The organism is Halobacillus seohaensis, assembly GCF_042663045.1.
In the GTDB taxonomy this organism is placed as follows: domain Bacteria; phylum Bacillota; class Bacilli; order Bacillales; family Halobacillaceae; genus Halobacillus_A; species Halobacillus_A seohaensis.
Genome location: NZ_JBHSZV010000027.1, coordinates 1 through 57,671, shown reverse-complemented (window position 1 = coordinate 57,671; position 57,671 = coordinate 1). Strand labels below are relative to the sequence as shown.

48 protein-coding genes, 1 pseudogene and 1 riboswitch (1 of these 50 running past the window's edge) are annotated in these 57,671 nt (G+C 38.2%); of the genes and pseudogenes, 11 read left to right on the top strand and 38 right to left on the bottom strand.

The genetic code is table 11. The features are described from left to right. From ACFQIC_RS11085 to ACFQIC_RS11075, 3 genes are all read right to left on the bottom strand, one after another. Nucleotides 1–83: the 5' end (the start) of a TAXI family TRAP transporter solute-binding subunit gene (locus ACFQIC_RS11085; protein ID WP_204709335.1), read on the bottom strand. The gene continues 913 nt to the left of window position 1, outside the view; 83 of the gene's 996 nt are visible here — the first part of the coding sequence; the start codon lies at nt 81–83; the stop codon falls past the left edge of the window. 258 nt (nt 84–341) lie between these two features. Then, complete coding sequence (locus tag ACFQIC_RS11080; protein WP_204709334.1) at nt 342–1,028, bottom strand: response regulator; 687 nt, start codon at nt 1,026–1,028, stop codon at nt 342–344. Further along, the gene (locus ACFQIC_RS11075; protein ID WP_204709333.1) at nt 1,006–2,622 is read right to left on the bottom strand and encodes an ATP-binding protein; all 1,617 of its coding nucleotides are present in this window, start codon (nt 2,620–2,622) and stop codon (nt 1,006–1,008) included. The genes ACFQIC_RS11080 and ACFQIC_RS11075 overlap by 23 nt, the downstream gene beginning before the upstream one ends. A 94-nt stretch (nt 2,623–2,716) precedes the next feature. Between ACFQIC_RS11075 and ACFQIC_RS11070 the strand changes: the two genes are divergently transcribed. Then, nucleotides 2,717–3,769, top strand: coding sequence for a DctP family TRAP transporter solute-binding subunit (locus ACFQIC_RS11070; protein ID WP_204709332.1), 1,053 nt, complete (start codon nt 2,717–2,719; stop codon nt 3,767–3,769). A gap of 18 nt (nt 3,770–3,787) precedes the next feature. Then, nucleotides 3,788–4,090 (top strand): DUF3870 domain-containing protein, encoded by a 303-nt coding sequence (locus tag ACFQIC_RS11065; RefSeq protein ID WP_204709331.1) that lies wholly within the window; start codon nt 3,788–3,790, stop codon nt 4,088–4,090. 797 nt (nt 4,091–4,887) lie between these two features. Here the strand turns inward: ACFQIC_RS11065 and ACFQIC_RS11060 are convergent. The 17 genes and pseudogenes from ACFQIC_RS11060 to ACFQIC_RS10980 form a co-directional block, all read right to left on the bottom strand. Next, nucleotides 4,888–5,066: pseudogene (locus ACFQIC_RS11060) on the bottom strand (IS4-like element ISHaha1 family transposase); the annotation flags it as partial. Between the two features lie 628 nt (nt 5,067–5,694). Continuing rightward, nucleotides 5,695–6,900 carry an L-2-hydroxyglutarate oxidase gene (lhgO, locus tag ACFQIC_RS11055; protein ID WP_204709330.1) on the bottom strand — a complete coding sequence of 402 codons (1,206 nt, stop codon included), beginning with the start codon at nt 6,898–6,900 and terminating at the stop codon, nt 5,695–5,697. Nucleotides 6,901–6,915: 15 nt separating this feature from the next. Continuing rightward, nucleotides 6,916–7,851: a glutarate dioxygenase GlaH gene (gene glaH, locus ACFQIC_RS11050; protein WP_204709329.1), complete on the bottom strand. Its 936-nt coding sequence runs from the start codon at nt 7,849–7,851 to the stop codon at nt 6,916–6,918. A gap of 915 nt (nt 7,852–8,766) precedes the next feature. Further along, nucleotides 8,767–9,543 carry a 3'(2'),5'-bisphosphate nucleotidase CysQ gene (gene cysQ, locus ACFQIC_RS11045; RefSeq protein WP_204709325.1) on the bottom strand — a complete coding sequence of 259 codons (777 nt, stop codon included), beginning with the start codon at nt 9,541–9,543 and terminating at the stop codon, nt 8,767–8,769. Nucleotides 9,544–9,899: 356 nt separating this feature from the next. After that, nucleotides 9,900–10,922, bottom strand: a complete 1,023-nt coding sequence (locus ACFQIC_RS11040) for a putative sodium/potassium/calcium exchanger (protein WP_204709324.1) — start codon at nt 10,920–10,922, stop codon at nt 9,900–9,902. A 53-nt stretch (nt 10,923–10,975) separates the two neighbouring features. Then, complete coding sequence (locus ACFQIC_RS11035) at nt 10,976–11,851, bottom strand: hypothetical protein (protein ID WP_204709323.1); 876 nt, start codon at nt 11,849–11,851, stop codon at nt 10,976–10,978. Between the two features lie 345 nt (nt 11,852–12,196). Further along, on the bottom strand, nt 12,197–13,159 hold the full coding sequence (locus ACFQIC_RS11030) for a 2-hydroxyacid dehydrogenase (RefSeq protein WP_204709321.1): 963 nt from the start codon (nt 13,157–13,159) through the stop codon (nt 12,197–12,199). Then, a complete protein-coding gene (locus ACFQIC_RS11025; protein ID WP_204709320.1) occupies nt 13,156–14,322 on the bottom strand; it encodes a glycerate kinase family protein in 1,167 nt (388 codons plus the stop codon). Before ACFQIC_RS11025 ends, ACFQIC_RS11030 begins: the two co-directional genes overlap by 4 nt. A gap of 348 nt (nt 14,323–14,670) precedes the next feature. Next, on the bottom strand, nt 14,671–15,621 hold the full coding sequence (locus ACFQIC_RS11020) for a ribose-phosphate diphosphokinase (RefSeq protein WP_204709319.1): 951 nt from the start codon (nt 15,619–15,621) through the stop codon (nt 14,671–14,673). A gap of 98 nt (nt 15,622–15,719) precedes the next feature. Then, complete coding sequence (locus tag ACFQIC_RS11015) at nt 15,720–17,207, bottom strand: xylulokinase (protein ID WP_204709318.1); 1,488 nt, start codon at nt 17,205–17,207, stop codon at nt 15,720–15,722. A 36-nt stretch (nt 17,208–17,243) separates the two neighbouring features. After that, nucleotides 17,244–18,068 (bottom strand): class I fructose-bisphosphate aldolase, encoded by an 825-nt coding sequence (locus tag ACFQIC_RS11010; protein ID WP_204709317.1) that lies wholly within the window; start codon nt 18,066–18,068, stop codon nt 17,244–17,246. Nucleotides 18,069–18,087: 19 nt separating this feature from the next. After that, nucleotides 18,088–19,125, bottom strand: coding sequence for a zinc-dependent dehydrogenase (locus ACFQIC_RS11005; protein ID WP_204709316.1), 1,038 nt, complete (start codon nt 19,123–19,125; stop codon nt 18,088–18,090). Nucleotides 19,126–19,230: 105 nt separating this feature from the next. Further along, the gene (locus ACFQIC_RS11000) at nt 19,231–20,508 is read right to left on the bottom strand and encodes a TRAP transporter large permease (RefSeq protein WP_204709315.1); all 1,278 of its coding nucleotides are present in this window, start codon (nt 20,506–20,508) and stop codon (nt 19,231–19,233) included. Nucleotides 20,509–20,521: 13 nt separating this feature from the next. Further along, a complete protein-coding gene (locus tag ACFQIC_RS10995) occupies nt 20,522–21,013 on the bottom strand; it encodes a TRAP transporter small permease (protein WP_204709314.1) in 492 nt (163 codons plus the stop codon). A gap of 60 nt (nt 21,014–21,073) precedes the next feature. Continuing rightward, nucleotides 21,074–22,120, bottom strand: a complete 1,047-nt coding sequence (locus ACFQIC_RS10990) for a DctP family TRAP transporter solute-binding subunit (RefSeq protein WP_390217098.1) — start codon at nt 22,118–22,120, stop codon at nt 21,074–21,076. A gap of 161 nt (nt 22,121–22,281) precedes the next feature. Then, on the bottom strand, nt 22,282–23,148 hold the full coding sequence (locus ACFQIC_RS10985; protein WP_204709313.1) for a MurR/RpiR family transcriptional regulator: 867 nt from the start codon (nt 23,146–23,148) through the stop codon (nt 22,282–22,284). 333 nt (nt 23,149–23,481) lie between these two features. Next, the gene (locus tag ACFQIC_RS10980; RefSeq protein WP_204709312.1) at nt 23,482–23,934 is read right to left on the bottom strand and encodes a hypothetical protein; all 453 of its coding nucleotides are present in this window, start codon (nt 23,932–23,934) and stop codon (nt 23,482–23,484) included. A gap of 644 nt (nt 23,935–24,578) precedes the next feature. On the opposite strand from ACFQIC_RS10980, the gene ACFQIC_RS10975 reads away from it, so the two are divergent. After that, nucleotides 24,579–24,770, top strand: a complete 192-nt coding sequence (locus ACFQIC_RS10975) for an aspartyl-phosphate phosphatase Spo0E family protein (protein ID WP_204709474.1) — start codon at nt 24,579–24,581, stop codon at nt 24,768–24,770. A gap of 793 nt (nt 24,771–25,563) precedes the next feature. Continuing rightward, nucleotides 25,564–25,764, top strand: coding sequence for a hypothetical protein (locus ACFQIC_RS10970; protein WP_204709497.1), 201 nt, complete (start codon nt 25,564–25,566; stop codon nt 25,762–25,764). Between the two features lie 20 nt (nt 25,765–25,784). Here the strand turns inward: ACFQIC_RS10970 and ACFQIC_RS10965 are convergent, their stop codons facing one another. Continuing rightward, complete coding sequence (locus tag ACFQIC_RS10965; protein WP_204709311.1) at nt 25,785–25,952, bottom strand: Spo0E family sporulation regulatory protein-aspartic acid phosphatase; 168 nt, start codon at nt 25,950–25,952, stop codon at nt 25,785–25,787. Nucleotides 25,953–26,399: 447 nt separating this feature from the next. Here ACFQIC_RS10965 and ACFQIC_RS10960 point away from each other — a divergent pair, with 447 nt between their 5' ends. Beyond that, nucleotides 26,400–27,965: an alpha-amylase family glycosyl hydrolase gene (locus ACFQIC_RS10960; RefSeq protein WP_204709310.1), complete on the top strand. Its 1,566-nt coding sequence runs from the start codon at nt 26,400–26,402 to the stop codon at nt 27,963–27,965. 167 nt (nt 27,966–28,132) lie between these two features. Here ACFQIC_RS10960 and ACFQIC_RS10955 read toward each other — a convergent pair whose 3' ends face one another. The 4 genes from ACFQIC_RS10955 to ACFQIC_RS10940 all read right to left on the bottom strand — a co-directional run bounded on the left by ACFQIC_RS10955 (nt 28,133) and on the right by ACFQIC_RS10940 (nt 33,714). Beyond that, the gene (locus tag ACFQIC_RS10955) at nt 28,133–29,086 is read right to left on the bottom strand and encodes a GGDEF domain-containing protein (RefSeq protein ID WP_204709308.1); all 954 of its coding nucleotides are present in this window, start codon (nt 29,084–29,086) and stop codon (nt 28,133–28,135) included. 261 nt (nt 29,087–29,347) lie between these two features. Continuing rightward, nucleotides 29,348–30,088: an SDR family NAD(P)-dependent oxidoreductase gene (locus tag ACFQIC_RS10950; RefSeq protein ID WP_204709307.1), complete on the bottom strand. Its 741-nt coding sequence runs from the start codon at nt 30,086–30,088 to the stop codon at nt 29,348–29,350. A gap of 86 nt (nt 30,089–30,174) precedes the next feature. Then, nucleotides 30,175–30,936: a class II aldolase/adducin family protein gene (locus tag ACFQIC_RS10945; RefSeq protein ID WP_204709306.1), complete on the bottom strand. Its 762-nt coding sequence runs from the start codon at nt 30,934–30,936 to the stop codon at nt 30,175–30,177. Nucleotides 30,937–32,403: 1,467 nt separating this feature from the next. Continuing rightward, complete coding sequence (locus ACFQIC_RS10940) at nt 32,404–33,714, bottom strand: ABC transporter substrate-binding protein (RefSeq protein WP_204712194.1); 1,311 nt, start codon at nt 33,712–33,714, stop codon at nt 32,404–32,406. Between the two features lie 385 nt (nt 33,715–34,099). Here ACFQIC_RS10940 and ACFQIC_RS10935 point away from each other — a divergent pair, with 385 nt between their 5' ends. Next, nucleotides 34,100–35,134 carry a LacI family DNA-binding transcriptional regulator gene (locus ACFQIC_RS10935; RefSeq protein WP_204712192.1) on the top strand — a complete coding sequence of 345 codons (1,035 nt, stop codon included), beginning with the start codon at nt 34,100–34,102 and terminating at the stop codon, nt 35,132–35,134. 454 nt (nt 35,135–35,588) lie between these two features. On the opposite strand, the gene pdxA is transcribed toward ACFQIC_RS10935, so the two are convergent. The 4 genes from pdxA to ACFQIC_RS10915 all read right to left on the bottom strand — a co-directional run bounded on the left by pdxA (nt 35,589) and on the right by ACFQIC_RS10915 (nt 40,856). Beyond that, on the bottom strand, nt 35,589–36,593 hold the full coding sequence (pdxA, locus tag ACFQIC_RS10930) for a 4-hydroxythreonine-4-phosphate dehydrogenase PdxA (RefSeq protein ID WP_204712190.1): 1,005 nt from the start codon (nt 36,591–36,593) through the stop codon (nt 35,589–35,591). After that, on the bottom strand, nt 36,583–37,887 hold the full coding sequence (locus tag ACFQIC_RS10925; RefSeq protein WP_204712188.1) for a four-carbon acid sugar kinase family protein: 1,305 nt from the start codon (nt 37,885–37,887) through the stop codon (nt 36,583–36,585). The genes pdxA and ACFQIC_RS10925 overlap by 11 nt, the downstream gene beginning before the upstream one ends. Before the next feature lie 27 nt (nt 37,888–37,914). Beyond that, entirely contained in the window at nt 37,915–38,922 is a 1,008-nt protein-coding gene (locus tag ACFQIC_RS10920; protein WP_204712186.1) for a 2-keto-3-deoxygluconate permease, read from the bottom strand. Between the two features lie 185 nt (nt 38,923–39,107). Then, on the bottom strand, nt 39,108–40,856 hold the full coding sequence (locus ACFQIC_RS10915; RefSeq protein WP_204712184.1) for a sigma-54-dependent Fis family transcriptional regulator: 1,749 nt from the start codon (nt 40,854–40,856) through the stop codon (nt 39,108–39,110). A gap of 409 nt (nt 40,857–41,265) precedes the next feature. Between ACFQIC_RS10915 and ACFQIC_RS10910 the strand changes: the two genes are divergently transcribed. Beyond that, nucleotides 41,266–43,047, top strand: coding sequence for a sulfatase-like hydrolase/transferase (locus ACFQIC_RS10910; RefSeq protein WP_204712182.1), 1,782 nt, complete (start codon nt 41,266–41,268; stop codon nt 43,045–43,047). 145 nt (nt 43,048–43,192) lie between these two features. Then, on the top strand, nt 43,193–43,702 hold the full coding sequence (locus ACFQIC_RS10905; RefSeq protein ID WP_390217097.1) for a CBO0543 family protein: 510 nt from the start codon (nt 43,193–43,195) through the stop codon (nt 43,700–43,702). Nucleotides 43,703–43,842: 140 nt separating this feature from the next. Here ACFQIC_RS10905 and tenA read toward each other — a convergent pair whose 3' ends face one another. The 5 genes from tenA to ACFQIC_RS10880 all read right to left on the bottom strand — a co-directional run bounded on the left by tenA (nt 43,843) and on the right by ACFQIC_RS10880 (nt 49,841). Next, entirely contained in the window at nt 43,843–44,517 is a 675-nt protein-coding gene (tenA, locus tag ACFQIC_RS10900; RefSeq protein WP_204712180.1) for a thiaminase II, read from the bottom strand. Continuing rightward, complete coding sequence (locus ACFQIC_RS10895) at nt 44,507–45,814, bottom strand: acetylornithine deacetylase (protein WP_204712178.1); 1,308 nt, start codon at nt 45,812–45,814, stop codon at nt 44,507–44,509. Before ACFQIC_RS10895 ends, tenA begins: the two co-directional genes overlap by 11 nt. A gap of 108 nt (nt 45,815–45,922) precedes the next feature. Beyond that, a riboswitch (TPP riboswitch) is annotated at nt 45,923–46,028 on the bottom strand. 100 nt (nt 46,029–46,128) lie between these two features. Continuing rightward, nucleotides 46,129–47,466, bottom strand: a complete 1,338-nt coding sequence (locus ACFQIC_RS10890) for an N-acetylmuramoyl-L-alanine amidase (RefSeq protein ID WP_204712176.1) — start codon at nt 47,464–47,466, stop codon at nt 46,129–46,131. Nucleotides 47,467–48,046: 580 nt separating this feature from the next. Beyond that, nucleotides 48,047–48,340, bottom strand: a complete 294-nt coding sequence (locus ACFQIC_RS10885; RefSeq protein WP_204712174.1) for a hypothetical protein — start codon at nt 48,338–48,340, stop codon at nt 48,047–48,049. A gap of 91 nt (nt 48,341–48,431) precedes the next feature. After that, nucleotides 48,432–49,841 carry a hypothetical protein gene (locus ACFQIC_RS10880; protein WP_204712172.1) on the bottom strand — a complete coding sequence of 470 codons (1,410 nt, stop codon included), beginning with the start codon at nt 49,839–49,841 and terminating at the stop codon, nt 48,432–48,434. Nucleotides 49,842–50,068: 227 nt separating this feature from the next. On the opposite strand from ACFQIC_RS10880, the gene ACFQIC_RS10875 reads away from it, so the two are divergent. Then, entirely contained in the window at nt 50,069–50,269 is a 201-nt protein-coding gene (locus ACFQIC_RS10875; protein WP_204712170.1) for a hypothetical protein, read from the top strand. A 19-nt stretch (nt 50,270–50,288) separates the two neighbouring features. On the opposite strand, the gene ACFQIC_RS10870 is transcribed toward ACFQIC_RS10875, so the two are convergent. Continuing rightward, complete coding sequence (locus tag ACFQIC_RS10870) at nt 50,289–50,555, bottom strand: Spo0E family sporulation regulatory protein-aspartic acid phosphatase (RefSeq protein ID WP_390217095.1); 267 nt, start codon at nt 50,553–50,555, stop codon at nt 50,289–50,291. 233 nt (nt 50,556–50,788) lie between these two features. Continuing rightward, the gene (locus ACFQIC_RS10865) at nt 50,789–51,058 is read right to left on the bottom strand and encodes a hypothetical protein (RefSeq protein ID WP_204712168.1); all 270 of its coding nucleotides are present in this window, start codon (nt 51,056–51,058) and stop codon (nt 50,789–50,791) included. Between the two features lie 203 nt (nt 51,059–51,261). Between ACFQIC_RS10865 and ACFQIC_RS10860 the strand changes: the two genes are divergently transcribed. Continuing rightward, entirely contained in the window at nt 51,262–52,134 is an 873-nt protein-coding gene (locus ACFQIC_RS10860) for an FRG domain-containing protein (protein ID WP_204712166.1), read from the top strand. An 832-nt stretch (nt 52,135–52,966) separates the two neighbouring features. Here ACFQIC_RS10860 and ACFQIC_RS10855 read toward each other — a convergent pair. Continuing rightward, complete coding sequence (locus ACFQIC_RS10855) at nt 52,967–53,965, bottom strand: S8 family peptidase (protein WP_390217094.1); 999 nt, start codon at nt 53,963–53,965, stop codon at nt 52,967–52,969. A 215-nt stretch (nt 53,966–54,180) separates the two neighbouring features. Between ACFQIC_RS10855 and ACFQIC_RS10850 the strand changes: the two genes are divergently transcribed. Then, nucleotides 54,181–55,671, top strand: coding sequence for an alpha-amylase family glycosyl hydrolase (locus ACFQIC_RS10850; protein ID WP_390217093.1), 1,491 nt, complete (start codon nt 54,181–54,183; stop codon nt 55,669–55,671). Nucleotides 55,672–56,371: 700 nt separating this feature from the next. On the opposite strand, the gene ACFQIC_RS10845 is transcribed toward ACFQIC_RS10850, so the two are convergent. After that, nucleotides 56,372–57,382 (bottom strand): tetratricopeptide repeat protein, encoded by a 1,011-nt coding sequence (locus ACFQIC_RS10845; protein WP_204712160.1) that lies wholly within the window; start codon nt 57,380–57,382, stop codon nt 56,372–56,374. Between the last annotated feature and the right edge of the window lie 289 nt (nt 57,383–57,671).

The window sequence follows — 57,671 nt, the reverse complement described above, 5'->3', positions numbered from 1 at the left end:
TCCTCTGACCCTTCATCACTTCCACAAGCTGCAAGAGTCATCACCGCAGCCAAAGTTACTATAAAAAACAATCTTTTTAACATTTTCCATCCCCCGTTTCGAATTAATAGAATACTACATGTAATGGTAACGCTTACAGATATATTTTAGAATATTATGAACATATTGGACATTTTGGTCTTTTTGTTCATTTTTTTAATTACAAAAGCTCGAGCTCCTTAAAAAGACACGATTATCATAAGCAAGACACGTAGACGAACGGGTTCAAATCACCAATTAATGCATATAATTTATAGATCCTCTACAACAAAAAAGATCCTTTGCTAAACATGCAAAGGATCTTAATCTTTCATATAATATCGATTGACTGGACGACCGATGCTTCCATATTGAATATCAATATCCACTTCTCCGGTTTTTTGGAGGTAATCCAAATATCTCCGGGCCGTTACACGAGCGATTCCAATACCATCTGCGACTTGCTCAGCAGATAATGCTGCTAGATTCTCATAGAGGAAATGGGTGATTTGTTCCAATGTTTGCTGATTTAATCCCTTTGGTAACTCTTTCACCTCATCCTCTAGCTGATTTCCAATCACTTCATCAATTTGTTGCTGTTGTAAATCCCCGTTGCCACTCATCTGAGATTGAAAGGTCCGATAATTCATCAATGATTGCTGAAGACGTTCGAATTTAAACGGTTTAATAATATAATCAATCGCACCATTTTGGAACATTGCGCGAATTGTTTCTTTATCAGTGGCAGCCGTAATGACAATCACATCAATATCAAATGCCTGTTTGCGAATTTGCTTCAGTGTTTCCACTCCATCATTACCCGGCATATAAATATCCAGCATAATAAGATGAGGGGAAAGTTTCTCAGCAAGTTGCATCCCCTCCTTTCCATCAGAAGCGATATCTACTACTTTAAAATTGGGTACCTTTTCGATAAATTGACGATTCACTTCTTGTACCATTGGATCATCTTCAATCAGTAAAACATCAATCACCTTTTGCTTGCCCATACGAATCCTCCTCAAGTGTCATGGGAAATGTGATTAGGATACTCGTCCCTTCACCTTTCTGAGAGATGAAATTAATTTCCCCCATTCCTTTATCTACAATATTTTTCACTAAATACAGACCAATACCTGAACCCTGATCTCCTTTGGTAGAAAAACCTTTTTCAAACACTTTAGATTTTTCTACAGCCACCCCTTTACCATTATCCTCGACACTGATTTTACAGTACTGGTGATCTTGATAAAGGGAAATATCAATCCATTTCTGTTCTCGATCAATGTCATCAAAAGCATGGAAGGCATTTTCAATCAAATTTCCTAACACAAGGACAAAATCATGTTGATCTAACAGAGGAGGATAATCGAGCAATTCACTCTGCTTATCAATTTCCATTTCAATTCCCAGTTCTTTTCCTCTACTGACCTTGCTGAGCAATAACCCTGATAAGCTATAGTCTTTCAAGTTCTTCACGAGAGACTTTGATAACCTCTCTTGTTTTTGTGAGGTTTCAAAGACAAAGTTTAGAGCTTGATCCTTTTGATCCAGTTGAATCAATCCAGCAATTGTGTGTAATTTATTTAAATGCTCGTGATTTTGCACTCTTAAGGCATCCACAAATGCTTTGACCCCTGTCAGTTCTTCCGCAAGCTTTGTCACATCGGTACGATCTTGAAAAATCATCACCGCTCCAATTGTACGGTCTTCAACACGAATCGGAACTCGGGTACTCATCACTAATGCACTCCCTAAACGAAGTTCCTGATTATACTCAGCCTTTCCTGAAGTAAGCACATCCCCAAGATTAATATCTGGGAGGACACGCTCAAGTAATTGATGGGTTCGATCCCCTTTTATGCTGAGAATCTTCTTCGCCTTGTCATTCATTATCGAAATTCTTCCTTCATTATCAACCGCAATAATGCCTTCATTCATGGCTTGAAATGTTGCCGTCCTTTCAACAAGCAGCTGCACAATTTCATGGGGTTCCAAGCGAAAAGTCTGTTCTTTTAAGTGTCGCGCAAGTAACCAGGATCCAGATACTCCAAATAGCGAAGTTAGGAGAAGCACGAAAAGAATTTCACTTTTCATTCCTAGCAAAATATCTTGTATTGTAGGCAAAAGGTTTCCGACAATAACAACTCCAATTTGCTCGTGATCTTCATTCATTACAGGAACAAAAGATCGAACCGCTACGCCTAATTCACCTTTAGCCTTCGAAGTGTAACTATGTTCTGCAAAAGCAGGACCCTCATCTTTCCCCGAAGACAAAGTGCCCAACTTATCATCAACAGGATGAGAAAAACGGACTCGATTCATATTTAAGACTACTATGTAATCTGAACTGTTAATCGTTCGGATTCTTTCCACCATCGGATTAATTTGTTTCCAACCTTCTGATTCAGTAAGATTTTCCTTCAAGGCAGGTAGATTGGCTACAGTTCTTCCTGTAACCATAGCATGTTCCCCTAACGACTCTTCCTTAGATTCAATTGTATTCCCAATGATAATGATGCCACCTATTAAAACAGAAAATAGTACAATTCCAAATGAGAGAATCGTAATTTTCCATCGAATACGCATATGTTTGAGTGACATAATCGATCTTCCTTCCTAATCTATTATCTCTAGTCTATCACTTAAAAGTATACCTATGTTACACTATTGGAAACGATTACAGGGGGATGTTCCTTTGAAAACAATTGTAGCGATTAGTCTATTTATTTTCACTGGAATGTTCACAGCACTTTTTTTTGGCTTTGACTTGAGTGAAGCTTCTCAATCGATTGAATACGACGATGAGCAAGAAGGTCTACAAGATGAGGTTGTAATTAAATTTAGCCATGTAGTTGCTGAGAACACTCCAAAAGGAAGAGCAGCTAGACGGTTTGCTTCTCTCGTTCAAGAACGGACAGAAGGAGCAATAAAAGTTGAAGTGTATTCCAATGGAGCGCTTTACGACGATCAAAATGAGTACACAGCTTTAAAGGATGGTCATATTCAAATGATCGCACCTGCGACTTCAAAGTTGACTGAACGTTTTCCTAAATGGCAAGTCCTCGATCTTCCTTTTGCCTTCCCTACACATGAAGCCGTGAGAGAAGCCTACCAAGGGACGATCGGTACCCAATTGTTAAATAGCTTAAATAATGAAGTAAAAGGAATGACCTTTTGGTACAATGGCTACAAACAAATCACAAGTTCCGAAAAGCAACTAAATGTACCCTCTGATTTCAAGCGAACTCATTTCAGAATCATGCCAAGCCCTGTAATAGATTCTCAATTCCACTCACTGGGAGCCAGTACGAGTAAGCTGCCATTTAATAAAACCTATCACAATCTTGAAGTAGATTTCATTAATGGACAAGAGAATACTCTATCGAATATCTTTTCCAAGAAGCTTTTTCAGGAACAAGAATACATGACCCTGAGTAACCATGGATATTTAGGCTATGTAGTTCTTATGAATGATGAGTTTTGGGAGCAGCTTTCTAAAGAGCATCAAATGGTTATTAACCAAGCACTGCAAGAAACGACGGATTGGATTCGACGACATTCAATAGAAATGAATGATGCGCATCTTCGCCAAATTAAGCGATCCGATTCGCTTGAGATCCACTACTTAACAAAGGAACAAAAAAAGTTATGGAAGCAGTCCTTGAATCCTGTGTATAAGGAAGCAGAACCGATCATTGGAAGATCACTGATGGAGGAAATTTATCGATTACAAGAAAAATATGAATAAACAGGTAGGAGGAAGAAAATGAAAACCTTATTTATAGCTGGACATTCTAAATTACCTACAGGGATGGCGGCGAACCACATTTCTGAGTCGCTTACTCTTACGTTAGAAATTGATAAGAAGTACGGTGTTATTGTGGATGCGTCTTGTACGCTAGCTACGGAGCATGGAAGAGAATTCATTAAATCGTTATTAAAAGGGTACAGTTTAAAGGATGGAACGGATGAACCTGTGGCACGCCTTAGAGAGGGCTACTTAGGTAAAGCAGGAAATGCCTTAGAAGCTGCATTAAAAGATTCCTACAAACAGTATCAGCTTTACTAAATAAAAGCCACAGTATTGTTATAAGTAGACGTTATTCAAACTTGTCAGTATTGTTGAAGACTTGATTCCGAGATCATGGGGTTCGTTACCGTATAAGGGATAGGGTGGCTTTGAAACAACTCGCTTTCCTGTGGGGGAACTGGCAAGCCTCCTCGGTCGTTGTCACTCCCTGTGGGGTCTCGCCTATCTCCTTCTCCCACGGGAGTCTCGTCGTTTCAAAGCCACCCCATTCGCATGGAAATGAACGACCCCCGGCATAGAAGAATGCGTCTTACCCATGCTATTGAATAAAGCCTCACCCAACACAATTCTCGAGGCTGCTGAAAAAGTGTTTAAATTTAACACGGGGAGAAAATCACAGTCTTCATGTTAATGTTAAAGAAGAAATCACTCGCGTATATAGTTGTTGGTTGAGCTAATTCTCTTATTAAATTCACTTTTTCAGTTGCCTCCACGATTCTCACGCATGAAGAGTTCTGCTCACGTGAAGCAGCGTATCCAATGATTCCGTTCTCCTCACGAAGGAAAGAAGGTCTGAAAATTGCGCAATACCCATCAAGCTAACATACGAGTAATGCTAAGGAAGAGTTATTACTAATAATGTTTTCAATATTTTCACAGTAATGAACATACCTTCACCATTCGGAGTCAATAGTTCCAAGCTTAAGGGAATCCATCATATCACGGGCGGCACCTTTATCACTTTGGTTTCTGGATGAACCGAATTGTGGAGGAAGGTCGGCCGAATCCATTCATATTCCAACTGCAACTTTACTCCCAAACCATGAATCCTTGACATTGAAACGTTCATGCAGAGCTTGTTTAGAGATCGAGTATTGAATTGATAGGATATAGCGCTACATAAATGATATAAGCTGTTCTTCCTAAAGGAGTCTTTTAACAGTGTACAGAGACTCAAGAACATTTCAGCCTTGAATTCACTGGATGGTTTCAAAAAGCCGGTTTCTTTAGCTGTTTACCCTACAGAATCCTGGCCAAGTGTGCTTCTTTTGATTCATAAAATCATCCTTTTGGGAAGGATAACGTTTATAAAAGAGATTACGAAAATGTTGAGCTTATCTTGACGAGTATGCGTCATTTCCCCGCTCCCCCTCGCCATGAAGAAGAGGTACGGAAACACCAACGAATGTTGTCGGCACGTAGCCATTGATATAACAGCATGTTTATCCTCTGTTTTTCATTATGGAGGGAGGCCTCATATTCGGGTCCGTTGGTGAAAATAAAGCAGGGAGGGCAGGGAAAACAGGGAGACTCCTGCGGGAAAAGCGGACTAGATGAGACCCCGCAGAGCGAAGCTGGAGGAGGCTCGTCGTCTGCCCGCGGAAAGCGAGCTGTTTTCCCTGCCCTCCCAAATTCCATATGGCAAACGAATCTTCTTGTTTTAAACAAACTGGATCGTTAGTTGAAGATCAAAGACATAAGAATTATAAAAGGAACTTGGAATTTAATCCAAGTTCCTTTTTGTGTGATTTTAATGTGAATTCCTGTACGAAATTTTCAAGAATAGCATTGAGATTACACTTGTGTATTAAGCTACACGCACCTCATAACGGCCCCGTTAGAGTAACTCTGATCCTATCCTATTAACTAACCCTTGACCTTTCTACTTGCGAAATACGTCTTACAATTTCTTTTCCAATTTCGAAAGAAGCTGTAGCTGCAGGAGAAGGAGCATTACATACATGAATCGAGCGCCTTCCCGTGATTAAGTGAAAGTCATCGACAAGACTCCCATCCTTTAACATCGCCTGCGCTCTAACACCAGCATCGGTTGGAATTACATCTTCCGGTTGAATATCTGGCACAAGACGTTGTAGACTTTTCACAAAGCTTTGTTTATGAAAAGACCGAACCATCTCTTTCACTCCTTCTTTCCTATTCGCTCCCGCCATTTTCCAAAACCCAGGAAAAGAAAGAATATCCAAGGTGTCCTTCCAATCAAAATCCGTCTTACGATACCCTTCACGCTTAAGGCTTAAGACGGCATTTGGTCCCGCGTGGATACCACCATCCATCATTTTAGTCAAATGAACACCTAAAAATGGAAAGTCTGGATTAGGTACCGGGTAAATAAGCCCTTTTACTAAATGGTTCTTCTCTTCCGTTAATTTAAAGTACTCTCCACGAAAGGGAACAATTTGTAAATCAGTATGAATACCCGCCATCTTCACAAGGTGATCACTGTGAAGACCAGCACAATTGATTAAAAAGCGAGACCTTAAGGTTCGTCTACTGGTATCAATCGTGACTTCACCTGCTCTTTCGATTATATCTACTACTGGCGATCCAAGTAAAAACTCAACACCCGCTTGTTTCAGCAGTTGGGCAAGCTTCTCACTAACCTTTTTGTAATTTACGATCCCAGTCTGCGGAACCTTCAATCCCCCTAGACCGTTAACAAATGGCTCAATTTCCTGAAGTTCATGTCCATCAATCTTCTTTACGTTCACCCCGTTTTTCAGAACTCGTTGATATAACTTCTCCATTCGCGGCAGTTCTTCCGGTTCTGTCGCAACAAGAACCTTCCCACATACTTCATGAGGAACACCATGATCCTGACAAAACTTCACCATAGAATTTCGACCTTGAATGGCCATTCTCGCTTTTAAACTTCCTGGCTTATAATACACACCAGAGTGAATGACTCCACTATTTCTTCCAGTCTGGTGAACAGAAAGCTCTTTTTCCTTTTCCACAACAACAATGTTTGCTCCAGGATTCGCCTGAAGGAGAGCGTAAGCCGTTGATAGCCCAACGATTCCGCCTCCGATAATCACATAATCATACATTCCTACGACCTCCTACTACTGAACGAACCTTCCTCTTTGTCGTAACAGTTCCCGGTGCAATTCGGTATTTTTTTGAAAACTATCTCTTCCATGAAGCCAGAAACGATTATTCAGCATAACCAAGTCTCCAATAGGAAGCTCCAATTCAATTGCACCTGATGAATTTTCCATCGACTGGGAAACTTCCTTTAAATATTGAGCTTGTGCGATTGTTTCTGGATATACGAATTGGTCTATGAAACAGATACACGGTTGATTGTTCCATTCATAAAACGTCTTACGCTGCACATCTTCCGACACATTTTTACTAGCTGGAGCTTTATAGGTGAATGGATAAGACGCAAGCGGATGATGATAATAATATTGAAAGTCTTCCCATTCATCGAGATGAAGAAGACGAGAGCTTCCCCCAACCGCATTTTTCTCATCCATTTTCATCATCAAAAGCCAATCCGTTGGCTCATCCACATACGTTCCATCGGTGTGAAGAGTAAACCTTCTGTACGCTTGACGAAGATAGGAATCACTATCATCCGTGTGTTTCACCGAAAAGCGTGCATAGTACTTTTTAGACATAGCATCAAAATTCGGAACCCCCGCCAAATGTGTCAAAGCTGTAGAGAACTTCACATAATCTTGAGCATCCGTCGTACGACCACGAAGGCCAACCGTAAAACCACCAGAGTTCCGATCGTTAAGAACATAACGAATCCTTTCTCCAAAATCTTCATCCAATAAATCTATTAAAGTACTGGCAACCATCAGGCGTTGATAAGGAACATACTCCAGTTGCTCATCACTAATATTTTTCACTTCATCCAAAAACTGATCAATCACATGCTCTTCTAATTCAATATTGTAAAGACGGGCGTGCTTAGAATGTGGATGGATCTCATACCCTTCTCCTGTAAATGATGAAAGACTCTGTTTTTTCATTTCTACTGCACACATAATATTTTCCCTCCATAATAAATATCGTCTTACTATTTTTATGGGCCCATAAAAATCAAAAAAACCAGTCTTCCCCCTAAAAAAAGGAAAAACTGGTTTTAAACTGCGAGTGAACCTCTGAGCGATCAGAGATTAGACAGCTTTTACAGTTACGTGATTCATTTGTTTATTTCAGTCGTTTGCAACCGGGAATTGAAAGGGTGTCCTTTCTAATGGGTTGCTTTCTACATTTATCATATAGAATTAAAAATATTCTGTCAACATTAATTCTTGTGTAAACTTCGAATTGTGTGGTATCTGGTACCACACATTTTCGAGATCATGGGGTTCGTTACCGTATAAGGGATAGGGTGGCTTTGAAACAACTCGCTTTCCTGTGGGGGAACTGGCAAGCCTCCTCGGTCGTTGTCACTCCCTGTGGGGTCTCGCCGTTTCAAAGCCACCCCATTCACATGGAAATGAACGAACCCCGGCATAGGAGAATGCGTCTTACCTATGCTATTGAATAAAGCCTCACCCAACACAATTCTCGAGGCTGCTGAAAAAGTGTTTAAATTTAACACGGGAAGAAAATCACAGTCTTCATGTTAATGTTAAAGAAGAAATCACTCGCGTATATAGTTGTTGGTTGAGCTAATTCTCTTATTAAATTCACTTTTTCAGTGGCCTCCACGATTCTCACGATGAGGCGTTCTGCTCACGTGAAGCAGCTTATCCAATACTTCCGTTCTCCTCACATTGTGGGATGAACATGATCGGTGAGATCCCGCAGGGCGTAGCCTGAGGAAGCTCACCACATGCCCACGGAAAGCGAGTGATTTCCCGGACCTTCAAATGCAATCCTTTGTAACGGAAACTACCATAATTGTGTGGTACCAGGTACCACACAATTCATCACAGAGTTCGAAATATCAATTAATCTGCCCTTTTCGCCAGGAACCAAGGATTCTTTAAATTTTCTTTGTTATAAACTAACGGCTTATCTTCTTCTGCTACAAAAACCGTTCCACCAGAAAACTCCACAATCGCCTGCCCAGCACCAGTATCCCACTCCATCGTTGGCGCATAACGAGGGTAATAATCAGCAGTTCCCTCTGCTATTAAGCAAAGTTTAAGAGAACTTCCAGCTGATATAGTTTCTACTTGGTCGTATTTTTTCTCTAGTTCATTAATAAAAGCATTCGTTTCTTCAGACATATGAGACCGACTAGCAACAACCTTAGCTATTTTAGAATTTGAATCCTGCAATGGCAATGTGATTACATTCTTATCTGATGAAGTCAGGGCAGATGTCACTTTATAGGCTCCTTTACCTCGTTCGGCAACATACAACTGATCTAAAGCCGGAGCATAAACCACTCCCATTACAGGTTTGCCATCTCTAATAAGAGCAATATTAACTGTAAACTCACCGTTTTTCTTAATAAACTCTTTCGTTCCATCAATAGGGTCTACTAACCAAAATTCCCTCCAGGATTTTCTATCATTGTAGGGAAGATGTTTTCCTTCTTCACTTAAAATTGGGATGCCTGGATAGTTGGATTCTAACATTGATTTAATCAATTCATGTGAGCGTTGATCTGCGATTGTTAATGGTGACTCATCTTCTTTATATTCGATTTCAAAGTCTGTTTCGTAAATCTTCATGATTTCTTTGCCAGCTTCTAATGCTGCCTGGATTACTTTCTGCATCTTGTGTCTCCTCCTATGTATACAATTAGTCTGAAAAATCACTAAACCTTATATTATCACAATTCATCATTAGCTCCTATGACTTCACCCATTATGAAGGATTTAAAAAAGGAAGCTAGCAAATAAAGAGTTTCCTTTCCGTTTATGAAAGTGAGACTCTTATAACTTTCATCGCCCTTTAATGCAGGCAACTTAATTTCTTCTTTACTAATATAGCAGAATTACTAATTTGGGCTGATCAAAGACTTTTCCGCTTAATAAAGTTGTTTGGATATAGTTGAATCATTAAATGAAGTGAATATTATTCCATTAGAAAAAGCCGAGGGATTACCCCGACTTTACAATTAAAAACTAAATTATTTTACTTCTACTTTTAATTCAGTAGATTCCTCGACAGTTGTTTCTTCGTCTGTTTCTTCGTCTTCTGATTCAGTATCTTCTGTATTCTCTTTTTCAGTTGTTTCCTCTTCGGTTGTAGTTTCTTCCGTACCCTCTTCTTCTTTTGCTTCCGCTTCAGTCGTTTCTACTGCTAACACGGCTGAATTTTCTGAAGCATGCTCTTTTGCTACATCACTTGCGTTTGCTGATGCTTGTGCGTTTACTTTATTTTCTTCAGATTTATTTACTTCTTCTTGTTCTTCATTTGTTTCTACATCTTCATCTGATTCTGGTGCTTCTTCTTGTTCTTCGTTTGTTTCTGCATCTTCATCTGATTCTGGTGCTTCTTCTTGTTCTTCGTTTGTTTCTGCATCTTCATCTGATTCTGGTGCTTCTTCTTGTTCTTCGTTTGTTTCTGTATCTTCTTCTGATTCTGGTGCTTCTTCTTGTTCCTCGGTTGTTTCTGTGTCTTCATCTGATTCTGGTGCTTCTTCTTGTTCTTCATTTGCTTCTGCATCTTCATCTGATTCTGGTGCTTCTTCTTCAGTTGCTTCTACTGCTAATACGGCTGAATTTTCAGAAGCGTGCTCTTTTGCTACGTCACTTGCATTTGCTGATGCTTGAGACTTAGCTTTATTTTCTTGAGATTTGTTTTCTTTTTCTTCATCTGGTGCTACGTTTGCATCTTCTTCTGTGGACTTTTCAGTTTCTTCGTCAGATTCTACAGTAGCTTCTTCTGCTTCTTCTGTCTCATTAACAACAGTCTCTTTTTCAGTAGATTCAGCTACTACAGCTGACTTAGCGGATGCGTTAGCTTTTGCTGTTTCACTAGCATTTACGCTTCCCTGAGATTTACCTTCTTTTTCAGCTGTTGCTTCTTGCTTTTCCTTAACATGTGCTGGTGCATTAGAAGAAGCTGCTTCTGTTGATTGAACTCCAACGAATGCTCCGATTGTTAATGTTCCTGTAATTACTAGAGATTTCATCCATACGTTTTTCATGATTAAATCGCTCCTTAATTTTAATTTTTGTGTAAGTTCTTCACTTTTTAAAATTAAGAAACAATCGTGGGTGGCTCTGTTGGTGGTGCATTCACCCATTGATCCCGAAGAAATTCGGTTCTTTTGCCAAATATTTGTGACTCAGAAGCAAAAAATTTGAGTGAGTCTGGCATCTTTCCTTTTATCACTGAAGAAGAGATAGTTTGGCTGCTAAGATCGCCACCGCCCGTAGATACTGGCGACGGCAACGAAGCAGGGTTGATCATATGTACGTAAACGATAGGATTTTTCTTTGGATCTGGATTAGATAATGGCTTTTCATTCTGCTCATGATTTTCAAGATTGTTATCATCTACTGATGGTTTTTGATTTTGTTCAATGGGTTTGTTTTCTGAGTCAGTTACTGAATTCCGAGATTCTACTGGCTGCGAATCTTCTTCTTCAGCATCTTCAGAGTTACCATTTTCGAGATTCACTTGAGTAGTCTTCTTTTCATGTTTATCAACCGATTCTCTTGACCGATCTTTTTTTTCACGCGATTCATCTTCAACAGGCTTCTTGACTGCTTCCTTTTTGGGTGCTGTTTCCCGCTCCAACTTCTCTGTTTTTTCGGTAGCTTGGTCACTTGCTTCAGGTGGCAAGGTTTTTGAATCCTTACTCTTTGAAGCACGTTTAGACTTATCTGGCTTCGCTTGTGATTTTTGCTTGCCATGCTCAGTCACCTTTTCAGCTGCATTAGAAGCTTTCTTAGAAACCTCTTTGCCCGATTGTTTCGAAGCCTCTTCGGCAATAGGATTTGATGAATCTTTTTTTACATCGGCCTGTGGTGCACTCTTTTCAGAAGCAGAATTTCCGTTATTTGCGAACGTTTCGATTGGAAAAAGAATGACTGCAAGTATAACGATACAAATACCTAGTAATGATCTCATGCGGATACGCTCACCTCCTTTCCTTTCCGTTTATGTATTATACTATTTCTTATTCTTCTATCATTTTCTGGCGGTTTTCTGAAAATTCGCTAATACTTGGACAGACTTCTAGGGGGTTTGGCTTAAATTTCGGCAAAAAAATAACCTTTCGAATACATTTCGAAAGGAGTTAGGAGAACGACCTTGATCAGCTGTGAAGGAGATTAGTAAGACTAGTTCCTTCTATTATATAGCACCTCTGTATTTTCTCATATTACTTCCCCTTATTCCTCCTTGAGGAAAGACTAAGTTCGGTAATGGATCTTGCTCAAAGTATAGTAACAGAAGTGCTAATTAAATTTAATGTTATATTACCACATGTTTAGGCTTTTCATTATTTAATCCTTTAGTAAGATTTTCAGCAGCCACTTCACACATTTTCAGTCGTGTTTTTACGCTTGCACTACCTATATGTGGCAAACTTACTACGTTCTGTAATGATAGTAAAGGATGAGTTACGGGTATTGGTTCTTCCTCGAATACATCCAATCCCGCTGCCCAAATATCCTTATTCACTAACGCTTGGTATAGTGCTTGCTCATCGACAATACCGCCACGAGCTGTATTGATCAATATAGCTGTATTTTTCATAATAGAAAGTTCTTCTTTTGAAATTAAATGATGAGTTTCTTTTGTATATGGAGTAAGGACACAAAGGAAGTCAGAGGATTGTAAAAGTTCCTCCATTTCCACAAAAGTTATATGGAGTTTTTCTTCAATGTCTGGTTTTCTGCTTCTGTTATGATAGATAACTTTCATATCAAATCCTAAAGCTCTTTTAGCAACAGCTTCACCGATTCTCCCCATACCTATGATACCTAATGTTGCTCCATGAATATCCTGACCAGTTAATTGCATAGGTGACCATGTCTCCCATTCTTCTTTTTGCAAGTAGTCAGATGACTCAACTAACCGACGTGCTGTAGCCATTAAAAGGGCAAAAGTTAAGTCAGCTGTGGTATCCGTTAGTATTCCTGGTGTATTCGTTACGGTTATTCCTTTTCGTTTGGCAGCTTCAATGTCTATATTGTTGTAACCAACTGCCATATTACTAATCACCTTTAAGTTGCTCGCTTTCTCTAACAGTTCTTCGTCAATAGTTTCTGTCAACAAGCAGAACAAACCATCTATCTCTTGTATCTTATTTTCAAGAACCTCTCTCGGAACGGGAGTATTCTCTTCCTCCCACATCTCTACATCACAAGTATATTCAATTTTTTCTACTATACTATTTGGAATCTTTCTTGTAATATACACTTTCGGCTTCATACTTTCGCCTCCTCATTATCTTTATTGCTAACATTTTGATGACTAAATAGACGGATTATCATTTCAGTTCTTTGAATAGTCCAGTAATCCACATTTTCAATTGCCTCATCTATAGAACAAGGTCCGGGAACGATAGAGAAAGCGGATAATAACCCTAAATTATTAAGATTCTCTGCTTCAATATTCATTCCTCCACACAAAGCTATGACGGGGACATTAAATTTTCTTGTAATCCTGACTACACCATCTATGACTTTTCCTGATAATGTTTGATCATCAAGTTTTCCTTCTCCAGTAATGACCAGGTCAGCATCTTTAATGGCTTCTTCAAAATGAATCTCTTGCATCATTACGTTGATTCCCGATTTAAATTCGGCTCCCATGAAAGCTAGTAATGCAGCGCCCATTCCCCCAGCAGCACCGGCCCCCTCTAGTTTCCTCATATCAATCTTTTTATATTTCAATACGACGTTTGCTAAATGGTTTAAGGAAAGATCTAGCTCTTCAACCATTTCTTGACTAGCCCCCTTTTGAGGACCGTAAATAGCCGAAGCTCCTCGTGGACCACAAAGAGGATTGGTTACATCACTCGCAATAACAAAAGATGACTCTTTGATACGTCTGTCTATATTGCTTTCGTCAATCTCAGCCAATTTATTTAGATGAAATCCACCTTCAGGAATCTTATCTTTATTTATATCAAAAAATCCAACCCCCAGAGCCCTAAGCATCCCAATACCTGCATCGTTTGTTGCACTTCCACCCAGGCCTACGATGAACTTACGAAATCCTGCATCCAATGCATGCTTAATCAATTCACCTGTCCCATAACTTGTAGCATTCATCGGATCTCTTTCATTTTTTTCAAGTAGTGGAAGACCAGATGCCTGTGCCATTTCAATAATTACCGTCTCCCCATCGCCCATAACTCCATAAGCTGCATTCACTGTCCTTCCAATAGGGTCAGTAACTGTTACATCAATTATTTTTCCATTCGATGAATAGACGAAGTTTTCCATAGTTCCTTCTCCACCATCAGCTAGAGGTAAAGAAAGCACCTGTGCTCCGGGAATCACATTTAGAATTCCAGTTTTTACAGAATCGCATACTTTCCTTGCAGAAGCAGAACCTTTAAATGAGTCTGAGGCTACAACCACTTTCATATTTTGGCCTCCTATGTTCAGAATCCGATTAGCATTATTTAAGTAGATTTATAATTAGATTTGGGATAAACAAGAAATTATTGAGGAATCACAAACAAAATCAGAGGTTTAAAGATGTGTTAAAACTAATAGACTGCGTTTCGGGTAAAAAAAGTTCACTCCTAACGCTTGGGTTATCATTTCTAATTCAAAGGTTCCCACACGCGTTTGCTAATCTATTTGTCGTTGACCCATAAACGACTTGTTTTTAAAAAGCAATATTTAAACTCCCCCCCTTATCTAAGAAGACACGGAGGGATATAGCATGAATTAGTATCCTCTAAAATCATTGGGTTAAATGTATATAATTTAATCAAATAACACGCTAACTGATTTTTCACTTTGTATTCTGTCAATAGCTTCAGCTAATAATGGTGCAACTGATAATACAGTAATATTATCGGTTTTCTTATCCATCGGTAACGGAATAGTATTAGTTACTATTAATTCTTTTATGGTAGAATCTTTAATTCTTTTAACAGCAGGACCAGATAAAACGGGATGAGTGCAACAAGCGTATACTGACTTGGCTCCTTTTTGGATTAAAAGGTTAGCTGCCTTTGTAATAGTTCCTGCTGTGTCTATCAAATCGTCAATAATAATTGCATTCTTTCCTTCAACATCTCCGATAATATTCATCATTTCAACAACGTTAGGGGATGGCCTTCGTTTATCTACGAAAGCTATTGGTACGTTAAGTTTACTTGCCATTTTCCTCGCTTTCGTTACACCACCATTGTCTGGAGCAACAACAACTATATCTTCTAGTCCCTTTTCTTCAAAGTAAGATGACAGTATAGGAACGCCTAATAGTTGATCAACAGGGATATCAAAAAAGCCTTGGATTTGTGGGGCATGAAGATCAATAGATAAGACCCTGTTAACACCAGATTTTTCTAACAGGTTTGCAATTAATTTGGCAGTTATAGGCTCACGTGCTCGCGCTTTACGGTCTTGCCTTGCATATCCATAGTAAGGAATGACAACATTTATAGATTTAGCTGAGGCTCTTTTTAAAGCATCAACCATAATTAAGAGTTCCATAATATTATCATTAACAGGTGCGGAAGTGGACTGAATTAAGTAGACATCACTTCCTCGGACGCTTTCTTCTATATTTATTTGCGTTTCCCCATCACTAAATTTGGTAACTGAACTTCTTCCAAGTTCACACCCTAAGATACTTACGATTTCCTCAGCTAGACTTCTATTTGAATTTAATGAAAAAATTTTTACGTTGTTACTACATCTACGAGACAATTTGTTTAATCCCCCAAAGTGAAATTTTTAAGTGTGGGTATACTTTTTCAATCCTATATAAATTTTTTTAGCTTCCTATATCTCTTTATAAATTGATTTTATAGCTCCATACTTTTAGCGAAAAATTGCTTTAAGGACGGGTACAATTCATTGAAAACTTTATAATGATCGTTATAAGTATTTAATTCATCTAAATTGGGCTTGATGAGCTGTGTTGTCCTATTTTCTATTAGAGAGGAAGCTTCTTCTAATGATTTATAATAACCAATAGAAGTACCCGCGATTAAACACGCTCCGTAAACTCCTGTCTCTGAAACGCTTTTAATTTCAATATTTTTATTTAAAATCGTAGATTTTATTTGTGCCCAAGTTTGATTCTTAGAACCGCCTCCAATTGATTGAAGGTTTTCAAATTCAAATTTATAAGTTTCTATAAAGATGTCATGAATTTGTCTTAATCCAAATGAACAACCTTCTAAAATAGCTCTAAGCATATCCGCTTTGGTTGTGTTCAAAGATATACCTACAAAAGTTCCCCTGGCATTCGGATCCCATATCGGAGATCTTTCTCCTTGCATATAAGGGAGGAAAAATACTCCATTGGAACCAGTAGGCGATGTTTTTGGAAGACTTTCAAGAATTTCTTTTGATTCATTTTCTTCCTTAAGAAATTCTTTGTAAAACCATTGAATAGCTGCACCAGGAAAAGACATAGCACCATGAGATAACCATTGATTTTTAATAATATGACACCGATTTAAAAACCTCTTATCTAGCAGAGAAGGGTCTTCGGTGCATGCTGTCAGGACATTAGAAGTTCCAACTGATTCAAAAACTCCTCCCGGTTGAACACCTAAAGCTAAGGTAGAGCAGGCTGTATCTGCGCCTCCCGCTACCACAGGTATTCCGCTTAAAGGAATATCCGAACAATTTAAATCACCTATTACTGAACAGGGATCTACCACCTCAGGGAGCTTTGCCATATCTACTCCAACTTCTTCACAGATTTCTTCGGACCATTCATATTGTTCAACATCATACATCCCTGAAAGAGAAGATTGTGTCCAATCCATGACGAAACAGTCTGTGAGTTTATTCAATATATAGGTGGATAAATTCCCCCATTTATATGTTTGTTCGTACATAGTCGGGTGATGATTTTTGAACCATAAATGAGATGTAATGGAATACATGCCCTGTTCTAATCTGTTTTTAGTAATTTCATAGATTTTTTCTTCTGTAACGATCTCTTTAATCCATTCAGATTCCTTTTTGCTTCTTTGATCCAAATACATAATCCCTGGATATAATGGCTCACCGTCCTTATCTAGAAAAACGGAAGAGTTGCAAAAGGTAGATAGAGAGATAGCTTCAATAGATCCAATTTTTTGTATTCTCTTGATAACTTTCAGTAATAACTCTTTGGTTCTTCCCCATATACCTTCTAAGTCAATTTCAACCCATCCCTTTTTGGGGTGGTGAAGAGGGTAGGGTTCATACTCAATAAACCCTAACTCCCCATCTTTATTCATTCCTCCTACTTTAATTCCACTTGTCCCTATATCTATTCCAATCACATGAGACATAAACACACCACCCTAATTATTTATAGGTTTGTTATTTTACAGGTTTGCTGGTTGATTAATTAGTTCATTGTAGAGTTCAATAGTTTCCTTTACTGTTCCTTTCTCGTGAATGATGTTTCTAAATGCTTGCACAATTGCTGTTGGATTATTGTTATTCCACACGATTCGACCAAATGTAATTCCATCCCCTCCAGCTTCAATGACATCATGCACCATTTGAAAATAGTCCTCTACATTATTTCCTATATCTCCTCCTGCAACAACTACCTTACCTGGAGTAGAAGATACAACTTTATGAAAGGATTCGGGATCACCTGTATATTTCGTTTTAACGATATCAATACCTAGTTCTGCACCAGCACGGACGGCATAAGCAACATGTCTCCAGTCGTTTTTTTCGTCCTCAGGAATTTGATTCCCTCTTGGATAAATATGAGCGATCGAAGGTAATCCATGTTTTGAAGCTTGACCAGAAATAAGTCCTAAATTACGTAATTGCTCAGGCTGATCATCTCCCCCTACGATACATCCCATGGAAATAGCATCAGCACCTAAACTTATAGCTTCATCTACCTCTGTAACCCATGTGTCGAAATTGGGTTGCCAAGGAGAAAAAGTAGAAGCTTTTAGAATCAATCCTGCTTTTCCTGCATGTTTTCTGAAGCATGTATCAGCAATTCCTTTATGCATAGTTATTGCATCAGGCTCACCAGCAACAATTTCACTAACTTTCCTATCAATAGGCATTAACTCATCAAAAACACCTCTTGCCATTGCTTGATCCACAGCTACTGCTAATAACTTACCAGAATCCTGATTGATTAAACGATTCATTCTAATTTCTTTACCTAATAGTCCCATTGTTTTCTCTCCTTTAATATTATATATTAATAACGGATTTCATGCCGTTACCATTTCGCACATCCAATATTGCTTTTTGAATATCTTCTAATTTATAACCCGTGGTCGTTAATACTTCAGTATTTATTTGCCCTGAAGCAATAAGAGAAAGTGAATTATAATAATCTGACCGTGTTAGAGCTGACGTTCCATTTATATTTATTTCATTGTAATGAATTACATTGGGGTCGATTTCACCCAAGACACCCTTAGTAAAACCAGCAAACAAGTTTAATGTCCCTCCCTTTTTTAATAATTTAGCACAAGAATTAACTAGAGCCGGAACTCCAATTGCCATGATTACTACATCAGCACCTAAATTGTCGGTACTATCTAATACTATTGTTTCTAGTGAGTCTGTTTCCGGATTAACTGTAATATCTGCACCAGCTAGTATTGCCTTATCTCTTCTGTGAACAATGGGTTCACTCAATATTACGTTTTTTGCTCCAGCAATTTTTGCTAACTGTACATGCATAAGACCAATTGGACCACCTCCAATAACAACTACTGTGTCTCCCATGTTGACATTTGCTTTACGCTGACCATTTAAACAACAGGCAAGAGGTTCCGTTATAACAGCTTGTTCAAGTGATACATTATCTGGTAACTTAACTAAGTTTCCAGATTGTAAAGCAATTTTCGGTATTTTTACATATTCAGCAAATCCACCATCAAATTCATAACCAATTGCTGTTCGATTTGCACAAACATTTTCTCGATCATTCATACAGTAATAGCAACGACCGCATGGAATAACAGGAATTACTCCCACTTTTTCTCCGACAGTAAAACCTGTAACTTCAGCTCCTTTTTCCTCAACAGTGCCCACAAGCTCATGCCCGATAATTGAAGGGGTTCTCACTCCTTTGGTTTTTTTCCCTTCATAAATACGGACATCAGTTCCACAAATTGCACTTACATTAACCTTCATCAAAATTTCATGTTCGTTAATTACTGGTTTGTTTACTTCTTCCATTCTTAGGTCGTTAGGACCGTGAAATACAGCGGCTTTCATTATATAACCATCCTTTTCAATATTATTTTGCAAGAATAATGGTGGTGATTTCCTCCTTAAATATATTAAAAAAAAGAAAAATATTTTCCTCTTTTTATTTTTAACTTAGAATCCTAGCCAACTAAGTGGAGCCATAATCAGTTCTGGAAACAACACAAAAAGTATTAATGTTCCAAAGGTAATCCCTAACCAAGGTAATGTTGCTTTACTAAGTGTTTCTAATTTTAATCCTGTTATATTACAAGCAGCATATAGACAAACACCAATCGGAGGTGTGATTAAACCAATGGAAAGAGATATCACCATGAAAATAACAAAAAATACAGGATCAATCCCTGCTACCATAACCGTAGGCATCAGAATTGGCACTAAGATAAAGATTGCTGCAGTTGCATCCATAAACATCCCAACAATAATTAAAAAAACAAAGAGTAAAAGCATGATTACTATAGAACTGTCACTCAATCCACTGATGAAACTCGCCAACCTAGTTGGAAGTCCATCATATTCAAACACCCATCCTGCCGGCATTGCTGCAACTGCTATGAATAAAATGGTTCCTGTAAGATTTACTGTTCTCCAAAAAATATTAGGTAGTTTTCTAAAAGGTAGACCTTTATATACAAACATAGCTATAAGTAAAGTATATAATACGGCAATCGCTGCGGCTTCAGTGGGGGTGAAATACCCACTTAAAATGCCTCCGATTAGTATAATTGGCGCTAGAAGTGCCGGGAAAGCACGAATAAATTCTTTTTTTACATTTTTCCATTCAAATTTCTGATGAGTCCCCAGTCCATGCTTTTTACTGTAAAAGTAGTTATAAACCATAAAGATAACTGCAATAATTATCCCAGGAACAAGACCACCGATTAATGCAGCGCTAATTGATACCCCTGCTGTAGAAGCAGCTACAATCATTAAAATGCTTGGTGGGACAATCGTAGCTAACATCGAAGTGATTAGTGTTAGCGAAGCAGCATATTCTAATGGATAATTATCACGCTTCATTGCATTAATAGTTATTCTCCCAGTACTTGCAATATCTGCTACCGAGGATCCAGCCATTCCTGCAAAGATAAGACTGGCAAATATATTAACATGCCCTAACCCACCAGTTATCCACCCTACAATACTCTTCGCAAAGTCAAATATTCGTTCAGCTATACCACCCTCATCCATAATAATCCCAGCAAGAATAAATAAGGGGACGGCTACCATAATAAAGCTATTCATGGAACTATACATGGATTGAATAACAATACTAACTGGCACATCAGTAAATAATACAATCGTAGTAACTACCGAGAGCCCTAGAGAGATCGCTATTGGAACTCCTATGAAAATTAGAAGGAAAAACATTACTAGTAGGAATATAGACATCTTGGGGTACCTCCTATATTAGCTCTCGGTCATAAACTAGAGACTGAATCACATTAATAATACCTATTACACCTGCACATGGAACAGACATCCCCATGACCCACATAGGTAACGAAACAACAGAACTAGTTTCGTTTGTTGCTAATTGTTGGGACATAAATTCTACTCCATAAATAACCATGAATATAAAGAATGAAATAGTAGCAACAGAGTAGATCCATACCGAAATTTTTTGTATAAACTGTGGTAAAAGTTTCAAGAAAACTGTTACTCTAGCCGATTCCACTTTTCTAAATCCAATCCCAATTCCTAAAAATATCATCCAAATAAAAATGAATCGAGTTAGTTCTTCTGTCCATGGAGCTGGGTGTCCTATCAACCTTCCAACGATTTGCCATATAACAACAACAAAAATTGCCGCTGAGGTTAATATCGCAAAAACAGAAGTTATTTTATTAAAAATATGAAAAAGTTTATTTAATTTACTTAACTGTCTCTTTTTCATGATTAGTCTCCTTCTAATTATGAAGCGGCCTTATATTTCAAGGCCGCCATTTAAAATGAATCAGTCTTTACCTACAGACTTCAATACTTCCTGAAAGAATTCTTCATCTTCCACAACCTCTTCAAAGGCTGGATAGGCCTCTTGAGAAAGTTCTATAAATTTTTGTTGTTGCTCATCAGTTAAACTATTAACCTTCATTCCTTCTTCTTCGAGGGTTTCGACTATAGATTCAGCCTGCTCTTGGTTATAATCTAAAGACCAACCTTGTATTTCATTGGTTGCTTCCTCTAAAATTTGTTTTTGATCATCACTTAATTGATCATATTTACTTTGGTTTAATCCAACTAGCCATCCATCTGCCATATGATTTGAAATAGTTAGATATTCTTGTACTTCATACATTTTAGCTGAAGAAACAACACCTAGAGGATTTTCTTGTCCGTCAATTGTTCCTAATTGGAGAGCATTATACACTTCTCCAAAATCCATTGGAGTAGTTGCAGTCCCAGCTCCTTTGAAAAATTCTACCCACAGTGGGTTATTTGGAACTCTCAACTTAAGACCGTCCAAATCTTCAGGTTCTTCTATTGGACGTTGAGAATTTGTTATTTGTCTAAAGTCACGTGTCCAATATCCCAGCCCTTTAATATCAAGTTCAGATACTGACCCTAACAACTCATCACCTAAATCCCCGTTTAAAAAAGATACAAACTGCTCGGAATCATCAAATAAGTAGGGAACACTAATTGCACTAAACCTCGGTTCAAAGTTGGCATATAAAGAAGTAGATAAAACCAACATATCAAGACTTCCAGCCCCAAGTTGTTTTACAGCCGCTGATGGATCGCCGCCATACAACGTTCCATTTGGATGAACTTCAATTTCAATAGACCCTTCACTTTTTTCTTCTACAACCTTGGCAAATTCTTTTGCAGCCACAGTTACATTTGCTTCTTCAGGATCTGGAGTTGATAAATTAAAACTGACCGTTTCTTCATTACCCTCCGATTCCTCATCCTCTGAACTACTAGCATCCTCACTATTTCCACAAGCCACCAAAAACATTAGAAAAAAGACAATTGAAAGTGCAAATAAATAGTTCTTCAAAATTTTCCTCCTTTTGGTAACGCTTTCAATGAAGCTTAAAAAAAAACGTCCCTGATTGATTTGAAATTTCAGATTATTAATCTGTAAAAACATCGTAACACACGGTGGTAATTTCCTTCAATCTTTTTTTAAAAAAAATGAATATTTTTTTCTTTTATGAACTAAAGCTTTTTATCAATCGTAGATTTCCTTGTTTTCTGTAAATTGTTAAGATAATACTCATATTTATTGTTTGCAATTGAAGCTACAAGGATATCTATGATCGTCAATTGAGCAATTCTAGAGGAAATTGCATCTGTACGAAATAGCGTTTCTTTAGATGCTGTTTGAAGCACAATATCAGATACTTTAGTGATAGGTGATTTTGAGGAATTAGTAATACATATCACAGTTGCACCAGCATCTTTTGCTAACTTAATTGCATTTAATACTTCTTTGCTTGACCCGGTATGAGATATGGCAATAACTACATCTCTCTCGTTCAAAACGCTGGCAGACATAGATTGTAGTGTTGAATCATTGTAAGCAAAAGTCTTTATTCCAAGTTTTAATAATTTATGTTGAGCATCTAATGCAACAGTTCCGGAGCCTCCTGAACCGTAAAACTCAATAAATTCAGCTTTTGAAATAGCATCAACAGCACGAATAAGTTCCTCATTATCGCATACTTCTAAGGAGTCATATAAAGCTTGGATATTAGATTGAAATATTTTCCTTTTAATTAAAATAACATCATCATCTTTTTCAATAACTTCATGTATCTGCTTTTCTGGTTTAATAACTTCTCTAGCTAAATTAATTTTCAAATCTTGAAATCCTTTATAACCAAGCCTCTTACATAAACGAACAACCGAAGACTCACTGGTTCCACTTCTTTCAGCTACTTCAGTAATTGAAAGATGGATTATTTCATCTTGGTGCTTTTCAATAAACTCTACAATTTTTCTTTCTGATCCTCTTAATTTTACAAATGCTGCGCTAATTCTTGTTGAAAAACCCGGATTTTTGTTTACTGTTAAATCGTCCATTTTCATCCTCCTAATGATAGAGTAATGTGTCTTATTCTAGTATATTAATACAATTCAGGCAATATAGCCCCATACTTATTTTAACAATAGTGATAGTCGAAGCATACTTAAACCGCTTCACTTTTTCCTTTATCCTGACCTTCTGACTTCAATTACGTCTACGTCTTGTAATTTTCTGACTTTCTGGACGTCAGTGGTTATTCATCTAGATTAACCAATGCCATTGTAAAAAAGTAGGACGGAAACCATTACGTAGTTACATTTTTCATCGTAAATCCTACGAAAAAACTACAAAAAAAAAGAGAGGATGGCTCTCATCCCCTCCACTAGACCTTATAAAATCACTGTGCTTTTCAATGCAGCGATCAATAGCTCAAAGTCTTCGTTCACTTGAGTTGATATTTCTGGTTCCATATAATTGATATCCTGTGAATGTGTGAGACGTGGTTCTATTTCCAAAATACGTCCACCCATAAAGGCAACTTCTATTTTCCTCGGAGCGGTATTTTCTACCAAACTATAGTCTTCAAAATATTCCTTCATAGAAATGATTCTATCCGTAAACAGTGTTTCCTTTGTCACGTCCATTTTTGAATCAATACTAAGAATAGTCAGTGTATGGTCATTTCGGTTCAATACGAAAAGCTGGTGCTGTTCTGAAGTGAGGACCTCTAAGGAACGGAAATCCCCTGACTCGAATACTTCTTCCGTGAACTCTAATACAGCAGCGGTACGTAAATTCTCTAATCCGGGAGTGCTTAACCTTTCACTAACGGTGATGCCCATTATTTTGAAAACCTCCTCTAAATTTTATTTCACTACACAAATTCCCATTACGCACATTATAAAACCTAAATAATGGAAGATGAATAGAATTGACCATCATACAGTTTACACTCGCACTACTAAAGGTATATAAACGAATTTTCGACATGATTATGTAAAACTAAGTGACCAGTTTAATTAAAAATCCTAATTGTGGAAGTATGATATCAACGGATTTCGTTAAGAATGTATGAGTGAAACCATATACCGTTAGTAGGACCGAAATCGTAGTCTTGTGAAAGAAAGCTACAATGATAAAAGATAGACTCTTACTTTCTGAAGATCTTATATGATTTTAACTTCCTGGTAGATAGTTCGAGCGTGAATACCGATGGATGAACGATAACGCTAGATCATTGCGGTTCCGTTTATTTCAATGTTGTAAAGGGATCAGGGGAAGGTCTGCGACTACTGCGGAAAAAACGTACGTGTTGATGCCGCATTATAGTACAGCGGTATGTAGTAGATTTATATTAATGTCTCTTTTTGTTTGTTACTGACTTTATTTGAAGAACCTATTGAACCTTTTTACAAAAGTAGTCATAATAACTTTTGTTGCTTTAAATCTTAACTTACCTATATAAATTCAGAAGGGAAAGATAGTGATGAACAATGTCATAGAACCAACTCAATCTAATCTATCAACTTCCATTCTAAATAAAAGGAATGAAATGATTACACTAGGTATGAGGTTTGGATTCACAGATAAAAGAACAATAAAATGCAGTCAACAATTAGACGAGCTCTTAAACCTATGCGCAAACCAAAAACAGTTTTGTGCTACTCATCAACTATAATGAATCAAACGACGGCTTGGCCAATGGCAAAGATAGTTCGAAACGTTTAGCTACTTTAAATCATGAATGCCTCTGATAACTGAGTGATTTATGCTTAATTATCAGGGTACTTTTATATTTCCATAGCTAGAGGATGCTCTAATTGTCACTACTATGATATTCACCCAACTTTTTTGCCACCCTCGCAAATAATTCCTTCATATTGAATCCTAATTCCTCCATCTTTGAAAATAATTCAACCAACTCTGTAAAATTGACATTGTGGTTGAACTCATCAGCTCAACAGTCTTAACGTTGATTGACATCAGAATGTTCTTCCTCATACATAGCACTAATTCTTCAAATTTGTCTTTATGTATAACATCAACGGTGACCTCTTTCCGATAAACCGCATACCTCCCCCCATAAGAGAATGAATCCTGATAACGTGCCAATCGTTTGCATAAAACGTCCTACGATAAGGCCGTTTATGCAAACGATTGCACAGTAATCTAATGGAACTATGCAAGTCGGACTCTTGCATCAATTGTTTCCCATAAAATTCAGTACCGACCTTAGATCACCCAAGTTTGTAAAAAACTTAGCATATTTTGTATTGAGAGATAGTATCTATAGATAAAGACTTGAAAATAATGCGGAAGATAAGCCCAAAATGTTTTCAAATTAATGCAATGGTATAAAAGAACTATGGAATCGTTTTCAAACCAGTGATAAGGTGTGGTTGAGAGATCGTCTTTAAAAAGGGGTATAAGTAAATGATCGGAAAAACAGTTGAGCACAAGGAAAAATTATAATGTTGAATCGACAAATAAACTATCATGGGGAAACGTCAGCCTACGATGATATGGAACTTGATCTATTAGTGGGTCTTTATGCGGCAATCCATAAAAACATTCAAAAAGGGGTGTTATCAGAAAGGATGTATTCTGAACTTTATCTTATGCAGGATTCAGCTAAAAGAAGGGGAATTAGTATTCTTCCATTCGATAAATAATTTAATTCACCGAATGAAACCTATTTTTTCAAATTCCCCCTATATGTACCTTCTAACTCATTTAAAAGCTTATCAAGTGATTGAGAAATGATGAGTAGTTCGGTATCGTCAGGATTTTTTTTATAGGTTTGATACATTTTTTGTCTTGTGAATTCTATTTGTTCTTTTAAATCATTGGTGTAAGACACTATATATTTTCCTTTCGTTTTTATTAGTTTATCTGAGTTGGGAGTTCGGAAAGGATTTTCAAAAGCAGCTCCCCTCTTGCTATTCCCATTAAAATTTATTTCAAACCACTTTTATACCTTTTCCCTAGATTGGTATTATAAACTTGTTACTGGAAGCCCAAGTCCACCATGCGGGCAACTTTTGGTAAGCTAGCTTTTTACATAAAATTTATTCAACTGTCAATTTAAATGAATATCAAAAGAACCTGATGACACTACTCTGTTATCAGGTTCTTTTGTTTTATTTATAAGTTAAAAGTCTTACCTCTCAAATTAAGTAGGTCATATTATTCAAAATATCTAAAAATTGGCATTACTTATTGAAATCGTTTACAAACAATTATATGCTGAGGTTGTAATTAGTTTGCGCAAACGGTTGCACATTATTTTTAATAAGGAGTTGGAGAAATGAACAAAAAGAAGTTGTCAGCTACAGCTGCGTCCTTTATGCTAGCTGCCAGTCTGTCGTCTGTTGTCCAAGCCGATCCACAACCTAAAGTGTCCGAAGATAGTCTTGATGGTGTCTTTTATGAAATCTATGTCAATTCTTTTTATGATTCTGACGAAGATGGACATGGTGATCTAAGCGGGATTACCAAGAAGTTGGATTATTTAAATGATGGTAACCCTAATAACAAGAAAGACCTACAAGTTGATGGTATGTGGTTAATGCCTATCAACCCCTCACCCAGCTACCATAAATATGATGTGACCGATTACTATAGTATCGATCCTGATTATGGTACTCTCGAAGATTTTCAAAAACTAACAGAAGAAGCTAATGAACGGGATACAAAAGTGATTATGGACTTAGTGATTAATCATACAAGCAGTGAACATCCTTGGTTTGAAAGTGCTAGTACTAATCCAGACAGTAAATATCGTGATTATTATGTTTGGGCAGATGAAGATACAGACCTCGATGAAAAAGGTCCGTGGGGACAACAAATTTGGCATGAAAACCCAAATGGAGAAGGCTATTATTATGGTACATTTTGGCACGGAATGCCTGATTTGAATTTTGACTCCCCTGAAGTTAAAGAAGAAATTAAAGATATTGGTAGATTTTGGCTAGATCAAGGGGCGGATGGTTTTCGATTAGATGCCGCACTGCACATTTTTGAAGGTGAAACTGAAGAAGGTGCAGAGAAGAACATCGAGTGGTGGAATGAATTTAGAGATGCAATGAAAGCAGCTGATCCAAATGCTTATTTAGTTGGTGAAGTATGGGACGAGCCAGAAGTAGTTGCTCCATACTATCAATCTTTAGATTCTTTATTTAATTTTGATTTAGCTGAAACGATTGTGAACTCTGTTAAGAACGGCACAGATCAAGGAGTTGTTCCGGCTGTCAATTCTACAGATGAATTGTACAAGGAGTATAATCCAAATAAAATTGATGCTACTTTTTTAACAAATCATGACCAAAACCGTGTAATGAGTGAGCTTAACGGAGATGTTGATCAAGCAAAAACCGCTGCATCTATTTTATTAACACTTCCCGGCAATCCATTTATTTACTACGGTGAAGAGATAGGAATGACTGGTGAAAAACCAGATGAACTCATTCGTGAACCTTTCCGTTGGTATGAAGGAGATGGAGAAGGACAAACGAGTTGGGAAGAGCCTGTCTATAATACGGGTGATGACGGTAGATCTGTTGAAGCACAGGATAAAGATAAAGACTCTTTATTGAATCATTACCGCGAACTGATTCGCGAACGCAAAAATCACGTAGCATTAGAGAAAGGAGACCTTCAACCATTAGAAACGGATACATCTCAAGTTATTGCTTATACACGTACCTATCAAGACGAAACTGTGAAGGTTTACCACAATATCTCAAATGAATCTGCCGAACTATCAGTAGATAAAAAGGATAAATTGGTTTTCACAAGTGAAAAAGGTACAAAGAAAGTCCAATCATCCCTAGAAGTTCCCGCCCATACGACTGTATTAGTAAAAAGTAAATAATAATACTGAAGAAACTATCAGCATTATATAAGCTGGTAGTTTCTTCTCTTTACCATAATGTATTACTGCTAAAGCTTTCCCTATTTATTTTCGGCAAATTATAAATCGATCTCCCTACTTTACCTGGGACCAGTGCATCAGCCCAAAAACTGAGTAATCAGCTCCGTTTAATAACGCAGTTTCTCCTTATACTCGGTTTTATACTTGTACATTTTCGTATCTGCAATTCTTATATAATGGTCGATATTTAACTTTTCCGGAGAGTCTGTTGCAGGAATTTGACTGATTCCGAATGATAGAGACACTTGTGAATTATATTGGTTTATTTTATTATCAAGTCTTCTGGCCATTTCCTCAACGTTGTATTCGTTAATAACTGGTAATATCAGAATGAATTCATCACCGCCAAAACGAAACGCTCGATCAAAATCAGAGCAATTTTCAGAAATTATAGCAGAAAATTGTTCTAATACTCTATCTCCTTCTCTATGTCCAAATTCATCATTGATTCTCTTAAAATTGTTGATATCAATTACCATTAAGCTAATAGGATCTTTATTATCTTTAATCAACTCTTCCACTATATGTTCATAAAAATACCTTCGATTATATAACCCAGTTAATGGATCCGTAATACTTTGGGTTCTAAGGTGTTCATTTTGTTCATGGATATATCCATGAAAGAAGGAATTCTGTCTAATATTGGTTATTTCATAAAATCTTTCAATTAAAATAGATCTAGTTTTCTTTTGTTCGATATTTTCAATTACTTTTAATACATGGCGAATACCACACATTCGAGTACTATGTGTTAATTTTAAAATCGTTTCGATTGTAAAATAGTTACTTTTTGCAAATAACAGCCCTAGATCATAGCCCTCTTTATTAGATTCATTGACAAAGTTTTGATACTCATCTTCTGGAAGAAATAGTGCTTTACCATGATTATGGAAAGTATGAGATAACTCATTTTGATAGTTTTGAATATCTTGAATATATAAGTTAAATTCATCGATCGTTTTCATTTCATTAACGTGTTCTTTAACTGAATCTGGTATGGCTTTTATTAATGAGGACAAATATGTATCTTCTAAGTCTTTTAATTCATTTGATTTTATCATAAATTCCCCACCATCTTTTCAAATATTATAATATATATTAAAACACATAGAAAACTAACCATTCATACATAATACTTATGTCTTATTTAATATATAAAATATACCATAATATAGGAAAAAATCAATCATGAACAGGTATAAAAGACTATATTTTTTGAAAAATATTTCAGGCCTTACAGAACATAAAAACTCCTATGTAGAAGAATAGACACTCTACATAAGAGTTTTTTCAAGATCAATAAGATCTGCAAATTCGTCAAATCAAATGTAATTTCCCCCGTCGACAACAACAGTTTGGCCGGTGACAAAGCTTGCACCAGAAATTAGAGACAAAACCATCTCTGAAACATCTTCTGGTTGAGCTGTCCTTTGAAGAGGCGTACGTTTCGAATGTTTTTCAACAAATTCCTCCTTACCTTCCATCCAGCGTGTTAACACAACCCCAGGTGCAACACTATTCACTCGAATCTCGGGGGCTAAAACACGAGCAAGTGATTTGGTTACACTGATCGCAGCGGCTTTCGATGCTGAATAGGCAATTGAACTCCCACCACCTGAAAGACCGGCGACTGAAGTGATGTTGACGATACAACCTTTGCTTTTCTTGAGTTCGTCTGCGGCAGCTCGACAAGTAAAAAATAAACCCTTTACGTTCACATCCATGACTTGATCCCAATGCTCCTCATGTAGATCATCTAGATCATCATGTGGGACAAACGTTGTCGCACCCGCATTGTTCACCAAAATATCAAGCTGCCCAAAATGGTCAACCACACCCTTTATCATTTCACGTACCTGACGATCATCATTTACAGCTGCTTTATAAACCTGCGAGCTTACACCAAGGCTTTTAATTTCCTCTGACGTTCTTTGTGCTTCTTTTTCCGATCTAGAATAATTGACGACCACCGATGCGCCCCGTTTTGCCAAGTCAATAGCAACTGCACGACCTATCCCTGTACCTGATCCCGTGACAAGCGCGACTTTTCCTTCTAAAGACATAGATTCCTCCCTCTCCATTAACTGTTAGATTTATGTATAGACATTAAGTGATCATTCTGGTTAAAGAATGATCACTTAAAGCCGGATTACTCCAATAGATCAGGTTGTTCTTTTATAATTCTGTCCCAGAGAGGCTGAAACTGGAACCAACCTGATTTCGGAGATCCTACATATTTACTCGTTCGATCCGCATGTTGCTCATCAATGAGCACAGGTTCCCCAACAGATTCTGCCATTATCTGTGCTTGACAGGAACGTTCCATCGTAATGAACCACCAGGCACATTCATCGACCGTTTCCCCTACAGTAAGTAAACCATGGTTCCGTAAAATGACCGCTTTATGAGAAGCTAGTGCTTTGCCAATCCGTTTTCCCTCTTCAACGTCATGCACCACCCCCGTATAGTCATGAAACACCGAGTGATCTTTATAAAATGCACAAGCATCCTGAGTAATTGGATCGAGCAAACGTCCGAGCGTTGACCACGTTTTTCCGTATATGGAATGCGAGTGAGCTGCCGCAATCACATCAGGCCGAGCTGCATGAACTTGCGAGTGAATTGCGAAAGCCGCCTCATTAACAGGACGTTCACCTTCGATCACATCGCCATTATGATTGACTAGAATCAGATCCGAAGCCTTAATTTGGCTAAAGTGCATACCGAAAGGATTTACCCAGAAACAATCTTTTTCACCTGGATCTCTTGCCGTAATATGTCCAGCCACCCCTTCATCAAATCCAAATTTGGAGAACAAACGAAAAGCGCCTGCCAGACGTTGTTTGAGATACTCACGCTCTTCTTCAATAGAATTAAACGTTGGTTGCTTTCTCAGACTTTTTACTGTCACTATTCTTTTCCTCCCTTAATTTTCAGGTTTGACCAATAGAAAGCAGTCAAGTTCCATAATAGATTACTTGCATTTAATTTCTTAATATTCTGAATTATCTCATATACTTTAAATACTACAGAATTTTTTCTGTAAGTCAATACCATACTTCTGAATATTCTATCTCTCTATTAAAAAATAAATTCAGTTGAATCGACCAGGTGCAACACACACTCCACATGCATAGACTATTAATGTCACCATGAATTTAAAAGGAGAGAATAATTGATGTATCAGTCATACCAGGGGAATTACCCATACGAACCTTCACATAACAACGGCCAAAACCCTACCCATATTCCCCACAATCCAAATTGGCAAGCTTGTAGGGATCGATGTTCAAGGCTAGGTTTTCAACCAGGCACCATCGCTTGGCAAAATTGTGTCCATGGATGTATGGGAAGTAATCCTGTGAACCGAAAATAACTCACCTCACCTACTTGATTTAGTAGAGCACCACTATGTCATAAAAAAATAAACCCTGATAACTACGCTCAGTTATCAGGGTTTTTTCATGTAAACTTTTCGTAATGAGTGATCTAACCCTCAAACTACCATGTTGAGTAATGCTATAGTATTGATTTCTTACTTTGGACAAATTACGAGATGTTTTCGCTCAGTTAAAGACCATAACAGGAATCTAGCTGACAACCCTCAGGCAGATTCCGAGATTGTGTGTCTGTTCCGTCATCGGTAGGAAGAGAAGAGGGACGGAACATCAACGAATCTTCATTATGGAGGAAAGCCTCCTATTCGAGTCCGTTCGTAAAAAATAAAGCAGGGAGGGCAGGGAAAACAGGGAGACTCCTATGGGATGTGCGGGACAGCTGAGACCCCACAGGACGAAGTCCGAGGAGGCTCAGCGCCCGCCCCATGGAAAGCGAACCGTTTCCCGCAGCCCCTATATTCACACAAACATCTCGAATTCAAGCACAATCTCTGATTTTGTATGCTAATTTATATTGTTAAATACCGATATTCCTTGTTATTTCATGTTTTGTACTCGAAAACTGAACCCGTTAGATTTTGGGATAGTGTTTTTCAAAAGTTCATTATTAATAGAAAAGGACTTTTTCAGTGGCCTCAGCAAAGCTCGAGGAGACTCGACGTCTGCCCGCGGAAAGCGAGCTGTTTTCCCAGCCCTCCTAAACTCCATACGGCAAACGGACCTTTTTGCAAAAAAATAATCAGGGGCTTTAACGCAATAAAATAAGCAATGTACTTCATAAAGGAATCAATACTTTTCGGTACAGAAATGAACAACAAGATTTAACACAGCCAATCTTTAAAAGTTAGTCTCCCTACTTTTAACAAGCAGTTATATCCCGACATAATAAAAAAAGAATGATTGCTAGAATTTCAGCAACCATTCTTTTCATTGTCTAAATAATCTATTGATCCTCAACAACTTTCAAATAAAAAGTTCGATTATTGACGAGCATCTGCCCAAGCAGAAGACGCTTGTTCTTCCACTTCTTCCCACGTAATATCACCAGCTAAATACTCCTGCATGGATGCTGCCATTTCACTTTCTGTCCAAGCAGTTGGCGCTCCAAGAAATACCCAGCCTATTGTATCTCCATTACTAGCATAATTATAAATTTCTTGAGAAATAGGATCAGCAATTTCTAAATCTTCATATCCTTCATAGGCAGGGACGAACTTAAATTCATCTGTAACAAACTTCTTACCTGACTCAGAAGTGTACATCCAATCTAAGAAATTCTTACTAGCTTCAACTACCTCATCTTCGGATTCTTTATTAACAACCCAGTAGTTCGGGACTCCTACAGGAAGACTTCCCTCATAACCTTCTACTGGTATTGGTAAAATCCCTACATTATTTTCAGCAAATTCAGGATCCATTGCTTCAATTGTGTTATATACCCAGTTCCCTTGTTGGATCATCGCTACATTACCAAGAGAAAAATGCTCCTCAACTTGCTGGGAATAATCCAGGCTTAAAGTTGGTTTAACAGAATATTCATTTTGCAAATCAAGGAAACGTTTCATTTGATCACCCATGGTAAATTCAACAGATTCTGCTTCATAAGCTTCCATGACATCGTGATTAAATTCCTCTGCTAAAAATGTATTCGCTAAATGGCTTCCTATAACCCATTGTTCTTTCGCCGCGAGTGCAAACGGAGCTTCAATTCCTAAGTCCTCTTTTTGGCTATCTAATGTTTCTACAGCTTTCTCTAGGTCTTCATGGGTTTTAATACTATCAGCATCAATTCCTGCATCTTCAAACACTTTCTTATTATAGAGAAGTCCATATCCTTCTTGATTGAATGGAAGTCCTAGAATTTCGCCATCTCTTTTCACACCTGAAAGTGTACCATCAAGGGCGGCATCGGCTGCTTTTGTACCCGAAACATCAGCCAAATAGTCTTCATACTCCGTAACTGCTGTCGGTCCATCTGCATTAAATATATCCGGTTCGTCACCAGAAGAAAAGTTAGATTTCAACGCACCTTCGTAATCGTTTCCACCGCCCACGGTTTGAACATTTATATTCACACCTGGATTTTCTTCCTCATAAATAGCAACTAACTCTTCAAACTGGTCTCTAAATTCCACTTTTTGTTGGAAGACGTCTACTGTTACGTTATCGCCAGAGGACTCGCTGTCACTGCTCCCTGAAGCCTCGTCATCAGAAAACGAGCAACCTGTTAATGCAATACTAGAAGCAAGCAGCGCTGCTCCAACACTTGAATAAAACTTTTTCCTTTTCATATAAAATCTCTCCCTTGTTATGTAAAATGAATGCGTCTAAAAATTGTAATCGATTACAAAAATAGATAAAACAAACCTTCTATTCCCCACCAACTAAACAAGCTATGCCTATGAAATCAACTCCTTATGAAAAGATAATCAAATTCAAGTACCTTTACGATACTTTTAAAATATTCAGAAAAGTAAACGATTACATTATACTAAGAATACTATACTGTTTGTGTTATTTGTCAACCGTTTACACTGAATCTATTATATAACCTTTGTTTAATTTAGAGTTGATAACCCCGCTTCATTGACAAAAGGATCAAAGTAAAATATGATCAAGGTTAACTTATTGTAATCGTTTACATAATCAAAATGGAATGTGAGGATTGTACAACATATGACGACCATTAAAGATGTAGCCAAGCAGGCGAATGTATCTGTAGCAACGGTTTCAAGAGTATTAAGTAAAAAGGATACTGTATCTGAGAAGAACATAAAAAGCGTGTTACAAGCCGTCAAGGAATTAAATTATAAGCCTAATGCCCTCGGGAGATACCTTAGGACAGCTCATACTAAATCAATCTTAGTCGTAGTTCCCGATATAACCAACCCCTTTTTCTCCGACGTTATGAAAGGCATTCAAACCTTAGCAACTCAAAGGGAATATGATGTATTGGTTATGGACGCAGAGCATGCCAATTTTAATAGTATGAAATGTTTCGATATGTTAGAACAAAAACAAGTGGATGGTCTGATCATGCTAACATCTCGAGTGGATCAAAAGACTCTAGTAGAACTTAGTAGACAGCACGCTATTGTACTGGCTTGTGAATATTTAGAAGGCACTACGATCCCTACAGTTTCCATAGATAATGTAAGTGCTGCCCGTAAAATAACGGAATATCTTATGGAACTTAATTACACAAATATTGCTCATATTACTGGTCCAATGGAGACGGTAATCGGTGCGGATAGACTTCGAGGATTCAAACAAGCTTTCCAAGTCAAAAGTGTACCCATTAAAGCTTCTTATATCCAAGAAGGAGATTTCAGCATTGAATCTGGCTATCAAGTCATGTCCAAATTACTATCTATGGAGGAGCGGCCTGATGTCGTATTTGCAGCCAACGATGAAATGGCCATGGGAGCCATTAATGCTGCAAAAACTTTTCATTTAAAAGTACCAGAAGACATTGCAGTGGTAGGCTTTGATGACATTAAAATGGCATCAATGTTTACTCCCCCATTAACCACCATTTCACAGCCGACTTTTGAGATTGGACAAAAATCAGCGGGGCTATTGTTAGATTTATTGAATAAGAAACCTCTAACCCAATCTCAATTTGTGTTAGAAGATACGCTAGTTGTTCGCGAATCATGCGGCCATTATTTACAAACGGATAAGTCTGATTTAGTAATCAATCAAAAGTAGAGAATCTTGATGGAAATAATCTCCTTCAGGATTCTCTACTTTTCTTTGGCTATTCATACTCTTTTCAAATCAAGTGGTCAGTCAGTCCCCACAAACGTCTCTACCGCAAGAACCACACATCTGGGGTCAGGTCTCTCATACCCAACCATCATCTACTTCAAATATCGCTGAAGGTCCTGAACCCCACTTCTCGTCCAGAACACTAACATCCAACTGAAACTCCCTTATGAATATATTCTTTCAACCAACTGCGGATGATTCACATGATAATAAAAAGAATCCCAATTCCATAGTCGCCAACGGACTACGGAATTGGGATTCTCATAAAATTCCCAAGGGCTTCTCTGCTGATTCCGGCAGCCCCTGCTAGATTGTTGAAAAGGCCAAATGCTAACGTAGCATGTTGCCTTTCATAGTGGTGAACCTTTCACGCTTAGATCCTTCGTCACAGGAATTATACCCTAGTAGGAGCAAGATCAATCGCTTGTCTTAAAGCTTCAAGCATACTCTTTTCGTCTGCTTTTCCGCTACCAGCAATATCAAAAGCTGTGCCATGATCTACGCTAGTACGAATAATAGGAAGTCCTACAGTGATATTAACACCTGCGTCTAGTCCAAGTACCTTAATTGGACCGTGTCCCTGATCATGGTACATGGCAACGACGATATCAAAATCACCTCGTACGGCGCGGAAAAATAGTGTATCAGCTGGCAGCGGGCCTTGAACATCTATTTCTTCATTTTGCGCTCGTTCAACTCCAGGGATTACCTTTTCCTCTTCTTCTCCATACCCGAATAATCCATTTTCTCCGGCATGGGGATTGATGCCGCACACCGCAATTTTCGGTGGGCGATTTTCGGATTGACTTAGAGTATCGTGGGCCATTTTAATGACATCATAAACTCTGTTAGGTTCAATACGGTCTATCGCATCCTGAAGACCGATATGCGTGGTGACATGAATGACTTTCAGTTTTGGTGAGGAAAGCATCATGGCAAAATTGCTTGTATCTGTCAGTTCAGCAAGAATTTCCGTGTGTCCTGGATAAAGATGACCTCCTTTATGAAGGGCCTCCTTATTTAAAGGTGCGGTACAAATTGCATCGATCTTCTGTTCATTCGCTAGTTCAATAGCTGTACTCAAAAATTCAAATGACCCGTGTCCTGCTTTCGAAGACACTTCGCCGTAAGGTAAATCTTCAGGAAGTAAATCCAAGTCTAGGCAATAGACTTCATTTTGAGATATTGTTTTTGAAAAATCATCATCTTTTTCTACTTTTTTAAATGTGATATTTGATTCTAATATACGTGCAGCTCTTTCTAATATTTTCAGATCGCCAATCACAAGTGGAATGGAATGCTGTTGAATTTCACTGTTCTCTAAACTTTTAACTATAATCTCAGGACCTACTCCGGCAGCATCCCCCATAGTAATGCCAATAATCGGTTTATTGCTCATGTTTGACTGCTCCTTTCATTAATTCCATAGCGTGATAGATCGAAGTCTCAGTTCCAAATGCCCCTGCTTTTGTTACTACTGGAATAGGGGTCTTTACTCCTATAAGTTCTCCGACTGGTATCCCGGCTTCTAGTTGGTACTTCAAACGAAAACCTGTCGCTCCTAAACTTTTTGACACATCTTTTGCTGTGTCTCCCCCTGTTATAACTAGGGCTGATAGGTGGGTCTCACTTACAATTTTCTTAGAAATATTGCCAAGTGCTTCTGAAATTTGCTTGCCAATTTCCAACGGATTCAGTCCCATTTTTTCTGCTTTTCGTTTTACTTTTTCTCTTACCTCTAGAGTCGATGGTACATATAAAACAACATCTTGTCCTTGATTAAGAGCTTCGATACTAGATTGATAGTATTCATTTGCAAAACTCTCCCAATGGCCAGAGTACATTTGCTCTGTATCTACTTTAACAGCTTGGGTGTTAGCTTGCTTAATCGCATAGTTAATTTGCTCTTGTGTGGTTTTAGATAAGCTGCCACAAACTGTTAGAACAGGGCCATTATATCCTTGCCTTTCCGTTGTCTCCATTGATCTTTCAACTCCGAGAACACCTGGAAGTACTTCAGCTAATCCTGCCGATCCAGCCCAGATCACATTGGAACTATAACTATTTATCTTTTCAGCCATTCTCCTTAACTCTACTTCCGTTGTTGCATCACAAATTAAATATTTTATATTTTTATCTTTTAATTTATTTATAGTTATCAACCAATCGTTCTCGTCTTGATTCAATATTGCCTCGGTAATTAAGGTCGTTTTTCCACCTGTCCCTTTTTCTATTAGTGTAGGAAGGTATGATTCCGTTACTGGATGCTTTGGATCCATGGATAGCTCTGTTTCACTCACTGGTTCCCCATGTAATAAATGAACCCCATTTTTTGTTGTACGTCCATAAGGAGGGAAAGCAGGGGCCACGATAATGAATGTTGGATCAAAAACATCATCAACGGCCTTCAGTTCACTACCAATATACCCTCTTAATGTGGAATCCATCTTTTTATAAATGTGCTCATATCCTGTATGAGCCAAAAATTGAGCTGCTGATTTCGTGGCTTGATAGGCACTCTCTTCATCTAACGCCCGAGAATCAGTGTCGATTACAACCGCTTCGTTCAGTAACTCCTGACTTTCAGGTATTTCGAAATAGACCGAAGTAGAAAGACCTTTTTCTTTCAATTGAATCCCACTGTCATTGGCCCCAGTTAAATCATCTGCAATCATCCCGAATCGTAAATTCATCTATACATCCCCCATTTTCTTGAAAACTTATGAAGCTGTCACTTGTCGCTCAGATTCTGAGGAATAATCTTCTGGTAACTTTACACCCCTGCGTTCTAATCGTTTGACTAGGAATCCAATGAAGATTGGAAGTGTTACCGCAGTCGTAACGGTAGAAGCAGCCACTTGAACTGTAGCAATATCCACGACATTAGCGAAACCTGCGTTAGCTGCTGCAATGGCTGCAGGTGTAGCGACAGCATTTCCTGCCGTTGAACCTTCAGCTGCCCCAGCGATCGGGTTCCAATTGAAAGCCTTAAAGGCCAAGTAACCAGCAGTACCTGTAACTAGAGTTGTAACCACTCCAAGAAGAATCCCTTGCATTCCACCTTCAATAATCTTGCCAAAGTCAATGCCCATTCCTAGAGCAAAGGCGAAGAAAGGGATCAGCATAGAGCTTCCTTGATCTAAAAACTTTCTCATTTCTTCATCTAAGTTCCCTAGAACCATGCCGACTATAATAGGAAGTAGTACAGCGATGAAGGATGTTATTGAAAACAAGCCATCAACGAAGCCCATCGCACCAAAAATAGATAGAGCAACCATAGTAAAGAAAGGTCCATCGTTTAAGGCCAGTAATGAATAAGCTGCCCGGTCTGTTTTATTTCCATATTGTCCGACCACTGCTATATAAAGACCTCCGTTACTATTGGTCATTGCTGCAATGATAGCAATTGGAGCTAAGCCTAACCAAAGACCATTTTCCCCTGCAAACAGAAAAGCGAGAAAACCAAATGCTGCCCCGACAATCCATTTTACGGTTAAAAGCGTCGCCCCTTTTCCAAGGCTGACCCCAGCTGTTTTCAAATTAATTTGTGCACCTGTACATAACAGGAACAAAGCAATTAAAGTCCCTGCTCCGTCAACAAATAGAGCTTGTGTGAAGTTACCAATCCGAAGTAAATCTGGCGCTATCGTATTTAGGATGGCTGCTAATAGTAATGGAACTACCATCATGCCTCCAGGAATTCTTTCCAAGGTTGCTTTAATTTTCATTTTTATTCCTCCCCATCTTATCATAATTGTTACATTTTGAAACAATCACTAAAGTATTAAGCGATTTCATAATTAAATGGTAACGCCTTCATTATATTTTTGCAACACTTGATTGTTCAAAAATTTAATTTCATTAACAAACGATTATAAAATTGTTTATTTTTGCAACAAAAAATGACGCGAACTTATGAATTAAGTTTGCGCCATAATGTCGTACGATTCATACCAAGCCGATTGGCCACTTTTGATTGGTTATTTTTTTCCTGTTCCATCACCTGCTGGATAATTTTCTTTTCCATATCCTTCAATGTGCCTTCAATTTTCATCGTATCATTCGTATTTGCCTGCGACTGTCTTCCACTATCTTGCAGGACACGTTCTACATCTGTTCCTTCAATATAAGATGTCTCACTTGTCACCATTAGTTTTTCCACCGTTTTTTTTAATTGATCTACATTTCCGGGCCAAGGATATTCTAATAATAGAGATAGAGCATCTTCACGAATACCAATCGTTTCATTTCCATAATTCATATGATTTTGAGTAATAAAAGCTTGAACTAGATCCTTCACATCTTCTATTCGCTCACAAAGTGGAGGTAAATAAATCAATGCATTCGGAAGTTTAAAATATAAATCATGATCTATACGTTTCTCTTTGACAAGCTCTTCCATCCCATCATTTGAAATAATCATCACTTTATAACGATTTGATAACTTTTGTACAAGGTCCTTTATTCTTACTTGTTCTTCTATTGCTAGTTCATGAACATTTAAAAATACGATCGTTCCTTTTTTAGGCAGCTGTTCATAAGCTTTTGATAGGATTTCATTTAACTGAACTACTGATATCTTTAACAGGTTAATAGATAGTAAAGGAGCCCGATGACCATATGATTCAAAGTGAATATTTGCAGCATACATCATCCGTCCTGTACCCTGCTCTCCCTCAATCCATAAAGGAGAATCCATTGCAACATAGTGTTGCAAACTATTCCTCAGGTTACGTGCAAATGAACTATCCCCTGAGATTGAAGTACGGGAAGGGTGAGTGTGTATTTCTATCCCCTCTTCTTCCGTTAATAAGTCATTTTGAATGATGAAATTAACTAGCTTCTTATCATCATTTAATGGATAGGCTCTTAGTTGATAACTTTTTCCATGATAGTGTACGACTGTCCACATTTCAATATTCTCAGTAAAGGTTTGCTCCAAAAATCCCTGGAATTGTGGTGATGAAACCAGATCCTCACCCAATTCTTTTCTATAGGAGTGATTTTTTAATGCGACTTGCCCTTTTTGGTCAAGTGTAATCATTGGTTGGGGGAATTGTTCAATCGCCTCTGAGTAAACAGATGCTTGAGACTGCATCCCTTGAAATAAATGATAGAGCCGCTTCGCTTCTTCAAATGAGTCTAATACGGCCTCTTTTCCAGACGTAATTAAAATTCCTTGTAAACCAATCTTCTCAGCCTGTTGGACTGTAACGACATCACCAATGACCACAGAGTAATGCTCTCTTTTTAACCCATCGAGATGTGCGTTTACTTCTTCACTGTTGCTGATCGTTATCGTCTGCACTTCCATATCCAAAATACTGCATATCGTAGAGGCTCCACGAGATATATTAGAAAAACCAACTAAAGCCGCTTTTCCATTCGTGCCTTTTAGCAATGTGAAAATTCGAAGCATATCATAGCCGCTTACCTTTATGTCGACAACAGGAAGGTTTGTCTCCTCCTGAATTAAGTTCGACGTCCCACCACGACTAATGATGATATCATAACCCTCGGATTCTGCCCTCTTTGCTATCGATACTCCATCCTCAAGATTCCCCAATTTTATATCAACTTGCAGCTCGTTATCATAATTCTGATAACTTTTTACAATCTCTGCAAGCCCTTGGTAGGGAGCAATCACTAAAGTTTTGATCATTACTACACCACCAATCGTTGCATATTTAAACAGTTCAATTTTATTTTTTCACATTAAGTGAAATGAATCAAGTCTCATTCAAGGTAGAGAAGAAGGAAGAAACCCTACCAAAAGTCTCTACCGCAAGAACCACACATCTGGAGGTCTCTCATACTCATAACCTTCTACTACCAATATCCCACTTCTCATCCAGAACACTAACATTAGCTAGCGTTCTTCTCTCTATCCAACTTTTATTGAATTCATAAGTATAGTATTCCTTTCCTTTCTGAAACTACAATATTCAATCGAAAGCTCCCTGTTTTCGACAGCTTCACCTAACTAAGTAGTGACTTATAATACACAGACAGAATCAACGATTAAACATATAGTAGTAATATATCCAGAAACACAAGAAAGGACGTCTAGAATGGAGAAAAAGAACCAACCCAATATCCTCATCTTAATGGTAGACCAACAACGCTTTCCATCAGTTTATGAAACCAAAGAGTTGAAGCAATGGCAAAAAAAGAACTTAATCACACAAAAACTATTACGAGAAAACGGTATGGAGTTTTTAAACCATTATGCAGGTAGTACTGCCTGCTCTCCGAGTCGAACCACTTTATATACGGGGCAGTATCCATCACTTCACGGAGTTTCTCAAACGACAGGGGTCGCAAAAGAAGCGTTTGATCCTGATGTCTTTTGGCTTGACCCTAATACAGTACCTACTATGGGAGACTATTTTCGCGCAGCGGGATATCAGACTTTCTGGAAAGGAAAATGGCACGCTTCAGATGAAGATATTTTAATTCCAGGTACACACAATGCGTTCCCAAGTTATAACTCATCAACTGGGGTTCCAAATAAAGAAAAAGAATCCATTTATCAAAAATCTAACCGACTTGATTCTTTTGGCTTCGATCAATGGATTGGTCCAGAACCTCATGGGTCTAATCCCAGGAATTCAGGTTCATCAGCAGCCATAGGTACAAGTGGTCGTGACGAGGTTTATGCAGAAGAGAGTGTGAAGCTGATCGAGTCCCTTGATGCACAATCAAATAAAGACGATACTCCTTGGTTCATCATGAGTTCTTTTGTCAATCCACACGATATTGCGCTATATGGTGTACTAACCGAACTTTCCCCAGAGTTTAATTTTGAAATCGATCCAACACTTCCTATAATTCCACCAGCACCTACCGTCCGGGAGTCACTATCAACTAAGCCACAAGCCCAAGAAAGTTACCGCGTTACCTATCCCAAAGCTTTACAACCGATCATTGACAACAATTTTTACCGGCAATTGTATTACAGTTTGCAAAAGAAGGCCGATGAACAAATGCATAAAGTCTTTCAATCTCTTCAAAAGTCAAGCTTCTATCAAAATACAATCGTACTATTCACCTCCGATCATGGAGAACTTCTTGGGGCCCACGGCGGTCTCTATCAAAAGTGGTATAACATGTATGAAGAATCTATTCACGTTCCATTGATCGTTCACAGTCCAAAACTTTTCTCTGACAATGAAAAAACTGATGAGCTAACCAGTCATGTCGATATCCTGCCGACACTGCTAGGATTGGCTGGAATAGATGCTGAAACTATCCAAAAAAAGCTCGCTAAAGACCACACGGAAGTTCATCCATTAGTCGGAAGAAATTTGAAACCATTAATCGAAGGAAATGATCCATTTTTCAGATCAAATGAACCGCTTTACTTTATGTCTGATGATGATATTACAAAAGGACTGAACCAAACCACGGCCACAGGTGAATCGTACGAATCGGTCATTCAGCCTAATCACACTGAAGCTGTAATTACAAAGCTCAAAACTGGAAGAAATAACGAAGAAGAGATTTGGAAATTTGCTCGTTATTTTGATAATCCTCAGTTCTGGAGTGATCCTGGCTGTAATGATACTGTCGTAACAAAAGGAGATTCAATTGAGAATACTTCAATCCAGTGCTCGACCTGCCTAACGACAATAAAAACAGAACCTGTTCCAGATCAGTTTGAGTTATACAATCTAGCAACAGACCCACTAGAAGAAAGAAATTTAGCTGACCCTTCATTTGCAACGGCAAAATCAACCATTATCCAACAATTATTAACCAATACGCTTGAACAACAATGCATTCAGAAAAGACTACATCCAACAAGTGGAATCGTCCCTGGTATGCCATCTTGTAATTGTACAGGAGAGTAATCAGTCACAATTTTTTTATAAAACAAGAGGCCAACCAGATACTTTTCTGGTTGGCCTCTTACTCTATAGGTATATTTATTTATTTATGTAAAAAAATGGTATTACATGTTCGTTTTATGGTGAAAACTATTATAAGATTATAAAAGTGAGGGGAAAGAATTTGAACTTAACTCTCGTAATATTAGTTATAATACTTTCTTTAATTAAAGGGGATTGGAAAAACTGGGAGCACTATTACCCTACAATGATATACATCTCCCTAGCGACTTTCCTTTACGAGTTTATATCACATAGTCATTTTCATTTGTGGGAACTTCAACAAGATTCAATTTTCAATCTAATGAACGTTCATTTCTCACACAATCTGATTATCAACCCTTTAGTAGCTTTCATTTTTTTATCGAGTTATCCTAGTGTATTTAAGAAACAACTTATATACACATTAAAATGGATCGTTGTTTTTTTAATCCTTGAGTGGGGAGGCAAGGAGTTCGGTGTGTTAACTTACCACAATGGATGGCACTATGGATGGTCTTCTTTGTTTGTTGTTTTAATGTTTCCTATGATACGAATTCATCATGTGAACAAACTGTTAGCGTTAATTCTTTCGGTCCTTTGTGCACTATTTTATTTAGTAGTATTTGATTACATATAATCACAATCATTTTATTAGAATAGGGGTCAGGTCTCTCACACTCATAACCTTCTACTACCAATATCACAGAAGGCCCTGACCCCACTTCCCGTCTAGCACCACATCCAGCTGGCGCGCTCCCGCATATTTCCCTCTTGAACTTAATCGTCCGTTGGCCACATTCCTTTGTTATAAGCCATATCCCAAAACATATATTCAAACCGAGTCGTATTCAAGAAAATTTCCTCCAGTTTCTCCAACTCTTCCACAGGCTTACCTTCAGTCAAGTCATCAAGAAGTTGAATGCACCATTGGGCGAGTTCACCAAAGTCGTCCGAACTGTACATTCTAATCCATTCTCCATAAAGATCGTGATCGCTTGCTCCTGGTATCTCATCGAGTTCTTTTCCAATTTCCCAATAGCTCCACATGCAAGGAAGAATGGCTGCAACAAGGTGGGCTAATGTGCCATTTTGACCGACGTGCAACATGTAATGGGTATAGGCTAAGGTGGTCGGAGAAGGTTTCGCGTTCTCAAGCTCTTGTTCAGTAATCCCGAATTTAGCAGCATACTGGCGGTGAAGGGACATTTCTTCATTTAAGGTTGAATCCAGAAGCTTGGCGAATATCCCCATGGTTTCAACATCATCAGCTTTGAAACTGCCTAAAGCAAATAGTTTTGAATATTCAATAAGGTATAAGTAGTCTTGAATCATAAAGAAACGAAACTTATCTGGATCAAGAGAGCCATCCCCTAATCCTTGCACAAACGGGTGCGAATGATTTTTCCTCCATATGGGTTGTAACTTTTCATATAATCGTTCACTAAATGTCATCCATTTCCTCTCCCATCTTTTCTTTTGAATTTGTATGACTCCATGTATAAATGAATTGCAGAATCACTTTCGTATATTCGATCAGTTGAGGGATCGATACTTGTTCATTAACAGCATGAGCATTGTTTAGATCCCCTGGTCCATAAATAGCCGTCGGAATACCAGCATCGCTTAACCAGCCGCCATCAGTAACCGTTGGGGAAACATCAACAACAGCTCCCTTTTCACTTACGTTTTCGTGCGATTGAGCTAACATTTGCGTACCTAAATGATCTGGATCAATTTCAAGGGAAGGAAAAATTTCTCCGCGATCTTCAATCATTGATGAACCTCCCCACTCAAAGGTAGGTGGATTTTCTTTTAACCAAAGGTCCCCTTTAGCTACATTTAAAATATGTTGTTCCACTTCCTCTTTCACCTGTTCATACGTTTCATTCGGATAAAAATGGACAGTGATCCATAACCTGCACTCATCAGCAATAAAGGCTGCATTTCGTCCACCTTCGATGACAGCCGGGTTGATGGTAGTGGTGCCAGACGGATATCCAGGGTAGCTTTTTGTTACTGCCCAGTGTCGCTCAAGTTCCTGAAGTCCTTCAATAACTTTCATCATCTTTTCAATCGCACTAGCCCCAAATAGATTTCCGCCAGCATGAATCATATCTTTTCTTGTTGCATCATGGAATGTTTGTTTGCTTTTTACGGTAATCCAGCCGGTAATTACACCACCTTGTCCCTGGATATGTAAATCACTCGTATCTACAACTACTGCAAAGTCAGCATCATAGCCCCGCCTGCAGCATTGTAAAGTTCCGGCTTCACCAACTTCCTCCCCAATAACCGATTCAAATGTTAAATCACCTGGCAGTTCCAATCCGCTTTCACGAAGCAATTGAATGGCAAATAAAGCTCCTGCGATACCGCCCTTCATATCAGCTGCACCACGCCCAATAACTTTATCCTCCCAAACAGTCGGAGTGAAAGGATCAGTTTCCCATTCTTCATCGTCATTAACTTCAGCAACATCCATATGACCATTGATGATAAGACTTTTATAGTTTTCGGAGTCACTGCCTTTTAAAACACCGACAACGTTCGGGTCATTAGGATATACATCCCAAAGATCAATAGAAAAGCCATATCTTTTTAAAAAATCAGCTACATACTGTTGAGCTTCTTTTGTGTTCCTGGCCGGCGGTGCCGGTGTTTCAAATGAAATAAGCTCCTTTAATAATTCAATCAGCTCTTCCTTACGCTCATCCACTTGTTGGATTAGCAATTGAAGGTTTTTATCCATCTTTCTAATCCACCTTTCGTTAAGTTTTATAACAACAAAAAACCTCACTTCTCCAAAAGAAGTGAGGTTGTGACAAAAATGTCTATTATATTAAACACTAGTTAACAATAGTCCAACACACCACTTCTCTTCGCTAGTATTACCTAGTTCAGATTGTAAGGATTAAGACGTTAACGGTCTTTCTCAGCTTTTAAAAGCACCCCTAGCAGTGAATACTATTCAGTTTTACTTGAAAATTATTTCTTAATTCTTCATTGTTCTTCTTTTCATTTTTATCATATTTACTTCATTAATTCAATCAAAGAACCGGAAGCTTAACCTTTTATTTGTGCAAGAATATCTTCCAATTGATCTATACTTGCGTTGATGATGTCTTGATACAACCCTAAAATCAATTGGCCATATTGATCGCCGGGAACAGCCCATTTTCCGTTTAACGCTTCCCATTTGGTTGCGCTTCCCCGCTGAACGAGGTCAAAGCGCGGATCCACTAAACGATAGTTGTCTGGTAAAGCTTGTGTAGAAGCATAGGCATATAAATGCTGCATGTGGGCTAAAACTCCATCCTCTGCTGTAGCAAAGTTTGCCCCTGGTTGACCTGGTCCTGTGGCTCCTATTCCTGCAAAATTATTTTGACTTTCGTTAACTATACCCGTAAAACGAAAATAGTCAGTTTCATGAAGAGCCTGAGCAAATGCAACATCACCCCTAAGGCCGTAGTAAGTCCCGAAGTTTAAATAATAAATTCCTAATGATGGCGCATCTGGATTTATTTTTTGGACAAATTGATCCATTTGTTCCGGAGACAAAATTACGGAACCTGAGATGTTATACCCCGACACTTCGGAGTCACCTTGACCTTCTTCTATAATATAAGCATCTGTTATCCCCGCTCTTTTCACTTCAGCTACACGGTTTTCTGCATTACTTTTACTTTCATAAGCACCAGCCTGGACTCGATACCGTGTGTTACCAGATATAGAGACTTCTGTTATAAAGGATGAAATCCCATGTGTATCAAGGTAAGCTACTCGCTTTTCTGCATTCGCCCTTTCGAGGAAAGAGCCAGCAATCACCTTATACAACCTAGTTCCCGATGCTGATTTTTCAAGGTTAAAAGCACGTTCTAGACCATTCACATGTCCGCGGGCGACTTTTTGACGGTAAGAGGCGTCAGCCAACTTCGCTGCATCGCCTGAATGATCAATAAAACCATTTTCCGTCAAGAGCGCAGGCATAGTTGATTCCCTCAAGACATGGAAATTCGCTTTTTTCTGGCCACGATCCGTTAATTCATTCACAGCTATGATTGCCTCATGCAGGACATTCTGGTATTGGGCAGTAGAGGATGAATTGGACAATCCACTATAAATAAAATCCTCATAACCACGAGTTGAACCATTAAAAGCATTACAGTGAATAGACAAAAAATAGTCTGCATCCCAAGCATTAGCTTGATTCGTTCGTTGACGTAAACTAACCGAAGTGTCCGTTGTTCTGCTCATATTTACTTCAACCTGCTGATATTCATTGTTGAGAATATCACGGATTCGTAACGCAATATCTAAGTTTATTTCTTTTTCAAGCAAACCATGTCCAGAAGCACCTGTATCATTACCACCGTGCCCTGGATCTAAATACAATTTAAACATATAAAATCCTCCTTTCTATCTTCACTTTTCCATTATTAAATCGGTAATATTATATTCTATGTTTTAGCGATAAAGAAATGGCGGTGTTTGAAGGAGATTGCCTTAAAAAAGGCCCCAACACAGTTTCCGCACTACATCGGGAGAGATGGAGGAATTATCTAAAGAAACGGTGGAATTATCTACAAATATGGAGGGATTGTTAAAAAGGTTGGAAGCATTTCAATAAGTATAAACGTCTGTTTCAAAAAGTAAACTCCAATTGGACACGAAAAACTCCTATGCAGTGTTAGGAAACGATGTCTACTGATAGATAGAAAGCCTACCAAAAAGCCTTTACCGCAAGAGCCACACATCTGGGGTCAGGTCTCGCAACTCAACAATCATCAACTACTAATATCGCAGAAGACCCTGACACCACTTCTCATCCAGAACACCATATCCTCCCGACGCTCACCAATGCACACATGATTAAAAGAATTTCACAAAACAAAAACCATTCGATCATTTAAATAACGATCGAATGGTCTCTCATTCCCAATTCTTTATTCTAAGAGTAAACATGCCTATAAGGTTGGCTTCTTCACTCTCCATTAAGCTCACCTTTAGATACCATCAAAACAGTGGTGTTAGCGGAAATCATATCAACAGCTAAGCTTCCTATATAACTATTCCCATCAAAATCAAGCAAATTCAAACGGAACTCGTTCTCTGATTTGTAATCCTCCATAAAAACATGAGTATCTTGAACTTTCGTTAAACTTACTCTCCAATTATCAAGAGACCCTTGATCATCAATAAGCAATAAACCTCTAGAGAAATTAATTTCATTGTTATTTTCCAAATGAAACACTTTGTTTAACTTTATCGATTGCATAAACAAGCCCCCTATGTTTAATGATTCAACAAAAAAAAGTGTCTTCCTGCTTTATTCTTCATTTAACTGCAAATTTAGCAAGAAGCTCGTTTTAAAGAGTGATAGAGACAATCTGCAAGTAAGCTTGAACGAACGTATAAAAAGCAACCGCATATAAAATATTAAATTGAAAGCCATTTTTAAAAATACTTAGCCCATTTTCACTGCTCAGCACAATAGCCGGAAGAATAAATGGTGATAGCAACGCAGAAATGACACTTCCTGACGTTATCGATAGCACTAACAGCTCCGGCGGGTACGGTAAAGCCACATGTTGCAACACCCCACCAACTAAAACTAATACGGGCAACGGGCCAATGCCAAAGAAACTGAGCACCATAGGAACAAAAGGTAAAATACTCAAGATATTTATAAAAGGAATGGTTTCTTCCATCACTAAAATACCATCAATGAGCATCTCACCCCATCCAGATAGATTCAAAGCAACAATCACAAGGCCTACGGATAATAGAATGCTAAACTGTTGCGATTTCGATTCTAAATATCCCGTAAAATAATGCCTTACATTCTTCCGTAAGCTCGTGAATCTTCGCTTAGAAAAGAAATAAAGAAGCGTATAACTTAAAATCACAGGAGGTATAATGAGCAGAATTTCTAAACCAAACACCCCGTGCAGAAAAAATATCGTGCCAAATATTAAGATAAAGAGACAAATGAATTCAATCACTTCACGACTTAACTTTCCTCTGACTTGCGAACCAATAGCTTTTTCGATCTCTTCTTTAAGGGCAGACGTAATATCAATGTTATAATGCTTTTCTTCAAAGTGAGAAAAAATAACGGCAATAATTACCGCACCTAACGAAATAAAAGCACCCTGCAGCATCGAAAGCCATAAAGAAGCATCTAAAAAATTGACGATAAAAACAAAGCTCGGAATACTAATAACCCACAGCGTACAAAGTGAAAAAGCACGCAATAAAGCTGTTCCTTTAAAATTTTCCCAAGCTTCTCCTTTTCTATTTCCTAACAACCCCTGGATAAACTGGTAAACTGTCTGAATCGATCCAAATAGAAGAAAGAAGGATAAAATTTGGGTAATCATCATGATCCCAAAATAAAATCTTCGGCTCGTATTTAAAAAATTGCCCGCCAATGCCATGATTTTCTCTATGTATGGTTCTTCGTCCAAAATCCAACTAATAATCGGAACAATTAATAAGATCGCGATCAAACTTGTCATTTGGCGAAATCCTTGAAGAAGTCCCTCGAGAAGGGATGATTGGGATGTAATTAAAATAAAAAAGGCAAATAAAATCAAAAATAATGGAAGGAATCGTTTCCGAGCCGTTAAATAAAAGAAAGAGAAAAGTAAAGATAAGACCCCTAATAAGGAAAGAATCATTAGCAAGTCATCATTTTGAAAAGAACGAGTAACATAAAAGAGCACAATATATAAATTAATGATGGCTGCGTATACATACATGGAAACTTTCTTCATTACTAAAACTCCTGACCCTAGTGAATATTTCCATTATATGATTCCTTGTTTTCATAGTCTACTATTAGAGACTAGAACCACAATCCTTTATCGCAGAGTGGTACCCCAATAATAAGACCTCAATAAAAAAGCCTATTCGAATGACCAGAATCATGATAAAATATAATTATGAAATCGCTTTCAAAGGAAAAGATCAGCAAAATAGATGAGGAAGAGGAACTATAATAATGTTAAACCAACAAATAAATTTTCACGAAGTAACATCAGTCTACGATGATATTCCACTTGAATTATTGATGGGCCTTCATGATGAAATCCATAAAAACATTAAAAAAGGAATTTTATCTGAAGTTATGTATTCTGAACTTCACCTTATGAAAGATGCAGCTAAGAGGAAGGGAATTCGTTTTCTCCCATTCGATAAATAGACTTACCGAATGAGTCGTATTATTTTTTTGAATTCCCCTTCTTACGTTCTAACTCATTTAAAAGCATATCCAGTGTTTGGGAAATGATAAGTACTTGAGGATCATTAGGATTATTCTTATAGGCTCGATACATTTTTTGTCTTGTCTGTTCTATTTTTTCTTTTAAATCATTGATAGATGACACTATTTTATTTTCCTTTCGATGTCTAAGTTTATCTGAGAGGGGATTTATAAAGCCCCTTCTCTTAGAAACCTCTTTAGAAGATTCCAAAAGAGCAATATCCAAAGGGCCTCACCTTGTTTTACCCATTAAAAATTATATTAAACTTCTGCCCAGCCAGGTGAAGGACTACCTCCACCTTTATATTTACGACAGATTATGAAAGGTTTTGAGCATAATCCCAATATTTTGGATAATTCACACAATTTTCTGCTCAATCGCTAATACTAAACATCCACGAACTTTCATACTCCATCATAAACCTTACCCCCACATTCCCCACAGGGCCGTTCCGTTGCTTACATTTGATAAATCGGAGCATGATTTCGGTGAACGGAACGGTGCTTGATGAAACCTTTCTCCTTTAGTTCCGTACACCCCCGATTAAAAGAACTTTCTCTTAAACCCGATCTTGATCGTAACGATGAAGCCGCCACCGAGAATTCCTTCTTCCATCCTGATATGTTGTTGAAATGCATCAAAGCTCCCCATAACACAATCGCTGAGCTTGAAAGTGAATGTAGTTCGATTTGATTGTAAAATGCGTTTAACTCTTTAATGTAGTTCATCTACCGTTTCCTCCTTTATTTTTGGGCATGAAAAATAACCCCTTCGAATCTATAATCGAAAGGAGTTAGTAGGAGGTGTCCTATAAATTTAAAAATACGGCCAGTGGGTCTAAATCGTTCATTCATAAGAATCATGTTTTTGAAGAATGCTAAAGAGGACGAACCACTTATTTCCGTAAAAATCGTGTTAGGGGGATCGATTCGTGACAATTGAAAAGATCACACAGGATCATTTTGATGATGCTTTACGTTGCTTACAAAATATGTCCCTTTCAAAGGAGACGATTGTCTTTCGAGGACAACAAGATACAAAGTGGCGATTACATACGACTTGGGCACGTTTTAAAAGTTTTGAACAAGAGTCACGTAGCTCGGATATGGTGGGACTTCTTGATCAATTTAAAACCAATTTAGCCAAATTGGGACAGATGCCCTTTGAAGAGAATAATCACCTTGATTGGTTGGAATATGCACAGCATCACGGTGTACCGACTCCATACCTAGACTTCACCTATTCGCCTTATGTAGCGTTATTCTTTTCTTTTAATGGCTTAGAAGATATCAAAGAGGCCGAAAGCGAAGAGGAGTATGTCGTTGTTTACGCGCTGAATATAAACCAATTGGCTCATCATTGGGCTAAGGCAAGTGGAGAGTTTGATGAACGGGTTTATCAAAGCTTCCTTTCCCCATCCACTCATCTATTTGACGAAGGGTTTCCAGGGAATACACTGCAATTTATTCGGCAACCTGGAAAAAGCAATGCCCGAATGCAACGGCAGCAAGGCGCGTTTTTATATGATACGTTAGATTATCATTCATTAGGTTTTGATGATTTAGAAGAATATATGGATCACATTCAAGAATCGAAACCCCTCGATTACAATGGAACCCAAGCACCTCCGACCCTCACAAAAGTGTTTATTAATAAAAAATGTATTCGGGAAGTATTTCAAATTTTAGAGCTCATGAACATAACAGGGACAATGTTGTTCTTAGATAGTAGCGGAGCCGCAATGGATGTTAGAAATACGTATTACTATAAACCAAAAACCATGATGCTACGAGGTTTTGACTAAGTCATGAAGGGTATGCCTATCCTTCATAGGGTGAAGACAGGCATAAAGCCCAAACCGTTACACATCAAAAATTAAAGGGATTTTTAAATTAACCCCCTATTTTGAAACTATCACCAAGACTTCCTTGAAATCGACAACAAAACTGATCTTCTTGAAACTAGGACCTGTAGCTTTTTGATCATGCGTCCATCAGGGAGGTCAGCTGGATGTGGTGTTTTGAACGAGAAGTGGGGTCAGGGCCTTCTGCCGTATGGAGTTTTACATGGTTGTTGAGTTTGAGAGACCTGACCCCAGGTGTGCGGTTCTTGCGGTAAAGGCGTTAGGTAGGCTTTTTTCCTTCTTTTCTACCGTAAATGAGAGATGAATTCTGGAAACAAAAAATAAAGCCTTGCCGAGATTACTCTCAACAAGACATCCTCTGATATATTAAAGTACTTTATCACTCGAACGCACTGACTAACACTAATAAAAAAACATAAATAATCCAGGGTACCTCCATGCCCTGGATTCGATCAGAATGAGTTAAAATTAAACATTACTGTCCCCTTTGAGTAGAAACGTTATCAGCAAACCAAAACTTATCATTATGCTTATCGCTTCAAACAGAGTCACAGTAATCACCCCATTCGATAATAGTGCTCATTCTGATGTAGAACTTGTACTTTTATTATAACATATATTCATAATATTACAAATGTTACAATTACTTTAAAGTTACATTACATATTTTTCGGAGGATAGGCAATCATGGACACAGCTAGTATTTATGATTTGATCAACTAAAAAAGCCAGAATCAGTGGCACTGATTCTGGCTTTTTTCATATCAATAGATTATCTGCTTCTATTAACAGAGACCGAGGAACGGCTCTGTTTATTATGCACTCTATATAGTTGATCGAATTTATCTACTAAAGCAAGAGATATTAACCCATTTCCCTCTCCTTTTTTTGAATATCCGAGTGGGATCGTCCGCTTGATAAGCTGGGAGAATATTTCTGCTTCCGTCATGCTTCTTTCAAATTGACCTTCTGCTAAATTGATAAGTAAAGCAAGGGCTCCCGATACATGAGGAGTGGCCATTGAAGTGCCTGATAGTTTAGCATACTTCCCTCCTGTGTAGGTGGATAATATGTTAACACCAGGAGCGACGAGGTCAATTTCATCATTTGTATTCGTAAACTCTGCAAGATTACGATCGAAATCAATCGCACCGACCTGAATGACTTCATTGTAGGCACCTGGATAGGCATGCTCAGGGGTATCTGCACGTCCATCCCCTTCGTTTCCTGCAGCGCAAACGACCGATATATCTTTTTTGAGGGCTTCTTGTATTGATTCATGCAATTCCGGAACGTCTGTAGGTCCTCCTAGCGACATCGATATGACCCTTACCTTTTCACCGTTTGGTCCTTCCCAGTTTGTTGCATAATCAATCGCATTAATAATCCATTCCATATTTCCATTGCCTACCCCTGTTAACACTTTTAATATCAGGAGGTTAGACTGAGGAGCAGCACCGACGACCCCATTGCCATTTTCAACTGCAGCGATCGTACCTGCAACATGAGTTCCGTGACCGTTGTTATCACTGAAATTCATCTCATCGCTATCGTAATCCGTCGTGAAGTTCCTTCCTTCAATAATCCTTCCTTTTAAATCTGGATGGTCGGTTTGGCAGCCTGTATCGATAATGGCTACAACTTGACCTTTCCCTTGATCCGTTCGCTCCCAAAGGGCTTCAGCTTCAATCATGTCAATTCCTTCAGGTACTTCAGAGCTTACGTCTAATATTTCTTCGGTCTTATATGGAATTAATTGTACATCACTCATCATTTCCCTCCTCATCTGTTTACCAAAGCTTCTGATTATGTAAAGAATAGCTGCTTGATTGTTTTTCTCTTACCTCATTCATCCCCTTTTGAAACACAAAACCTCCAACTTCGTACATTTTACCTATACTGAATTTTCAAAATATTAATTGCGATCATTTTTTCCTCATGGTAAGATTTTACTGTGGTTTATTATGCGGAAGCGGGGCTAATGAAATGAAAAATAATAGTACTAACGGTATTTTCTATGAAATCTATGTGAACTCTTTTTATGATTCAAACGGAGACGGACATGGGGATCTAAACGGGATTACAGCAAAGTTAGATTATTTAAATGATGGAAATCCCCACAGTAAAAAAAGTTTACAAGTCGATGGCCTCTGGTTGATGCCTATTAACCCATCGCCGAGCTATCATAAATATGATGTAACGGATTATTATAGTGTGGATCCTATTTATGGCACGTTAGCAGACTTTCAAAATCTTGTGTCTGAAGCCCATAAACGGAACACTAAAGTGATCATAGATCTAGTCATTAACCATACAAGTAGTGAGCACCCATGGTTTAAGGAAGCGAGTTCCAACCCGAACAGTAACTATCGAGATTATTACGTGTGGGCGGATGATGAGACAGACCTTGGTCAAAGAGGGGCATGGGGACAAGAGCTGTGGCATAAAAATCCAAACGGTGAAGGATTTTATTATGGGGTTTTTTGGCACGGAATGCCTGACTTAAACTTTGATCATCAAGACGTACGAAAAGAAATGAAAGATATTGGGAGGTTTTGGCTTAACCAAGGAGTTGATGGTTTTCGATTAGATGCAGCGTTATATATTTATGATGGGGATACAGAAGAAGGGGCCGATAAAAACATACAATGGTGGAATGATTTTCGTGATGCCATGAAGAAAACTAAACAAGAGGCCTATTTAGTGGGAGAAGTATGGCATAAACCCCAAGTGATAGCCCCGTACTATCAATCACTCGATTCCCTTTTTAATTTTGATTTAGCCAGTACGATTGTCCGTTCTGTTAATGATACGTTTGACCAAGGCGTAGTAACGACGGCGATGTATACAGATGAGTTGTATAATAAATATAATCATAATAAAATAGATGCCATCTTTTTAACAAATCATGACCAAAATCGCGTGATGAGTGAATTGTATAGTATTGGGGACAAAGCAAAGTCAGCCGCTTCCATTCTTTTGACGCTCCCTGGAAACCCGTTCCTTTATTACGGGGAAGAAATCGGGATGACTGGTGAGAAACCCGACGAACTTATCCGCGAACCCTTTCGGTGGTACGAGGGGGATGGTGAAGGTCAAACAAGCTGGGAAACGCCACAATATAATACAGGTGATAATGGGGTATCTGTCGAAGCACAAGATCATTCAAAAGATTCTTTATTAAATCATTACCGTGAATTGATCCGCCTTCGTCATAAGCATGTTGAACTTCAAAAGGGAGATCTACAAGAGATACAAGTGAGTAATCCGCAAATCATTGCATTTACCCGTTCTTATCAAAATAAGTCTTTTGAAGTGTATCATAATATTTCCGATCAGGCGGTCGCAATATCGGTTTCTAGAAAAGGAAAGAAAATTTATTCTAGTCATAAGGATGCTAAGAAAAGGAAATCAATTTTAGTACTTCCGTCACATACTACTGTTTTAATAAAGAATAAAAAAGCTATGACAGATTAAAAGAAACCATAAGTTCCGTCGTGAGGACTCATGATTCCAACTATATGAAACGTGTACAAGCCTTGTTTTCGTGGTACAATGAACATAGAACTAGCTATATTGAATAAACTAATAAAGCCGTCAGTGTTGTACCACCGACGGCTAACAATAGACCGAACCCAACAAAAAGGGTTACGCTCTAAGAGAATTAACCCCCTGCGCCAGGCTAAAGCACAAGGGGGTTATTTTTTATTGCGAACGGTGAGTATTAAAATCATCAATGTTGTAAAGTTCACTGAGTACATCATGGCTTCGAACAATGTCATGGCGTCACCTCCCTTCTCGGGAAATGAGCCTAAACCTCATTGTGAAACCGGTGCTATTGTGTATCTTCTATTGTAACACGAATTTGTTGTTTATCTCTCGTATTTTTACCACCATTTTTAAAGCTTCTTGTGATTTCCGTTTCCGAGCAAAACTTGAAACTAAAAACAATATCTCTTTGATCATGTGGCCATCAAGGAGCGTCAGCAAGATCTGGTGTTCTGGACGAGAAGTGGGGTCAGGGCCTTCTACCGTATGTAGTTATAAACGTTTGTTGCGTGTGAAAGACCTGACCCCAGATGTGTTGTTCTAGCGGTAGAAGCTTTTGATAGTCTCCCTACCTTCTTCCATATTTAACTATTTCTGCAGTCAGTCAATAATCTAAGCAACTTCGTTATTATCGCTTTCTTCTTTTCTTACGCTTTTTCTTCTTTCCACTCCCAGAACTAGGAAGGTTCACCTGTTCCGACTTCGGAATCTGTTTACTTTGTTCCCCCATGAAAGCCTCAGCAAGCGGATAAAAAGTTGTATAATCCGCCGGGTCTAAAACAGGGTTCCAATCCAAGACACGAGTAAATTTAAATTGCACAACTTCACTTATCCTATCTCTCACATATTCAGACAGAAATGGAATAGTCTCATCCGTCTTCAGGTGTATGCAGAAAAGAAGATTCAATGTACTCGCTAGCATGTCTCTCAGTTTAGGGGCGTCGAATTCCTTATAACTCTCGGCAGCAATTAGCACTTTTTCATAATGATCCGCCGCCTTCTCAAACTCGCCTACATCTTCAAAGAGAAACCCAAGAGAATACTGCGACTCCAGCTGATCCGGTTGATAGGATATTGATTTTTCAAAGGAGGCAGCAGCCAACTCAGGCCTCCCACACGTTTGAAAAAGATTTCCGAGCCTATTCCATAAGAATGCATCTTTAGGATTCTGTTCTAGCAAATCCAACAGGTGCTCTTCCCCATCCGTTGCAAATCGGTGGGAGGACCCATCAAACATAGCATTTTTGCCTACGAAACAACGGTCGGCCATCTTTTCTGGAGTAATCATTGCCGTAATACCGAGCATCATCAAATCAGTAGGCAACTCCCAATCCCCTGCCGCATTACAGTGTTTACAGCGAAAATAACCATTTAGTTGAAAATCTTCATGAGTCGGCTTTTTCTTATCCATAACATTTATGGCCACTTTTCCAACTTCATATATTCCATTCTGATTGCAATGACCACATTTAAGTTTGAATGAATTGAGCGACTCTGGTCTTAGACTCTCTCTATTTTCAACAATCACTTTTGTATGATCGCTTTTTAGATCGACAATAGATGGATTTTCCTTCACATCTTCCTTTTTGCGTCCTGTTAGCATTTGAATAAACCGTGGATTAATCTGATTACCTTTCATTTTCCTCACCCTTTATGTATTATCAATGCTTCTTTCATCTTATCATGGAAAGCATCTGATGTGGATACTGGCATACACCAACAATGTTAGTGTTGATTAATGGATAAATGTAAGACACCACTAATGTAACCCTATGGATAAGAAAATCCCTGGTTCTAGCTGTTGCACTGACAGCATGAGAACCAGGGGTTTTCTTATATTCACTTTAACACTTTAACGCACCGGGGGTCAGACCCACTAGCCTTGCACGTAAGTAAAAGTATCCTATTTATAGAAAAATATTACAGTT

Excerpts from the sequence above, each read along its gene's own strand:
- ACFQIC_RS10865 (WP_204712168.1), bottom strand. The coding sequence starts at position 51,058 with ATGAACTACATTAAAGAGTTAAACGCATTTTACAATCAAATCGAACTA.
- ACFQIC_RS10885 (WP_204712174.1), bottom strand. The coding sequence starts at position 48,340 with ATGCAATCGATAAAGTTAAACAAAGTGTTTCATTTGGAAAATAACAAT.
- ACFQIC_RS10850 (WP_390217093.1), top strand. The coding sequence starts at position 54,181 with ATGAAAAATAATAGTACTAACGGTATTTTCTATGAAATCTATGTGAAC.
- ACFQIC_RS10880 (WP_204712172.1), bottom strand. The coding sequence starts at position 49,841 with ATGAAGAAAGTTTCCATGTATGTATACGCAGCCATCATTAATTTATAT.
- ACFQIC_RS10980 (WP_204709312.1), bottom strand. The coding sequence starts at position 23,934 with ATGGGCATCACCGTTAGTGAAAGGTTAAGCACTCCCGGATTAGAGAAT.
- ACFQIC_RS10845 (WP_204712160.1), bottom strand. The coding sequence starts at position 57,382 with ATGAAAGGTAATCAGATTAATCCACGGTTTATTCAAATGCTAACAGGA.
- ACFQIC_RS10895 (WP_204712178.1), bottom strand. The coding sequence starts at position 45,814 with ATGGATAAAAACCTTCAATTGCTAATCCAACAAGTGGATGAGCGTAAG.
- ACFQIC_RS11015 (WP_204709318.1), bottom strand. The coding sequence starts at position 17,207 with ATGTCTCATGTGATTGGAATAGATATAGGGACAAGTGGAATTAAAGTA.
- tenA (WP_204712180.1), bottom strand. The coding sequence starts at position 44,517 with ATGACATTTAGTGAACGATTATATGAAAAGTTACAACCCATATGGAGG.
- ACFQIC_RS11000 (WP_204709315.1), bottom strand. The coding sequence starts at position 20,508 with ATGTCTATATTCCTACTAGTAATGTTTTTCCTTCTAATTTTCATAGGA.
- ACFQIC_RS10935 (WP_204712192.1), top strand. The coding sequence starts at position 34,100 with ATGACGACCATTAAAGATGTAGCCAAGCAGGCGAATGTATCTGTAGCA.
- ACFQIC_RS10975 (WP_204709474.1), top strand. The coding sequence starts at position 24,579 with ATGAACAATGTCATAGAACCAACTCAATCTAATCTATCAACTTCCATT.
- cysQ (WP_204709325.1), bottom strand. The coding sequence starts at position 9,543 with ATGCAGAAAGTAATCCAGGCAGCATTAGAAGCTGGCAAAGAAATCATG.
- glaH (WP_204709329.1), bottom strand. The coding sequence starts at position 7,851 with ATGTGTGCAGTAGAAATGAAAAAACAGAGTCTTTCATCATTTACAGGA.
- ACFQIC_RS11035 (WP_204709323.1), bottom strand. The coding sequence starts at position 11,851 with ATGAGATCATTACTAGGTATTTGTATCGTTATACTTGCAGTCATTCTT.
- ACFQIC_RS10875 (WP_204712170.1), top strand. The coding sequence starts at position 50,069 with ATGTTAAACCAACAAATAAATTTTCACGAAGTAACATCAGTCTACGAT.
- lhgO (WP_204709330.1), bottom strand. The coding sequence starts at position 6,900 with ATGTATGATTATGTGATTATCGGAGGCGGAATCGTTGGGCTATCAACG.
- ACFQIC_RS11010 (WP_204709317.1), bottom strand. The coding sequence starts at position 18,068 with ATGGGACTATTAGGTAAAGAAATTAGAATGAATCGTTTAATCAATCAG.
- ACFQIC_RS10920 (WP_204712186.1), bottom strand. The coding sequence starts at position 38,922 with ATGAAAATTAAAGCAACCTTGGAAAGAATTCCTGGAGGCATGATGGTA.
- ACFQIC_RS10855 (WP_390217094.1), bottom strand. The coding sequence starts at position 53,965 with ATGAGTGATGTACAATTAATTCCATATAAGACCGAAGAAATATTAGAC.
- ACFQIC_RS10915 (WP_204712184.1), bottom strand. The coding sequence starts at position 40,856 with ATGATCAAAACTTTAGTGATTGCTCCCTACCAAGGGCTTGCAGAGATT.
- ACFQIC_RS10985 (WP_204709313.1), bottom strand. The coding sequence starts at position 23,148 with ATGGACGATTTAACAGTAAACAAAAATCCGGGTTTTTCAACAAGAATT.
- ACFQIC_RS10950 (WP_204709307.1), bottom strand. The coding sequence starts at position 30,088 with ATGTCTTTAGAAGGAAAAGTCGCGCTTGTCACGGGATCAGGTACAGGG.
- ACFQIC_RS10925 (WP_204712188.1), bottom strand. The coding sequence starts at position 37,887 with ATGAATTTACGATTCGGGATGATTGCAGATGATTTAACTGGGGCCAAT.
- ACFQIC_RS10910 (WP_204712182.1), top strand. The coding sequence starts at position 41,266 with ATGGAGAAAAAGAACCAACCCAATATCCTCATCTTAATGGTAGACCAA.
- ACFQIC_RS11075 (WP_204709333.1), bottom strand. The coding sequence starts at position 2,622 with ATGTCACTCAAACATATGCGTATTCGATGGAAAATTACGATTCTCTCA.
- ACFQIC_RS11065 (WP_204709331.1), top strand. The coding sequence starts at position 3,788 with ATGAAAACCTTATTTATAGCTGGACATTCTAAATTACCTACAGGGATG.
- ACFQIC_RS11040 (WP_204709324.1), bottom strand. The coding sequence starts at position 10,922 with ATGAAAAACGTATGGATGAAATCTCTAGTAATTACAGGAACATTAACA.
- pdxA (WP_204712190.1), bottom strand. The coding sequence starts at position 36,593 with ATGAGCAATAAACCGATTATTGGCATTACTATGGGGGATGCTGCCGGA.
- ACFQIC_RS10995 (WP_204709314.1), bottom strand. The coding sequence starts at position 21,013 with ATGAAAAAGAGACAGTTAAGTAAATTAAATAAACTTTTTCATATTTTT.
- ACFQIC_RS11030 (WP_204709321.1), bottom strand. The coding sequence starts at position 13,159 with ATGAAGCCGAAAGTGTATATTACAAGAAAGATTCCAAATAGTATAGTA.
- ACFQIC_RS10960 (WP_204709310.1), top strand. The coding sequence starts at position 26,400 with ATGAACAAAAAGAAGTTGTCAGCTACAGCTGCGTCCTTTATGCTAGCT.
- ACFQIC_RS11025 (WP_204709320.1), bottom strand. The coding sequence starts at position 14,322 with ATGAAAGTGGTTGTAGCCTCAGACTCATTTAAAGGTTCTGCTTCTGCA.
- ACFQIC_RS11005 (WP_204709316.1), bottom strand. The coding sequence starts at position 19,125 with ATGAAAGCCGCTGTATTTCACGGTCCTAACGACCTAAGAATGGAAGAA.
- ACFQIC_RS10970 (WP_204709497.1), top strand. The coding sequence starts at position 25,564 with ATGTTGAATCGACAAATAAACTATCATGGGGAAACGTCAGCCTACGAT.
- ACFQIC_RS10890 (WP_204712176.1), bottom strand. The coding sequence starts at position 47,466 with ATGTTTAAATTGTATTTAGATCCAGGGCACGGTGGTAATGATACAGGT.
- ACFQIC_RS11080 (WP_204709334.1), bottom strand. The coding sequence starts at position 1,028 with ATGGGCAAGCAAAAGGTGATTGATGTTTTACTGATTGAAGATGATCCA.
- ACFQIC_RS10940 (WP_204712194.1), bottom strand. The coding sequence starts at position 33,714 with ATGAAAAGGAAAAAGTTTTATTCAAGTGTTGGAGCAGCGCTGCTTGCT.
- ACFQIC_RS10955 (WP_204709308.1), bottom strand. The coding sequence starts at position 29,086 with ATGATAAAATCAAATGAATTAAAAGACTTAGAAGATACATATTTGTCC.